55 protein-coding genes, 2 tRNA genes and 1 pseudogene (1 of these 58 cut by a window edge) are annotated in these 56,830 nt (G+C 66.0%); 36 read left to right on the top strand and 22 right to left on the bottom strand.

Features of this window, described 5'->3' with window-relative positions; all coding sequences use genetic code 11:
• The 5 genes from AB0J64_RS16765 to AB0J64_RS16745 form a co-directional block, all read left to right on the top strand.
• Positions 1-558: the 3' end of a hypothetical protein gene (locus AB0J64_RS16765; RefSeq protein WP_364027216.1), read on the top strand. Its footprint begins 3,300 nt before the window's first position; 558 of the gene's 3,858 nt are visible here — the last part of the coding sequence; the start codon falls outside the window, past its left edge; it ends in the stop codon at positions 556-558.
• On the top strand, positions 558-3,404 hold the full coding sequence (pglZ, locus tag AB0J64_RS16760; RefSeq protein WP_364027213.1) for a BREX-2 system phosphatase PglZ: 2,847 nt from the start codon (positions 558-560) through the stop codon (positions 3,402-3,404). The genes AB0J64_RS16765 and pglZ overlap by 1 nt, the downstream gene beginning before the upstream one ends.
• Positions 3,405-3,429: 25 nt before the next feature.
• Entirely contained in the window at positions 3,430-4,758 is a 1,329-nt protein-coding gene (gene brxD / locus AB0J64_RS16755; protein WP_364027210.1) for a BREX system ATP-binding protein BrxD, read from the top strand.
• The gene (locus tag AB0J64_RS16750; protein WP_364027207.1) at positions 4,758-6,956 is read left to right on the top strand and encodes a DEAD/DEAH box helicase; all 2,199 of its coding nucleotides are present in this window, start codon (positions 4,758-4,760) and stop codon (positions 6,954-6,956) included. Before brxD ends, AB0J64_RS16750 begins: the two co-directional genes overlap by 1 nt.
• A gap of 108 nt (positions 6,957-7,064) precedes the next feature.
• Positions 7,065-7,490, top strand: coding sequence for a winged helix-turn-helix domain-containing protein (locus tag AB0J64_RS16745; RefSeq protein ID WP_364027204.1), 426 nt, complete (start codon positions 7,065-7,067; stop codon positions 7,488-7,490).
• 86 nt (positions 7,491-7,576) lie between these two features.
• Here the strand turns inward: AB0J64_RS16745 and AB0J64_RS16740 are convergent.
• Both AB0J64_RS16740 and AB0J64_RS16735 read right to left on the bottom strand, forming a co-directional pair.
• A pseudogene (locus tag AB0J64_RS16740) lies at positions 7,577-7,771 on the bottom strand (ISAzo13 family transposase); the annotation flags it as partial.
• 135 nt (positions 7,772-7,906) lie between these two features.
• Positions 7,907-9,628, bottom strand: coding sequence for a DNA/RNA helicase domain-containing protein (locus tag AB0J64_RS16735; protein ID WP_364027202.1), 1,722 nt, complete (start codon positions 9,626-9,628; stop codon positions 7,907-7,909).
• A gap of 682 nt (positions 9,629-10,310) precedes the next feature.
• On the opposite strand from AB0J64_RS16735, the gene AB0J64_RS16730 reads away from it, so the two are divergent.
• The 4 genes from AB0J64_RS16730 to AB0J64_RS16715 are packed head-to-tail and all read left to right on the top strand — an operon-like array spanning position 10,311 to position 17,114.
• Positions 10,311-12,227 carry a DUF2075 domain-containing protein gene (locus tag AB0J64_RS16730; protein ID WP_364027199.1) on the top strand — a complete coding sequence of 639 codons (1,917 nt, stop codon included), beginning with the start codon at positions 10,311-10,313 and terminating at the stop codon, positions 12,225-12,227.
• 45 nt (positions 12,228-12,272) lie between these two features.
• Positions 12,273-14,270: a DUF2075 domain-containing protein gene (locus tag AB0J64_RS16725; RefSeq protein WP_364027197.1), complete on the top strand. Its 1,998-nt coding sequence runs from the start codon at positions 12,273-12,275 to the stop codon at positions 14,268-14,270.
• Positions 14,206-15,654 carry a restriction endonuclease subunit S gene (locus AB0J64_RS16720; RefSeq protein WP_364027194.1) on the top strand — a complete coding sequence of 483 codons (1,449 nt, stop codon included), beginning with the start codon at positions 14,206-14,208 and terminating at the stop codon, positions 15,652-15,654. Before AB0J64_RS16725 ends, AB0J64_RS16720 begins: the two co-directional genes overlap by 65 nt.
• Positions 15,654-17,114, top strand: coding sequence for a class I SAM-dependent DNA methyltransferase (locus AB0J64_RS16715; protein WP_364027191.1), 1,461 nt, complete (start codon positions 15,654-15,656; stop codon positions 17,112-17,114). Before AB0J64_RS16720 ends, AB0J64_RS16715 begins: the two co-directional genes overlap by 1 nt.
• An 839-nt stretch (positions 17,115-17,953) precedes the next feature.
• On the opposite strand, the gene AB0J64_RS16710 is transcribed toward AB0J64_RS16715, so the two are convergent.
• Positions 17,954-18,688, bottom strand: coding sequence for a helix-turn-helix transcriptional regulator (locus tag AB0J64_RS16710; protein ID WP_364027188.1), 735 nt, complete (start codon positions 18,686-18,688; stop codon positions 17,954-17,956).
• Positions 18,689-18,831: 143 nt separating this feature from the next.
• Here AB0J64_RS16710 and AB0J64_RS16705 point away from each other — a divergent pair, with 143 nt between their 5' ends.
• The 3 genes from AB0J64_RS16705 (at position 18,832) to AB0J64_RS16695 (ending at position 20,259) form a co-directional block, all read left to right on the top strand.
• Entirely contained in the window at positions 18,832-19,176 is a 345-nt protein-coding gene (locus AB0J64_RS16705) for a hypothetical protein (RefSeq protein ID WP_364027186.1), read from the top strand.
• Between the two features lie 12 nt (positions 19,177-19,188).
• On the top strand, positions 19,189-19,641 hold the full coding sequence (locus tag AB0J64_RS16700) for a GntR family transcriptional regulator (protein WP_364027183.1): 453 nt from the start codon (positions 19,189-19,191) through the stop codon (positions 19,639-19,641).
• 66 nt (positions 19,642-19,707) lie between these two features.
• Positions 19,708-20,259, top strand: a complete 552-nt coding sequence (locus AB0J64_RS16695) for an HD domain-containing protein (protein ID WP_364027181.1) — start codon at positions 19,708-19,710, stop codon at positions 20,257-20,259.
• Here the strand turns inward: AB0J64_RS16695 and AB0J64_RS16690 are convergent.
• Genes AB0J64_RS16690 through AB0J64_RS16680 form a run of 3 tightly spaced genes read right to left on the bottom strand, consistent with a single transcriptional unit; the run spans position 20,256 to position 21,616 of the window.
• A complete protein-coding gene (locus AB0J64_RS16690) occupies positions 20,256-20,762 on the bottom strand; it encodes a hypothetical protein (protein ID WP_364027178.1) in 507 nt (168 codons plus the stop codon). The genes AB0J64_RS16695 and AB0J64_RS16690 overlap by 4 nt on opposite strands.
• A 32-nt stretch (positions 20,763-20,794) precedes the next feature.
• Positions 20,795-21,271, bottom strand: coding sequence for an NUDIX domain-containing protein (locus tag AB0J64_RS16685; protein WP_364027175.1), 477 nt, complete (start codon positions 21,269-21,271; stop codon positions 20,795-20,797).
• A 3-nt stretch (positions 21,272-21,274) separates the two neighbouring features.
• Entirely contained in the window at positions 21,275-21,616 is a 342-nt protein-coding gene (locus tag AB0J64_RS16680; protein WP_364027172.1) for a hypothetical protein, read from the bottom strand.
• Positions 21,617-22,168: 552 nt separating this feature from the next.
• On the opposite strand from AB0J64_RS16680, the gene AB0J64_RS16675 reads away from it, so the two are divergent.
• On the top strand, positions 22,169-22,375 hold the full coding sequence (locus AB0J64_RS16675) for a hypothetical protein (RefSeq protein ID WP_364027169.1): 207 nt from the start codon (positions 22,169-22,171) through the stop codon (positions 22,373-22,375).
• Entirely contained in the window at positions 22,372-22,563 is a 192-nt protein-coding gene (locus AB0J64_RS16670; RefSeq protein WP_364027166.1) for a hypothetical protein, read from the top strand. Before AB0J64_RS16675 ends, AB0J64_RS16670 begins: the two co-directional genes overlap by 4 nt.
• Here the strand turns inward: AB0J64_RS16670 and AB0J64_RS16665 are convergent.
• Positions 22,523-22,888, bottom strand: coding sequence for a GntR family transcriptional regulator (locus AB0J64_RS16665; protein WP_364027163.1), 366 nt, complete (start codon positions 22,886-22,888; stop codon positions 22,523-22,525). The genes AB0J64_RS16670 and AB0J64_RS16665 overlap by 41 nt on opposite strands.
• A 109-nt stretch (positions 22,889-22,997) precedes the next feature.
• Between AB0J64_RS16665 and AB0J64_RS16660 the strand changes: the two genes are divergently transcribed.
• The 10 genes from AB0J64_RS16660 to AB0J64_RS16615 all read left to right on the top strand — a co-directional run bounded on the left by AB0J64_RS16660 (position 22,998) and on the right by AB0J64_RS16615 (position 32,188).
• On the top strand, positions 22,998-23,327 hold the full coding sequence (locus AB0J64_RS16660) for a hypothetical protein (protein WP_364027160.1): 330 nt from the start codon (positions 22,998-23,000) through the stop codon (positions 23,325-23,327).
• Positions 23,320-24,639, top strand: coding sequence for an FtsK/SpoIIIE domain-containing protein (locus tag AB0J64_RS16655; RefSeq protein ID WP_364027157.1), 1,320 nt, complete (start codon positions 23,320-23,322; stop codon positions 24,637-24,639). Before AB0J64_RS16660 ends, AB0J64_RS16655 begins: the two co-directional genes overlap by 8 nt.
• Before the next feature lie 20 nt (positions 24,640-24,659).
• Positions 24,660-25,322, top strand: a complete 663-nt coding sequence (locus AB0J64_RS16650) for a DUF2637 domain-containing protein (protein ID WP_364027154.1) — start codon at positions 24,660-24,662, stop codon at positions 25,320-25,322.
• Positions 25,323-25,342: 20 nt separating this feature from the next.
• Positions 25,343-25,684 (top strand): hypothetical protein, encoded by a 342-nt coding sequence (locus AB0J64_RS16645; protein ID WP_364027151.1) that lies wholly within the window; start codon positions 25,343-25,345, stop codon positions 25,682-25,684.
• 18 nt (positions 25,685-25,702) lie between these two features.
• On the top strand, positions 25,703-25,864 hold the full coding sequence (locus tag AB0J64_RS16640) for a hypothetical protein (RefSeq protein ID WP_364027149.1): 162 nt from the start codon (positions 25,703-25,705) through the stop codon (positions 25,862-25,864).
• A 216-nt stretch (positions 25,865-26,080) separates the two neighbouring features.
• Positions 26,081-27,463 carry a replication initiator gene (locus tag AB0J64_RS16635; RefSeq protein ID WP_364027146.1) on the top strand — a complete coding sequence of 461 codons (1,383 nt, stop codon included), beginning with the start codon at positions 26,081-26,083 and terminating at the stop codon, positions 27,461-27,463.
• Positions 27,460-27,648, top strand: a complete 189-nt coding sequence (locus AB0J64_RS16630) for a helix-turn-helix domain-containing protein (protein ID WP_364027144.1) — start codon at positions 27,460-27,462, stop codon at positions 27,646-27,648. The genes AB0J64_RS16635 and AB0J64_RS16630 overlap by 4 nt, the downstream gene beginning before the upstream one ends.
• A complete protein-coding gene (locus AB0J64_RS16625; RefSeq protein ID WP_364027141.1) occupies positions 27,648-29,012 on the top strand; it encodes a tyrosine-type recombinase/integrase in 1,365 nt (454 codons plus the stop codon). The genes AB0J64_RS16630 and AB0J64_RS16625 overlap by 1 nt, the downstream gene beginning before the upstream one ends.
• Before the next feature lie 1,098 nt (positions 29,013-30,110).
• Positions 30,111-31,895, top strand: a complete 1,785-nt coding sequence (locus AB0J64_RS16620; RefSeq protein WP_364027138.1) for a hypothetical protein — start codon at positions 30,111-30,113, stop codon at positions 31,893-31,895.
• Positions 31,896-31,897: 2 nt separating this feature from the next.
• Complete coding sequence (locus AB0J64_RS16615; protein WP_364027135.1) at positions 31,898-32,188, top strand: hypothetical protein; 291 nt, start codon at positions 31,898-31,900, stop codon at positions 32,186-32,188.
• A 12-nt stretch (positions 32,189-32,200) separates the two neighbouring features.
• Here AB0J64_RS16615 and AB0J64_RS16610 read toward each other — a convergent pair whose 3' ends face one another.
• From AB0J64_RS16610 to AB0J64_RS16590, 5 genes are all read right to left on the bottom strand, one after another.
• Entirely contained in the window at positions 32,201-32,698 is a 498-nt protein-coding gene (locus tag AB0J64_RS16610; RefSeq protein WP_364027132.1) for a hypothetical protein, read from the bottom strand.
• Positions 32,699-33,190: 492 nt separating this feature from the next.
• On the bottom strand, positions 33,191-35,182 hold the full coding sequence (locus tag AB0J64_RS16605; protein WP_364027129.1) for a hypothetical protein: 1,992 nt from the start codon (positions 35,180-35,182) through the stop codon (positions 33,191-33,193).
• Positions 35,179-36,339 (bottom strand): 5'-methylthioadenosine/S-adenosylhomocysteine nucleosidase, encoded by a 1,161-nt coding sequence (locus AB0J64_RS16600; RefSeq protein ID WP_364027126.1) that lies wholly within the window; start codon positions 36,337-36,339, stop codon positions 35,179-35,181. The genes AB0J64_RS16605 and AB0J64_RS16600 overlap by 4 nt, the downstream gene beginning before the upstream one ends.
• Complete coding sequence (locus tag AB0J64_RS16595) at positions 36,336-37,106, bottom strand: NUDIX domain-containing protein (protein ID WP_364027124.1); 771 nt, start codon at positions 37,104-37,106, stop codon at positions 36,336-36,338. The genes AB0J64_RS16600 and AB0J64_RS16595 overlap by 4 nt, the downstream gene beginning before the upstream one ends.
• A 692-nt stretch (positions 37,107-37,798) precedes the next feature.
• A tRNA-Arg gene (locus tag AB0J64_RS16590) sits at positions 37,799-37,871 on the bottom strand.
• An 810-nt stretch (positions 37,872-38,681) separates the two neighbouring features.
• Between AB0J64_RS16590 and AB0J64_RS16585 the strand changes: the two genes are divergently transcribed.
• Both AB0J64_RS16585 and AB0J64_RS16580 read left to right on the top strand, forming a co-directional pair.
• Positions 38,682-39,725 (top strand): D-alanyl-D-alanine carboxypeptidase family protein, encoded by a 1,044-nt coding sequence (locus AB0J64_RS16585; RefSeq protein ID WP_364027121.1) that lies wholly within the window; start codon positions 38,682-38,684, stop codon positions 39,723-39,725.
• 145 nt (positions 39,726-39,870) lie between these two features.
• Positions 39,871-40,023, top strand: coding sequence for a hypothetical protein (locus tag AB0J64_RS16580; RefSeq protein WP_364027118.1), 153 nt, complete (start codon positions 39,871-39,873; stop codon positions 40,021-40,023).
• 572 nt (positions 40,024-40,595) lie between these two features.
• Here AB0J64_RS16580 and mscL read toward each other — a convergent pair.
• The 6 genes from mscL to AB0J64_RS16550 all read right to left on the bottom strand — a co-directional run bounded on the left by mscL (position 40,596) and on the right by AB0J64_RS16550 (position 44,969).
• The gene (gene mscL, locus AB0J64_RS16575) at positions 40,596-40,988 is read right to left on the bottom strand and encodes a large conductance mechanosensitive channel protein MscL (RefSeq protein WP_364027115.1); all 393 of its coding nucleotides are present in this window, start codon (positions 40,986-40,988) and stop codon (positions 40,596-40,598) included.
• 21 nt (positions 40,989-41,009) lie between these two features.
• Entirely contained in the window at positions 41,010-41,597 is a 588-nt protein-coding gene (locus AB0J64_RS16570) for an SAF domain-containing protein (protein ID WP_364027112.1), read from the bottom strand.
• Positions 41,594-42,400 (bottom strand): S-methyl-5'-thioadenosine phosphorylase, encoded by an 807-nt coding sequence (locus AB0J64_RS16565; protein ID WP_364027109.1) that lies wholly within the window; start codon positions 42,398-42,400, stop codon positions 41,594-41,596. The genes AB0J64_RS16570 and AB0J64_RS16565 overlap by 4 nt, the downstream gene beginning before the upstream one ends.
• 100 nt (positions 42,401-42,500) lie before the next feature.
• Positions 42,501-42,803 (bottom strand): FmdB family zinc ribbon protein, encoded by a 303-nt coding sequence (locus tag AB0J64_RS16560; RefSeq protein WP_364027479.1) that lies wholly within the window; start codon positions 42,801-42,803, stop codon positions 42,501-42,503.
• A 67-nt stretch (positions 42,804-42,870) separates the two neighbouring features.
• Positions 42,871-44,376: a potassium/proton antiporter gene (locus tag AB0J64_RS16555; protein ID WP_364027107.1), complete on the bottom strand. Its 1,506-nt coding sequence runs from the start codon at positions 44,374-44,376 to the stop codon at positions 42,871-42,873.
• Positions 44,377-44,399: 23 nt separating this feature from the next.
• Positions 44,400-44,969, bottom strand: coding sequence for a 5-formyltetrahydrofolate cyclo-ligase (locus AB0J64_RS16550; RefSeq protein WP_364027104.1), 570 nt, complete (start codon positions 44,967-44,969; stop codon positions 44,400-44,402).
• 24 nt (positions 44,970-44,993) lie between these two features.
• On the opposite strand from AB0J64_RS16550, the gene galU reads away from it, so the two are divergent.
• From galU to AB0J64_RS16510, 8 genes are all read left to right on the top strand, one after another.
• Positions 44,994-45,896: a UTP--glucose-1-phosphate uridylyltransferase GalU gene (galU, locus tag AB0J64_RS16545; protein ID WP_345001991.1), complete on the top strand. Its 903-nt coding sequence runs from the start codon at positions 44,994-44,996 to the stop codon at positions 45,894-45,896.
• Positions 45,883-47,070: a gephyrin-like molybdotransferase Glp gene (gene glp / locus AB0J64_RS16540; protein ID WP_364027101.1), complete on the top strand. Its 1,188-nt coding sequence runs from the start codon at positions 45,883-45,885 to the stop codon at positions 47,068-47,070. Before galU ends, glp begins: the two co-directional genes overlap by 14 nt.
• Before the next feature lie 66 nt (positions 47,071-47,136).
• Positions 47,137-47,622 (top strand): cyclic pyranopterin monophosphate synthase MoaC, encoded by a 486-nt coding sequence (gene moaC, locus AB0J64_RS16535; RefSeq protein ID WP_345001995.1) that lies wholly within the window; start codon positions 47,137-47,139, stop codon positions 47,620-47,622.
• Complete coding sequence (locus AB0J64_RS16530) at positions 47,622-48,101, top strand: MogA/MoaB family molybdenum cofactor biosynthesis protein (protein ID WP_364027476.1); 480 nt, start codon at positions 47,622-47,624, stop codon at positions 48,099-48,101. The genes moaC and AB0J64_RS16530 overlap by 1 nt, the downstream gene beginning before the upstream one ends.
• Positions 48,102-48,147: 46 nt before the next feature.
• Positions 48,148-48,801: a GNAT family protein gene (locus AB0J64_RS16525; RefSeq protein ID WP_364027098.1), complete on the top strand. Its 654-nt coding sequence runs from the start codon at positions 48,148-48,150 to the stop codon at positions 48,799-48,801.
• A 124-nt stretch (positions 48,802-48,925) separates the two neighbouring features.
• Positions 48,926-49,504, top strand: a complete 579-nt coding sequence (locus tag AB0J64_RS16520; RefSeq protein WP_364027095.1) for a hypothetical protein — start codon at positions 48,926-48,928, stop codon at positions 49,502-49,504.
• Between the two features lie 49 nt (positions 49,505-49,553).
• A tRNA-Ala gene (locus AB0J64_RS16515) sits at positions 49,554-49,630 on the top strand.
• Between the two features lie 520 nt (positions 49,631-50,150).
• Positions 50,151-51,440 (top strand): FAD-dependent monooxygenase, encoded by a 1,290-nt coding sequence (locus AB0J64_RS16510; RefSeq protein WP_364027092.1) that lies wholly within the window; start codon positions 50,151-50,153, stop codon positions 51,438-51,440.
• 561 nt (positions 51,441-52,001) lie between these two features.
• On the opposite strand, the gene AB0J64_RS16505 is transcribed toward AB0J64_RS16510, so the two are convergent.
• From AB0J64_RS16505 to vanY-N, 4 genes are all read right to left on the bottom strand, one after another.
• Positions 52,002-52,487, bottom strand: a complete 486-nt coding sequence (locus AB0J64_RS16505; protein ID WP_364027089.1) for a hypothetical protein — start codon at positions 52,485-52,487, stop codon at positions 52,002-52,004.
• A 275-nt stretch (positions 52,488-52,762) separates the two neighbouring features.
• Positions 52,763-53,167 carry a hypothetical protein gene (locus AB0J64_RS16500; protein ID WP_364027086.1) on the bottom strand — a complete coding sequence of 135 codons (405 nt, stop codon included), beginning with the start codon at positions 53,165-53,167 and terminating at the stop codon, positions 52,763-52,765.
• Between the two features lie 653 nt (positions 53,168-53,820).
• Positions 53,821-54,765, bottom strand: a complete 945-nt coding sequence (locus AB0J64_RS16495) for a serine hydrolase (RefSeq protein WP_364027083.1) — start codon at positions 54,763-54,765, stop codon at positions 53,821-53,823.
• A 5-nt stretch (positions 54,766-54,770) separates the two neighbouring features.
• Entirely contained in the window at positions 54,771-55,361 is a 591-nt protein-coding gene (gene vanY-N, locus AB0J64_RS16490) for a D,D-peptidase/D,D-carboxypeptidase VanY-N (protein ID WP_364027081.1), read from the bottom strand.
• Between the two features lie 191 nt (positions 55,362-55,552).
• Between vanY-N and AB0J64_RS16485 the strand changes: the two genes are divergently transcribed.
• Together AB0J64_RS16485 and AB0J64_RS16480 are read left to right on the top strand one after the other, a co-directional pair.
• Positions 55,553-55,906 carry a winged helix-turn-helix domain-containing protein gene (locus AB0J64_RS16485; protein ID WP_364027078.1) on the top strand — a complete coding sequence of 118 codons (354 nt, stop codon included), beginning with the start codon at positions 55,553-55,555 and terminating at the stop codon, positions 55,904-55,906.
• Between the two features lie 7 nt (positions 55,907-55,913).
• On the top strand, positions 55,914-56,830 hold a 917-nt coding region (locus AB0J64_RS16480; RefSeq protein WP_364027075.1), incomplete at its 3' end, for a HAMP domain-containing protein.

Raw genomic sequence — 56,830 nt, 5'->3', positions numbered from 1 at the left:
CTGCTGAAGGCAGTAGCGGCGACGAGCGGGCCGAAGCGGGTCGTCGAGACGCTTGCCCGTTTCAATCTTGGGGACGTGAGCGCCGACCGCTACGGCACCTGCATCAAGCGGGCGCACGATGTCGCGCAGGCGCTGGCCGGGGCGGCCTGGGACACGCTGGAGCTCGCCGAGGGGCAGGGCACCGAGGGGCAGGCGCTGCTGCAGTCCCTGCGTGGGGTGGCTCAGGCTGACCAACTGACGGCTGACCTGGTCAGCGCTCTGGAGCAGACCCGCCGCGAAGTCACCGCACTGGTCAAGCGGAACCAACCTCCTGTCCCGCGCTCGCCCGTGCCGGTGGAGCGCAAAGCGGGAGATATGGATTTGGACACGTCGTCGAGTCATCCACGCGTGCCCGACACACACCGCACCCCCGATTCCAAGGCCGGCATCGGGACAGCAGGAGGGACGAAGCGCACTACAGCGGCCAAGGCTGTCGCCGATCTGGAGGCGGAGCTGGCCGGACTGGTGGCGCAGAATCCCAGCGCCACCATTGAGATCATCTGGCGGATCGTGGACTGATGCCTACGACGATCACGGGCGCGATGCGATTGACTGCCGCGACCATCACCCAGTTCCTGTCCTCTCAGAAGTCCCTCAAGGGTGGCGAACGGCGACGGGTCGTGCTGCTGCGCTCTGCGCCCTACTGGGACGGCCCTGCGGAGCTGTCCTGGGGCGAGGAACAGCAGGCGCGGATCATGGCGGCCCCTTCGCCGCTGGCAGTACATGAGCTGGTGCTCGACCACCTGGCGGCCGACGCTGGTGGGCCGGCGGTCCTGGTGGTGCTGACCGACCGCGAACAGAACGAGCTCGACCCGGCCATCCTGGCTCGTACGCACAAACAGCGCATCGAGATCGTGGACGGCTGGGACGTCGTACGGGAGGCGTTCGGAGCCGAGCAAGTCGACCCGCGACTCAAGGCCGATGGCTGGGCCGCAGAAGCGCTCCTCGACGCCACTCCGCCGGGTGGCTGGCCCCCGCTGGCCGGCGGACTGCTGTCACGCCGTGCCGCACTCTCGGCACTCGCATTGCGTCGCCTGCGCCTGGGCCGCTACGACACCGACGAGCCAAGCCGACTACACGACGGACTCGACACCCACACCCTGCTGCGCTGGTCGCTCACCCCTGGTGGACCGGAGCGGCTGTTGGCTCTACGCGGCCCAGAACGCGCCGGACTGGTGGCGTTCCTCGCCGAGGACGACCAGGGAGGGCTTGCCACCCGGGCTCTCCTTGCGCTGGCGGAGGCCGAGCACGGAGCCGATGCTGTGCCATTCGGGCTGGTATGCGCGACGCTCTGGCTGCACACCGAGACCGATGCGGAAACCTACCGGGTGCGCGGACGGGCGGAACGGTGGTTCGGCGACGAGCCACCCGCCACCGGCGAGGCCTTCGATGCACTGGTGGCCGCATTCGGACGGTCGTGCGAGGAGTACGTGACCGCGCTGCTGGAGGCAGGCCGCAACGGCGGGGATGAGGACACAGCACGCGAAGCACGTCGGATCACCGGCACGGTGCTGGACCGGGCCGAGGCCCTGGCCCGGCAGCTTGGCGCCGATGTGACCTGCAGTCCGGTATTGGCGGGTGGACTGGAGGCCCGGTTCGCGCAGGTCGGGCGAGCGTTGTCGGGAGAGAAACCGGAGGCGGTCACGCAGGCTGTTCAGGCGCTGGACGGCCACCATATGGCGGCCGATCCGGACGTAAGGGTCCGAATCGAACGGGCTCGTATGGGACAGCGGCTCGCCCGCTGGCTTGCGACCGGCCCGGCCGCAGCCGCTGACACGGTCGCATCGGCGATCGAACGTCACCTCGCCGAGATCGGTTGGGTGGACCAGGCCCTGGAGCACATTGAAGCAGGCGGCGACCCCAACTCCGTGCTCAAGATGGCGTACGACTCGCTCGGTGCCCAGGTACGCGACCATCGACGTGAAATCGATCAGGCCTTCGCGCGGACACTCGCCACGTGGACAGCGGCAGGCACTGACCCTGGCTCGATGCTGACTGTGGAGACTTTCCTCGTACGAGTCGTGAAGCCGATCGCCACCGCCAAAGCCAGGCGGCGCCTTCTGCTGCTGGTTCTGGACGGAATGAGTGCGGCGATCGCCACCGAGTTGGGGGAGGAACTGCGCCGGCACTGGGCCGAGTACGATCCAGTACCCGATCTAGCAGACCGTCCGCCGCGACGGCGCGCCATGGCCGCCGCCCTGCCGACACTGACCGCGGTCTCCCGCACGTCGCTGTTCGCTGGGAAACTGGTGAAGGGCACGCAGACCGACGAGAAGCGGATCTTCCCCACGCATCGGTTTTGGGGCGGGGCCCGGGCTGCCGTCTTCCACAAGGACGACCTGCGGGGCGAGAACGCCGGCGACCCGTTCGGACCAGATCTGACCGAGGCCCTCGCTGACGAGCACACCCACGTAGCGGTCGTGCTGAACACCATTGACGACAGGCTCACCAAGGAGCAGAAGCTCGGCGACGGAGCATGGCGCCTTGACCAGATCGGGAAACTGCGAGACCTGCTACGTGTGGCCGCGGCCCAAGGTATGGCAGTGATCCTTACCAGCGATCACGGGCACGTCGTGGACCGCCACGGAGTAAAGGTCGACGGCGATGGCATCGCATCCGCCAGGCACCGCACCCCCGGTAATCCATTGGGCGGGACCGAGATCGAGCTGTCCGGGCCGCGGGTGGTGTGGCCGGAGCCAGGCGCCAACATTGTGGCGTTGTGGGACACGGACTCTCGATACACAGCGCAAAAGGCTGGCTACCATGGCGGCGCCTCACCCGCCGAGGTCACCATCCCCGTCCTGGCTTTCCTGCCCTTCGGAGCAGAGCCGCCCAAGGGATGGCGTGAGCTAGGTGATCAGCGCCCAGCTTGGTGGTTCGCGAAGACGGAGCCTGCCCGCCTCGCCACCCCGGCCCCTGTGCCTGCGACCGAGCCGAAGCGGCGCGCCAAGCCGTCGAAGGCGGCGCGGGCGCAGGCCGAGATGGGGGACGCGCTCTTCGATGTGGTTCTGGCGCCTGGAGGCGACGACGCCCTTCTCTCCCCGCGCCTGACCTCACCCGATGACGTCCTGGTCAACGCCCTGCTGGAATCGGAAATCTTCCAGGCACAGGTAGGGCTGCTGGCTCGCAAGCCTCCCCTGGACAAGATCGGCAAGGCGGTGCTGGTGATGCTCGACACCGGGGCCCTCCCGATCACGGCGTTGGCCCAACGCGTCGGCTACCCGGCAGCCCGAGCCGACGGGTTCGCCGCCGTGCTGCGCCAGCTCCTCAACTATGACGGGGTGCAGGTTCTGGAGACTCTCCCCGATGGACGCACCCTGCGGTTGAACACGGGACTGCTGCGCGACCAGTTCGAGCTGGCATGACGAGCACGATGGGAGACTGGCAGGCGTGAACACCGCTCGGCCGTCCCCTTCCGCTCAGGTCAGTACGGTGCGTCGCCGTGCCGTAATCGACGCGCTGCGGCGCGGTGCCGTACCCGAGAGCGGGCTCGATCTGCTCGCCACCGGCCTCGAGAGGTTCGAATCGGCACTGGACGCCGAACTGGACGGGGTCGCTTCCGGCGGGTCGGTGTTCAAGGCTGTGCGGGGAGAGTACGGAACCGGTAAGACGTTCTTCGCCCGGTGGCTTGGGGAGCGGGCAAAACGCCGGAACTTCGCCGTTTCGGAGATCCAGATATCGGAGGCCGAGACGCCCCTGCACCGGCTGGAGACTGTCTACCGGCGGCTGACGGAACGACTCACCACTGCCAGTTTTCCACCAAGCGCACTGCGGTCGGTGGTGGATGCGTGGTTTTACGCGCTGGAGGAGGACGCCCTCGCCGATGGAGCGGACGAGGGCGACCTAACCGCGGAGGTGGAGAAGCTTCTGGTCGCCCGGCTCACTGAGGTGTCGCGGCATGCGCCGTCGTTCGCCGCGGCGCTGCGCGGTTACCGGGCCGCGCTCGCGGCACGCGATGAAGCGACCGCCGCCGCGGTGCTGGCTTGGCTCGGCGGGCAACCACATGTCGCCGCCGCCGCACGCCGGTTCGCGGGCGTGCGCGGCGACCTCGACCATTTCGGGGCACTCGGCTTCCTGCAGGGGCTCCTGACGGTGCTGCGCGACTCCGGACATCCCGGGCTCCTCGTCGTGCTGGACGAGGTTGAGACCCTACAGCGGGTGCGGGCCGACGCACGTGATAAGGCACTCAACGCGCTGCGGCAGCTTATCGACGAGGTGCATTCAGGCCGCTTCCCCGGGCTGTATCTGCTGATCACCGGTACTCCAGCGTTCTACGACGGGCAACAGGGAGTGCAGCGCCTAGCGCCGTTGGCCCAACGACTGGCGACCGACTTCACCACCGATCCCCGTTTCGACAACCCGCGCGCAGTCCAACTCCGGCTTCCCGGCTTCACCTCAGACTCGCTGGTAGACCTAGGAGTGACGGTCCGCGATCTCTACGCCGCCGGAGCCGATGCTCCCGAAAGGATCAAGGAGTTCGTAACCGACGCGTACATCGCCGACCTGGCGCAGGCGGTCGGCGGGGCGCTGGGCGGCAAGGTCGGTGTGGCTCCTCGGCTGTTCCTGAAAAAGCTCGTCGGCGACGTGCTTGATCGCGTCGATCAGTTCGAGGACTTCGATCCTCGGCGGCACTACAAGCTGACCGTGCGGAGCGACGAGCTCACCGACACCGAACGAAATCTCGCCGCCTCAGCCGACGACGTCGATCTGGACCTGTGATGACGTCCGGCGGCGAGCCTGGTGATTGGCTGGACCGTCTTCACCCAGTCGTTCTGCACCACATCGTGAACACTCTCGGGTGGCCCGATCTACGCTCGCTGCAGCAAGCAGCAATCGCACCCCTCATGGATGGCGAGGACGCCATCCTGCTAGCCCCAACCGCGGGAGGCAAAACCGAGGCAGCCTGTTTCCCGCTGCTGTCAGCAATGGAGCAGCGGCGCTGGACCGGCACATCGGTGCTCTATCTGTGCCCGCTCAAGGCGCTGCTCAACAACCTCCTGCCGCGCATCGACTCCTACGCTCAGTGGCTCGGGCGCCGTGCCGCGCTCTGGCATGGCGACATCCGGGAGTCACAGCGGCGGCGAATCCGCACCGATCCACCCGACATCCTGCTCACCACGCCCGAGTCGCTCGAAGCGATGCTGATCGGCGTGAAGACCGACCACGGAGAACTGCTGGGCCGCGTCCAGGCAGTGGTCGTCGATGAGGTGCACGCCTTCGCCGGCGACGATCGCGGCTGGCACCTGCTGGCCGTGCTGGAACGGCTGGAGCGTGTGACCAGCCATCCCGTTCAGCGGATCGGCTTGTCGGCGACCGTGGGGAATCCGAAGCGGCTGCTCGAATGGCTACAAGGGGCCGACGCTGGCAAGCGGACCGGCCAGGTGGTGGCGCCTGATCTTCCGAGTTCGATCGCGACCAGCTCCGAGACTTCTCTCCTAGACGGCTCCCGCACGATGGGTCTCCACCCAGCGGGTGACGTCGAACTCGACTATGTCGGCTCGCTGGACAACGCCGCGAAACTGATCGCCGCACTGCACCGAGGCGAGAAGCGGTTGGTGTTCTGCGACTCGCGGCGGCAAGTAGAGCAGTTGGGCGCGGCCCTGCGCGCCCGCGAGGTGAATGTCTTCCTGTCCCATGCCTCACTCTCCGCAGAGGAGCGTGCCCGTTCGGAGCGAGCCTTCGCGGAGGCCCGCGACTGCGTCATCGTCTCTACTTCAACGCTCGAACTCGGTATCGACGTCGGTGACCTGGACCGAGTAATCCAGATTGATGCGCCCAGCACCGTTGCATCCTTCCTGCAGCGCATCGGTCGCACTGGCCGGCGGGCTGGCACTGTGCGCAACTGCCTGTTCCTCGCGACGAGGAAAGAGTCGCTGCTCCAGGCCGCCGGACTGCTCCTCTTGTGGGGGCGAGGCTGGGTCGAACCGGTGACCGCGCCGCCGGAACCGCGGCATCTGGTGGCGCAACAACTGCTCGCCGTCACCCTCCAACAGCACCGCATCGGCAACCGGGTGTGGCAGAGGGAGTGGAACGGCCTGGTCCCCTTCGACCGCTCAGCGGCTCCGATCGTACGGCACATGGTCGAGAAAGGGTTCCTTGACGAGGACGACGGGATGCTGTTCATCGGGCCCGAGGCCGAAAAGCGCTTCGGACGGCGCAATTTCATCGAGTTGACCGCCTCCTTCACCGCACCACCGCAGTTCACCGTGCTGACCGGACGCCAGGAGATCGGGCAGACCGACCCCTCGGTACTCACGGAGGAGAGAACGGGACCTCGCCTGCTGCTGCTCGGCGGCCGGAGCTGGCGGGTGACCTTCATTGACTGGGCTCGCAGGCGGGCCTTCGTCGAGCCTGCCGACCGCGGCGGTGTCGCTAAATGGACGAGCGGCGGCATCGCTGGTCTGTCCTACCCGCTTACGCGGGCCATGCGGGAGGTCCTGCTCGGCACGGATCCTACGGTCTCCCTGACCCGGCGAGCTCAGGCAAGACTCACTGAATGGCGGGAGGAGGAGGCGCCCAGCATCGTGCATCCGGCAGGGAATCTGATCAGCCGGGCAGGTGACGACGTGCGATGGTGGACCTGGGCCGGGTACCGCGCCAACGCGACGCTCGCCGCCACGCTGCCGTCGATCGCCGACCCGGTGCAGCGGCCGACGGACTTCTCCGTACGGCTGCGCGAGGACTTGACACCTGAGATGTGGCGAGAGGCTCGTAGCAGCGTAGGCAACGGGGAGATCCTGGTATTGCCGGACGTCGACCGCCGTGCGGTCAGTGGCCTGAAGTTCTCCGCAGTGCTACCGGAACGGCTGGCGATGGCGACAATGGCAGCTCGGATGGCCGATCTCGATGGAGCCCGCGCCGTACTGACCGAGCCGGTCCGCCTGCAGCTTCGGTATCCCACTGACGGTGTCGGCTGAGTAGGCGTGAGGTCGAGGTCTGTAACAGGCTTGCCGTTCGGAACCAACCCTGTCACCTATTGCGAGTTCACCTACCCAACTCTTATATAGGACATTAGAGTCCTGGGTATGTTAAGAGAGATTCCCAAATACGAGCAGATCGCGAACGATCTACGGCAGCGCATCACGTCTGGTGAGCTGTCGCCCGGAGCGCGATTGCCGTCCATCAGCGACCTCGAGCAGTCCTACGGCGTCTCCATGGGGACGGTCGAGCGTGCCCTGGCAATCCTCAGAAGCCAGAAGCTGATCCGTACGCATCAGGGCATCGGTTCGATCGTTCAAGGTGGTGAGCGGAAGGAGGAAACCGTGGTCAGTCTCTCCGGCGGAAGGCAACTCATCATCACCGCCCTCGACACGGGGACCATTCAGATCCGCATCAACCAGGCCCCCTACGTGCTGAGCAATGTCAGCCTCAAGGGTGGCAAGGACGACAGTGTGCTCATCGAGCTCTCACCCGGTAACCAGGGAAGTTCGGCGTACACCGGACGTTCATGACAATCCGCCGGGTGGTCTGGCCAAATGGCTAGGCCACCAGGCAACTCGTTCGGCCACTTGGCATCGGCCAACGCCTCCAGCACCGGGCGACGCCTCCGTCCCAGCGGCTGAGCAACGGCGTCCAGCTCATCAACGCCCCTCGACACCGTTGCCTCCCGCACGCCCGCGGCCTGGGCCGCCGCCCGGATTTCGCCATGGCTCAGCGCGCGAACCTACGCGCCGAGCCGGCGTTGCCGCTCCTCCAGATGCGGCAAGATCGCCTCAAGCTTCGCCGTCAGCATCTCCACAGTCTCTGCCGACACGCTCATACCAGACCATCGACCGCGGAGCCGGAATGCTACGAGTTATTTCCCCGCAGGTCCTTAGCGTCATCAGTACGCACACTGGTTCGAAAGTCCTGTCGTTGAGGATGACGCTTAAATTCTTGCCGCACGCAGCAAGCCGACGAGGCAATCCCGCAGCTCAGGGTTCACTGCGTAGATCACTGTTCCTCGCATTCCTCGTGTAAGTAGGACCTTGTACACATTACGCACGAGTTGATCGAAGTCGCCATCGGGAACGGTTTTCCGGCTTCTGAATGCGGGATCCTTATTCTCGCTGCGGACGGTGGTCAGCTGTCCGTCGCGAACGGTCAGGTCAGGACCCAGGATGACGCCGTTCCAGCCGTACTCGAACCCTTGGGCGGTGTAGACGCAGCCGACCTGCCCGAATCCGTTCGGCTCGCTGGCCCACAGCATGCTGGGTGGGTAGTCGCCGACGGCGCGGTCCTTCTTGACGTTCCAGGGCCGCGCCCAGTCGCCGATGACGACGTCGTTGACGAGGGTGTCGTCGGGGCGTGGGTCGCTCCAGGGCCAGCAGTAGCCGGCGGTCATGCGAGCGGTGCCGGGCTTGGTGCTCAGGAACGCCTCAAGCTTTTGTGGTGAGTCGGCGAGCCGTACCTCGAAGTCCTCGTCCCCGTCCCACTCCATCGGCCCGCCATCGGCGAGGCCGAGCAGGCGGAGGACCCACTGCTCGTACTTGCGGCTGCCGCCGCAGCGGAACTGCTCGTCGAGCGAGACGAAGCGCACGTCGTAGCCCTTGGCGCGGGCGTACTGTTCGATGCCGGCTACGGTGCCGAGCTCGCCGGGCCGCACTACCTGGTGTTGGTCGAGGAGGAAGACCGGAACACGTGCCACGGACAGTAGCTCGTCGAGTTGGCTGCGTCCCGTTCGCTTGGCCGCCGGGGTGAAGCGGTTGGTGGAGGTCTCGCGGATGCGGTGCGCTTCGTCGCAGATCAGTACGTCCATGCCGTTCTGCTCGGCGTCGGTGAAGCTGTTGAAGTACTTGAAGAGGTTCTTGATGCGGGTGCTGCCGCGTCCGGGGTAGCGGCGCATGGTCTGGGTGAAGGACTGCGAGCCGGTGGCGTGCAGCGCCGATCGGCCCTGCCTGAACAGCTCGCCGAGGAGCGACAGGGCGATGACGCTCTTGCCGCTGCCGGGGCCGCCGGTGACGATGACGACCTGCTTGAAGTCCGCCCGCCGGGCTCTGTCGACGGCTCCCATGACCAGCTCGTACGCGACCTGCTGCTCGTCCAGCAACGTGAACTGCTCGCGCTCGCGAATCTCCTTCGAGGCGTAGGCCATGAGTTGCTTGCTGGGCGCGACGGCGCTGGACAGGAGCCGGTCCGCGGCGTCGGCGCCCGGCTTGTCGGACAGCCGCTCGCTCAGGTAGCGGAGGAACTCGCCGCGCCGCTGCTTGGTGAACAGGCGGCTGCGCTCGTCGCGTACCTGCTCCACCAGACCGTCGATGTCCAGGTCCATCGCGTTGTGCAGGTACGCGGCTCCGTACACGACGTGAGGCTTGCCGCTGAGCACGCCGAGGAAGTCGCACATGTACTCGCAGTACCGGCGCACCTGCTCGGCCGGATGGAGTGTCTCGCCACCGCCCATGCCGTCGACGATGACCAGATGCTCGCCCGTCTCGGATGGTTCGGCGCGGCTCCACTGCTTGAGCTCGACCACGACGTACGAGTCCTCGCCGGTCCGCGGATGCACGCCGGCGAGCACCACGTCGGCTCGCCTGCTGGTCAGCGGGAGCTTGTACTCCACGAGCATCTCGACCCTGTGCAGTCCGGCGTCGGCCAGGTCGCGAGCGAGCACGGGCAGGCTGCGCTGCCAAGACCTGACCTCAGACGGAGAGGAACGGCGCCCTGTTGCTGCCCGCACATGGTCGGCGATGGCTTCCCCCAGAGCGGACCCGTCTGGAGAAGCAAGAAGGTTGTCTACAGACAGCCGCAGAGCCGTCACAGATCGTCCCCCAGGCGGCACGATGGATGGGTGTGATGCGGGTCTATCGGCTACGGCTGGAGCCGTCGGACCGCGAAAGCCCACCGGGCCACATCACATGGTCGTCCAGAGAGTAGCGGGGTAAGTGACACGTGGACACATTCACCGCCTGGCGGAATCGCGATCGGTGGAACTCGCACGGGCTTCAGCCCTGCTTGGCGCATGCCTGTGGGATGACGTACGTCTCAAATATCCCTGCAGCGAGGCGCTATCACGCTAGATAAAGGCGGTCATGGAAGTTCAGCCGAGGTGCATGGAGGGGGCGAGAAGAGGTCCCGGGCACGCCGGCTCAAGCAAGAGCGTGATCTTCATCCGCGCCGGCCAGCCGATGGCGGCACTACCGACGGACAGGCTCATAGGGTTGAGGTCCCTGAAGGTCCTCGTCCGTCTGATGGGATTGTCAGTGATCGCCGCTACAGTACGAGGTCGCACCACCCTTCGTCCCCATCCACGCCTGCCGGCACCGTGCCGGTCGTCGTTGCGAAGGAGCGCTTACATGGCGTTGCAGTGCCTCTACCGGGGGAGTGCCAGCGACCTTGCCGCCGCTATCGCGGGCGGCGGCTTCGCCGAGCGTTTGGCCGACCGCTTCAATGAGGTCTTCTGGGAGATGCCGGACCCTCGCGAGGTCGAGTCCTGGGCGAACAGCATCCCAACGGTCGTCGGACTGCTCGTCGATGCGGGGCTTGACGATGTCCAGGTGTTGCTCGAACTCAAGGCGCCCATCACGGACATACGGATGGACATGGTCCTGGTCGGCTCCTACCCGGAGACAGACCTCATGTCGGTCGTGGTGGTCGAGAACAAACAGTGGCGCTGGATCCAACCCGACGGTGAGATGGTGCGGCTCAGCAAGAACGGAGCCCCGCACCTGCACCCGGCCAATCAGACGTGGGGCTACCTGCAGGTGTTGCGCGGCTATGTCTCCATGCTGGTGGACGAGAAGATCTGCGGCATCGTCAACCTGCATAACGCACCCGCTCATCTCGTACACGCCGCGCGGCCGGTGGCGCGGAAGCAGGAAGAGACGCAGGAGCCGGAGAACCCGGTGCCGCGCTGGGTGGCGATGTACGGCGCCGGCGAGCACAGGCAGGAGTTTCGGGACACGCTGCTGCGGAGGCTGTCCGGGGAGCGCGCTGCTGAGCATGCCGACACCCTTTTGCAGGCGCCGGTTCGGCTCGCCGAAGGTCTGATGACCCGGGTCGCCGCGTGTGTGCGCGGGCGCCAGGTCTTCCCCCTTCTGGACGAGCAGCGCGAGGCCTACGACTACGTCCGGCACTTGGTGGCCAAGAGCAAGCAGAGCGGCGGCAAGGAGATCGTCGCCATCGTCGGCGGCCCTGGCACCGGCAAGAGCGTGATTGCCCTCGAGCTGCTGGGCACGCTCTGCCGGCAGAAAGTGCACGCCGTGCATGCCACCGGCAGCCGGTCCTTCACCCGCACCCTGTGGAAGTACGCGGGCCTGCCCAGCAAGGAACGCGGCGCCTTCACCTACTTCAACACCTTCACCGACGCCACTCCCGATGACATCGAGGTGCTGATCGCGGACGAGGCACACCGCATCCGCGAGACCTCGCGCGACCGCACGGACGAGAACGACATGCGTGAGCCGCCACCCCAGATCGACGAGCTGATCCACGCCGCACGCGTACCGGTCTTCCTGCTCGACGATCATCAGATCGTGCGCCGCGGTGAGGTCGGTTCGCTCGACCTCATCCGCGCCAAGGCAAGGGAACTGGGGTACGGCTTGCGCGAGATCACCCTGCGGCACCAGTTCCGCAGTGGCGGCTCACCAGAGTACGTCGACTGGGTGGATCGGCTCCTCATGCTTGCGCCGCCGCAAGGCCGGCCCGTCTGGCGGCCACTGGACGACTTCAGCCTGTACGTCGCCCCCACTCCGCTGGCGATGGAGAAATATCTGAAAGCGCGAGCGGCGGAGGAGCGCAAGGTCCGCATCGCCGCAGGCTTCTGCTGGAAGTGGAACAAACCGAATGACGATGGCACCTTGCCGGACGACGTGACCATCGACGAGTGGCGGCGGCCATGGAACTCCAAGGCGGAGGAGTACCTGGGCGACATCCCGCCGTCGCCGCTCTGGGCTACCGACCCGGCTGGAGTAAATCAGGTCGGCTGCGTCTACAGCGCACAAGGATTCGAGTACGACTACGCCGGCGTCATCATCGGCAAGGACCTGGTGTGGCGGAACGAGTGGCAGACGGAGCGCCGCCACAACAAAGACCGCGACCAAATCAATGCTGAGGACTTCTCCACCGTGGTCCGCAACACGTACCGTGTGCTGGCCACCCGCGGCATGCGTGGCGCCGTTCTATACGCCCATGATGAGGCCACCAACCAGCTGCTGATCGACCTGGGAGTCCCACTCCTCGACCAGCACGGTGTGCCGGTCACGTCCACGTAGCAAGCGAAGAGCTACCCCGCAGCTCACCTCTCAGCCAGGAGCACAATGAGAGCCCGCTATCTATTGGCCGCCTCCGCAGCTCACCTCCGCCAGCGCCTCATCGAGGATCAAGAGGGGCTGGTAGGTGAACTGGTCGCACGGGCGGCGCAGGTCTACAACACCGCCGTCGGCACCTCCGAGAAGGAGACGTGGCGCAGCAGTGTCCGCCACGTCGTCAACCTGCTCGTGGGAGCGAATCTGGGCGACGTCATGGTCATCCTGGAGATGAACAACCTGTCCAGCGACGGCCGCATCGACATGGTGCTGGTGGGATCTCAGCCCGGCACACGCGACCTTTCGGTCGTGCTGGTGGAGAACAAACGGTGGTCGTGGGCGCGCATGAGCCGCGAGCCCGGAGAAGTGATCCATCCGGGCAGTCCGGCGGGCGATCTGCACCCCGTCAAGCAGGTCTGGGCGTACGGCGAATCACTGCTGCAGCACATGTCGCACCTACACTCGGCTCGCATGCACTACGTGGTCAACCTGCACGTTGCCAAGCGCGAAGACGTGGCAGGCATCCTGCCACCAGCCGCGCCGCTGCCCGCCGAATGCGACGGCAGCGTGCACATTTTCGCCGGAGACGAGCGCGACAAGTTCGCCACGTTCCTCACCGGCTCCATCTCGAGTGATCACGCGGTGGAGCATCTACGCGACATCGACGAGGCGCGGGTTCGTCCCAACGAAGACCTGATGCGCGCGGTCGACCAAGCCGTGCGCGAACGCCCCATCTTCGTCCTGCTGGACCAACAGCAACTGGCCGTCGAACGTGTGATCCGAGCCGTCCGGCGGGCAGGCTCGGCCAGCAACAAAGAGGTCTTCATCATCAAAGGCGGCCCGGGTACGGGCAAAAGCGTGCTCGCCCTGGAGCTCCTGGGCCGGCTGAACCGCCTCGGCTTCGCCGCCAAACACGCATCAGGGAGCTCCGCCTTCGCGGGCGCGTTGCGCGAGCACCTCAGCGGTACCCGCAAAGGGGCCGAGAAAGTGTTCACCTACTTCAACCAGCACGGCTGGCGGACCGAGAACGACCTCGACGCCCTGGTCATCGATGAGGGGCACCGGCTTCGCCCGACGTCGAGCAACCATAGGACCAGGGCGGAAGACCGGACGGGCGTACCACAGGCGTGCGAGTTGATCACTGCGGCTCGTGTCCCGGTCTTTCTCCTCGACCCCTACCAGGTGATCCGTGCTGACGAGGTCGGAACGGTGGAGACGATTCGTCAGGCTGCCGACGATTGCGGTGTCGCGCCCGGTAATGTCCATGAGATCGTCTTGGACAGCCAGTTCCGGCACAGCCGCTGCCCGGAATACGTCGACTGGGTTGAGCGGCTGTTCGGCTATCACGGTGGTGCCCCTGGTCCATGGACTCCCCGCGATGAATATGACGTCTTCCTCGCTGCTTCCCCACAAGAGATGGAGAAGTATCTCCGCCTGCGGATGGCGCAGGACGCGACGGCCCGAATCGTTGCCGGCTTCTGGTGGCCGTGGGCCAAGGCCACCGATCGCAAGGGGGACCTGGAGCTGGATATCCGCATCGGGGAGTGGCATCGGGCATGGAACGCGCACAAGAAGTACGTGCGTAAGCGGATCCCCGGTCCCGAAACATGGGCTACCGATCCGGCCGGTTTCGAGCAAGTGGGTTGCATTTACACAGCCCAGAGCTTCGAGTGGGACTACGTCGGTCTAATCATGGGCGAGGACTACGTCTGGCGCGAGGGCCAATGGGCCGCGGTCAAGAACAAGGACCACGCGATGCGCGGTGTTCATGGCGAGCGGCTACACGAAGTGGTGCGCAACACCTACCGAACTCTCGCGACCCGCGGAGCGCGCGGAGCCGTCCTGTTCTCGGCTGACGAGCAGACACAGCTCATGCTGACCAACGCCGGCATCCCGCTTCTGGTGGACGAACTCGACCGACTCAGCTCCAGCGCAGTTGGGCGCGATGCGCTCGCAGCGCCGCATGTTCAGTTCCGCCTGCCGAAACCGACCTCCGACCAACTGTTTTGAGAAGGGCTCAGATTTGAACTCGGTCCACCGTCCCTATCCGTGCCTGCCTCCTGGTTGGGCCGCAACGACGATTGGTGAGATTGCCGAGACCTGTTTGGGTATAAAGTCTGACTACGGAAACGTACATGACAGATGTACGATCCCTTCCATAGGGCGAGATAATGTACGTTGGGGACGGGTCGAAATAGATGACGTTGCGACGATAGAAATTCCTCTAGGAAAACGTGAACTTTTTCGTCTCAAGCCGAATGATCTGCTGATTTGCAAGACTGGCGATATTGGCCGCTGCGGGATCTGGCCAAACTCCGCTGGCTACATTGCTCACAGAGATGACCTGCATCGAGTCCGACCATACAATGGAATAGATGTCAGATACCTTCGCTACTTCATGGAGCACATGAGCCTCTCGGGAGAGCTTGAGATTTACGCCACTGGCGGTCGCGTCAGATACCTGACGCAAAAACAGCTGCGAAGCCTCCGTCTACAACTGCCACCGTACCCCGAGCAACGCCGCATCGCTGCAGCTCTTGAGGATCACGTGGCCCATCTAGATGCTGGGGCCGCGGCAATGGCGCGTGTTTCGGAGCGGGTGGAGCTGCTGGCCAAGCGAATCTTGTTGGAGGCGGTGCCCATGCCGACGCCGTCACATTGGGATTCGGTGACAGTTGCTGAAGCTGGACAGGTCGACGTCGGACGAGCACGGCACCCAAGCCGACATAATGGTCCAGATATGCGCCCCTACCTACGAGTGGCTAACGTATACGAAGATCACATCGACACTTCTGATCTCATGGAGATGAATTTCCCGCCGCTGGACTTCGAGCGCTACCGTCTCGAAGATAAAGATATCCTTCTCAATGAGGGGCAGAGCCCAGAGTATCTTGGCCGCCCCGCTATGTACCGGGGTATCCCTGCGGAAGTGGCTTTCACCAACAGCCTCCTGCGGTTCCGTGCCAAGCCCGGAGTCTTACCGGAGTGGGCGCTCTTGGTGTTCCGTCGGCATCTGCATGCGGGGCGCTTTCGCTGCGAGGCCCGTGGGACAACAACACTCACTCATCTGACTGCAACCCGACTGAACAGAGTCGATTTTCCTCGTCCGCCTCTTGCTGAACAGGAACTGATCGTCGCCGATGTCAAGAAGAAACTTGACGCCATCCAACGTCTTGCGCCCACGATCGTGGCTGCAAAGAAGCGGGCAGCAGAACTGCGGGGATCGCTGTTGGCCGAGGCGTTTGCTGGCCGCTTGGTGAGCCAAGAGCTGGCAGATGAGCCCATATCCGTCGTGCTGGAGCGGATCCGAGCTGAACGAGCATTGCGCCAACGCGTTGGTCGGACACGCCGGGGAAGAGTTAGCCAGACATTCCAGAAAGAGGCATTGTTTTGATGCGTTCGACGGCGTCCGAGCTGGCGGAAAAATTGTGGGAGTCTTTCGGCGCGCTCCGAAACGACGGTGTATCCGCACTCGAGTACCTAGACCAGCTTACATATTTGATGTTTCTCAAGCGTGGGTACGAACTGGCCAATGATGAACTTGTTCCGGACCTGGCGCTGCAACCGTTGAGTGATGCTTGGCAATCTCTGCTGGCAGCGGATGGCCAGGAGCTAAAAGAAGCCTATGATCAAATCCTCCGAGCATTCGCTTCGCGGGAGGACTATTTTGGAGGCATTTTCCGTAGCGCGTATAATTCTATTCAAGATCCAGATAAACTGAAGAAGTTGATTGTTGATGTGGTTGGCCTGAATTCGGGGCAGAGCGGGAGCGTAGCGCCTGTAGGGAAAGTTTATGAAAGCCTGCTCGCTAGGGCTGTAGACGATGACCGGTCTGGACTTGGACAGTACTACACTCCGCAAGTAGTAGTTCAAGCACTGGTTGCCTGTGTCCAGCCTGGCCCGGAGGATACGATTTACGACCCTGCCTGCGGAACGGGCAGCCTTCTGCTGGCTGCACGCAACTATGTTTTGCGGCACCATAGCAAAGACATGACCGCTGGACAGCGCACCCGATTGGATAGCAGCCAGATCTTCGGGACGGAATTGGTCCCGGGTGCATCTCTTCTGGCAAAGATGAATTTGATCCTGCACGGAGTGGACAGCGAGAACATTGATTGGCTCATCGAGGATCGTGATTCGCTGCATAAGATTCTGAGCCTAAACCCGAGTATTATCTTGGCCAATCCGCCCTTCGGGCGCAGGCCCCGCACGAATTTCAGCCCAGGCTTCTGGGTTCTTAGTCGGAATAAAGAGCTCAATTTCTTGCAGTACATCGCGTCGACACTCAGAACTCCTGGAAAGGCGGCTGTCATCGTATCAGATAGCCTATTGTTTGCGGGAGGTGCGGCGGCGCATGAAGTGCGTCGTAAGATGCTCACGGATTTTAATGTCCACACACTACTGCGATTGCCGTCTGGCATCTTTCACTCGACGGCTGTAAAAGCCAATGTGCTTTTCTTTGATAAGAAAGAAAAGCGACTCGATGCGCCGCAGACTTCTGTGCTTTGGGTATATGACTTTCGTACGGATAAGCACTTCAGCTATACGCGAAGAAATCTTGCCCCCGAAGACCTGGATGACTTCGTCACCTGCTACCGGCCGGGTAAATCGTTTGCTAGCCGTGTCGAGACCGAACGTTTCAAGTCCTTCTCTTATGAGGAATTGATGGATCGTGATCAGGTGAATCTCGACATCACCTGGATGAAGGATTCGAGTTGGAAGGAGGGCAACAACGCCTCTGCCTCTGATCTGATCGCGCGGGCGATTGTTGAAGATCTCACCGTCGCTCGTGATGAGTTTTCTGCCATCGCGGATCTGCTCGAGCAAAGCAGGGCCCGTCGGTCTCAGGAATGAACTCCATGGCCGAAAGCGCGATGCGAGCCATGGCTACATGGGCGCAGCGTCTTCGGCGGACGTTGCCTCCTCCAACCACAGCCGCAGAGTGAAGCCGCCTCGCTTCATCCGCGTGTGATGCGCGGTAGCCGAAACCTCTTCGTCGGAGAATCCGAGCGTTGCTGTCAGAGCTGCCAGAACCTCGTGAAGGTCGGCCAGTTCTCTCCGGCGATCGTCATGATCCTGTCCTCCACGGTCCGCGAACACCTGTCGGAAGCGCGGTGCTCGGTGGGCCGGGGCTGAGGAACGAAGCCTCGGACCGTCGATCGCCCCCGGAAGGTACGGCGGCCAGCCATGCAGTGGCGATCGTGGGGCTGCATTTGTGCGGCGGCGTGGCAACCACGGTCGGAGCATTTGGTCAGTGCGGCGCGGCAGGCGTGCGGTGGCTGGCCTGGTGCCCCGCCGCCGTCCGGGACTGGCTCCAGGCCGCGCGCCCGGACGGCGGATGGGCGGCCGGGGTACGGCGCCGCGCCGCCGCTTGATCTCCCATAAGTACAGCTCGGCAAACATGAGGCTACGGTGTCCTCGGCAGTCCGTGCTGAAGCATCAGATTCAGCCGATCGAGGCTTGGCTGCGATATGTCTTTCGACGTTCTAGCTCTTCGCCGTATCGCTGATATCGCGTGGGTGGCGCTGGCCGCGACCGGCCGAAGAGCCGCAGCGCGGCCAGCGTCCGCCCGACGCGTGGCGAGACGCCGCAGGCGGATCGCCTTTAATGACGTGCAGATAAGTTGCTTTCTGATCTTGCTGACAATCTTGCTGACTCTGGCTGAGTTCGACTTGTCTGCTCCCGGCCGCTGATCAGCTCGCCTGCTCGCACAGCTTGGCACTCGCCCATACACGCTCGAAGCTGGCCATGTAGGTCGCTGCCGCCGCTTCCCGTTCGATGGTCCGGAGACGGATCACCGGGGCCTGAGCAGCGGGTGTGCCATATGCGTGGCTGTTGACGAGTAGCTCGGTGTCGGCGCGGTAGATCGAGTTGTAGAGCACCGTTTGGTGGAGGCGGATCTCTGCGTTCTCGATGCGGGCTAGCGGTTGGTACAGAGCAACTGCGTTTCGGACTCGGGCGGCCATGACATCGGGGCCAAGGGCCTCGTCGATCCCTCGCGCGGCCACTGAAGGGGCATCAGGATCGCCGAGCAGGATACGTACTCGTACGCCTGCCTCGGCCTTGTTAGCGAGGAGGCGCATGATGCCGGTGTCCTCGGCGAGGAAGAGGCCACTGTAGGCAAGGATGCCGATCTCGCGAGTGGCCGATTGGAACAGGTGTCGCCACGTGGTTCGTGGGACGGCCCAGCGGTGCGGGTAGACGGCCTGGACCTCGTCGTTGATAGCACGTTGCTGCTGGGCGACCTCAGGCCAGAGCTCGGGTTCCTCAACCTTGAGAAGGTCAGCGATGGCCCAACGATGGCGCGGATAGGGGATGCGGCCCTTGAGCCAGCGGTGCACAGTCTTTGGATCTACGCCGAGGTGCGCGGCGACGTCCGCAGGCTGGAGGCGGGCGTTGATGAGGGCGTGGCGAAGGGTCTCGTTCATGCGCACCTCTCGCGTGACCAGGTGTTCTGTCTGGACGCTAACACGAGACGTCCCTAGACGTCCCTGAGTTGCGGTGTAGAGGTTCCGTCACGCGAGCGAATCTCGAGTTACACACTCCGTGACAGCGAAGGGACGGCTCGGTCATGACGAGCATGAACGAACGACAGTACGCCTATGCGCATCGAGCGCTTACCGTGCTGGGGGATGAGCTTACGAAGCGGGATGTCCCTGCAGTGCTGGTCGCGGCCGAGGATGGTCGGCCCGGCCTGGATGTAACCGACAGCCGACTTCGGGTCCGTCGCGTCTTCGTCCACTCCGGCTTCTGCTGGTTCTACTGGGGAGACCAGAGCGACGAGCGGGTTACCTGCCTGCGCCTGGGCACGGCCGTCGAGCGGATCGCGCAGGCCACACGGGACGGCTGGCGCGAAGGCGAGCAAGGCGAGCTCCGTATCGACTTGCACCGGATCGTCGACGCCTACCGGGTCTGAAGCACTCCAACGGTGAACAGGTGGCTGACCGGTTGGCGGATCTTCACCCAGATCGAGGACCGGCTTCGAGAACGGATCAACATGAGCATGTACCCGGTGGGTTCGATGCTGCCGTCTGAGGCGGCGCTGTGCGCGGAATTCGGAGTCGCGCGCAACACGGTGCGGCGAGCGCTGGCCGTGCTGGAGAACGAGGGACTGATCCTCACCATCCCCGCGAAAGGCCGGCTGGTTCTCGGCGGCGACAAACCGAAGGATGAGCCATACCTGTACCAGGCCATTGCCCGCGAGCTGCGAGGCGAGATCGAGCGCGGCGAGCTGCAGCCTGGGACCACGCTGCCCAGTGAGGCGCAGCTGCGTCGCCAGCACGGCGTCTCCCGGAGCACCGTTCGGCAGGCGCTTGCGGTGCTGGAGCAGGAAGGACTGATCGCGTCGGAGCACGGGCGGGGACGGTTCGTGCGACGGTGAGACGTCCTGGGACGTCCCGGCGGATGCTCTGGATCGAATCCGGCATCATATGCCTATCGTGACAGTGTGGGACAAGCTGAATGGGCTCATGACCTCGCCAAAGGCCTGCTGGAGACGACCTTGCCGCGGCGCTGGGCGCACACCCAGGGGGTAGCCGCTCGCGCCGTGTCGCTGGCGCCCATCCTTGGCGACGAGGCCGACACCCTGACCTCCTCCGCCTACCTGCACGACATCGGGTACGCCCCCGATCTAGTCGCGACCGGCTTCCATCCCCTCGACGGCGCCCGCTACCTCCGCGATGTGCACCAGGCCGACGACACCCTGTGCCGACTGGTCGCTCATCACTCCTGCGCGGTCAACGAGGCTCTCGAACGTTCACTCGTCGTCGAGCTCACTGCGGAGTTCGGCGAGGAGGGGCCGGCGCTGATCCAGGCGCTGACCTACTGCGACATGACCACCGGCCCGGACGGAGTGCATCTCGACGTCGCTGAGCGGCTGGCCGAGATTCACTCGCGGTACGGTCCTGGCCACCTGGTATCCCGATCCATCGCTGCGTCAACGCCCTGCATTCTCGCTGCAGTCCGAGAGATCGAAAGGCGGATGGCCGAGAGGGCTTAGTCCTCTGGATCGCCTGGGACTCCGAATTCCGTCCGGATCTTGGCGGCGCCGTACTGGCCTCTGGGGTTGCAGATTGGGCAGGCGCATGGCGGTGTTCCGTGGGCGCCGGGCATGTAGCGCCAGCCGGTCACCTGGTTCACTCTGCGGATTCGGTGGATCTCACCGGCTCTGATGGGGCGTTGGATGAAGGCTTCGTACCCGCGCGGGTCCGGCTGGGCTGCGATCAGCGCAGCGGCTTCGGCGCTGCCCAGGTGGGCGGGGAAACGGTTGTAGTGGCCGACTTGCACCGGTTCGTTGTCGGCGACTCTGAAGTACACGGCTACGAGCGTCCGCTGCCCGCCTCGCCGCAGCTCGCGTACCCACTGATGCGTGGTCTGATAAGAGGGGAGCACTGTGAGGCAATAGACTCCCGGTTCGTCTTGCCCGCCGCTTACTGCTCGAATGCCGCTGCGCCGTATTGAGCGGATGTTCTTGGCCGCGGTGATGTGCACCAGCATGGTCATCGCGGCGGATCCCTTCGAGGCTTCGGCGGAGGTCAGCCAATGTACGGCAGGGCGGTGCCGGCTAGGTAGTGCTCGATGCGCATCCGCATCGAGCGGTCCATCTGCAGCGCGGTGACCTGCTCGCGGGGCATCCAGCGGACCTCGCGGGACTCGTCGCTCGGCGTCGGCTCCCCGCTGATCGCCCGGGCGGTCAGGACGATCGAGAACTCCTGGCGGGCCTCGCCGTTGGAGGTGTAGAGGATGACGTGCCGGGGGTCGCTGTACGTGCCGACCAAACCCGTGATCTCGCAGACGATTCCGCTCTCTTCGCGCGTTTCCCGGATGGCGGCCTGCGGGATGGACTCGCCGAGATCGATCGCCCCGCCGGGGACGGCCCAGTTGCCGTTGTCGCTTCGCCGGATCATCAGGATCTCGTCTGCGGCGTTGGTGACGATGACGTTCACGGACGGGACCAGGCTGTTGGGCGCTGGGGCGTCGGGGTCGTCGTAGTAGTCGATCCGCTTGGCCATGGCTCAGGAACCTATCTGTCGTGCGCCTTCCCAGACGCGTTCGAAGCTCTCGGCGTAGGTGGCGACCATGTCGCCGCCGATAACTCTGCGTAGATGCAGGACCGGCGCGTTCCCGGCCGGGACACCGTAGACGTGGGTGTTGATGAGGAACTGATCGTCTGCGCGATAGATCGAGTTGTACAGGACCGTGGCGTGCAGCCGGAACTCGATGTTCTCGCGTCCCTGGAGGGGTCGGTACAGGACGAGGACGTTGCGGATCTTGGCGGCCATGCCGTCGTCGATGCCCTCGTCCTTGCCCCGCTGTGCCACCTCGGCGCAGTCCGGATCGCCGAGCAGGATGCGCACCCGTACCCCCGGCGTCGGCCTTCTCGCCGAACATGCGCACCAGACCTGTGTCATCAGCGAGGAACAATCCGCTGTAGACCAGCACGCCGATCTCCTCGGACGCGCTCGCAAACAGACGTCCCCACACGTCCCGGGGAACGGCCCAGCGGTGCGGGTAGACGGTGACGATTTCCGACTCTGATGCCGAGGCCACTTGTTCGCGGGTCAGGGCCTCCGGCCAGAGGTAGGTCTCCTCGGTGTCGAGGTAAGAAGCCACCGCAAATCGGTGCTTTCGGTACGGCGCACGGCCCTTGGTGATCCACCGTTCGACCGTTTTGGGGTCAACCTGGATCGCGTTGGCCAAGTCGGTGATGCTCACGCCCTTTTGTAGGAGGGCGGCACGTAGCCGTTCGTTCGCCATTCCACCTGCTCCGGGGGACGTCCGGGGACCTGGCCATCGTATGCCGGACGTCTTGAACATGTCCTGTCGTGTAGTGATCTCGTCCTCACTCTCCGTCGCATTCTCAGTGTCACAAGGAAACGCCGGAGCAACCGAAAGGACAGGTGATCACTATGAATTACGACATCTACCCGGAGCCGACCTGCCAGTGCGGGGCGCAGCTGGACGAGGGGCAGGCGCACTGCTGCAAGTGTCGGGCTCGGGACCGCTGGCTCAGGAAGCAGGCGGCCAAGCGCAAGGGCGGCAAGCGGCGCGGCGAGACCCGCCGTCCTCCGCGCGCTCCTCGCGGCCTGGCCAAGGCGGGGGTGATCTGGTCATGACGACGGTCCCGCTGATCATCGCCGGGGTCCTCGGCGTCACGCTGCTGGTGGGCTATGCCATGGTCCTGGCCGGCATCCGCCGGGAGGACAAAGCCCTGAGCCTGCACGAACGCCCGGACGGGGCATCGGCGTCGCTGGCGCGGAAGGTTACCGGCTGCTACGTCCGGAAGGGCGTGTCGTGGACGTAGCCAACTGCTCCTCGACACGCGCCAGACGTTCTGACAGGTCGCGAACGGCGGAGCGTAGCTCGGTTACCTCGCTCGTCAGGTCGCCGGTGGGTGCGGCATCGGCGTCTCGAACGAACACTCCCTTGCCCTGCTGCCCGATCACCAGGCCCTCGTTGCGCAGGATGCCGACGGCCATCTTCACCACCGACAGCGAAGCGTCGTACTGCTCGGCGAGTTGGGCGGTGGACGGCAGGGGAGTGCCGGGCGCGAGGGAACCGCCGCGGATCTGCGCACGGAGATCGTCGGCGATCTGGAGGTAGCCGGGTCGCCCGGTTTTCTCGACCATCGCAGTCCATCACACCACGAATTAACAACCAAGCCAACCGAGAGGACGTTGACAACTGAGCCAACTAGGTTAACTATGTTGGCTAGGACGAAGAAGGAGGTCACAGCCCATGCGTTCCGTTCCGATCCCTGTGGATGCCACCAAGCTCGCCATCACCTGCGTCAAGGCCCCGCGTCCGCGGGTGCTCAACCGCGACACCGGCGAGATCAAGACCGACAAGCACGGCAACACCGTCTTCGAGGTCACCGTTTCTGTAGAGGACGAGTTCGGCCGGATCGAGCTCGTCAAGATCGCCACCACCGGAGAGCCGCCCATCGGCGTCGGCGATCAGGTCAACCCGGTCGGCCTGCTCGGCTACGTCTGGGAGATCGCCGGCCGATGGGGGATCAGCTACCGGGCCTCGGCCCTCCTACCCGTGCGGGAGACCGCTGATGCGTGACGCGTTCGCCCTGCTCGCAGTCCTGGCCGCTGTCGCGGCCGGGCTGTGGGCCTGGCGCCGCTGGAACCCCGGCTCTTTCTGGCTGGTGATCGGCTACCCGATCACGGCTCTGTCCGTACTCGCGTCCTGGCGGCGGGTCGCCCTGGGCTGCGGCTTGACCAAGAAGCGGCAACGCTTCTGGTTCACCACCGTGCCGGGCATGGTCGCCTCCACCGGCGTTGTACGGGTCAAGCGTCGGTTCCAGCGCATCGCGGTGGACACCAAGCCGTTCATGTGGCTGCCCATGCCGACCCGGCACGGCTGGCGCGTCACCCTGCACACCCTGGAAGGGCAGACACCCGGCGACTACGCCGATGCCGCCGAACGGCTCGCGCACTCCTGGGGCGTACACGCCATCCGCGCCTCCTCGCCCCGGCCCGGGCGGGTCGTGCTGATGGCCACCATGCGCGACCCGCTGGTCAAGGTCGATCACCTGCCCGCCTCGACGGAACTGCTCAAGGTCACCGTGGGACGGCTGGAGAACGGCAAGCCGTGGACCATCGACTTCCAGACGGTGCCGCACTGGCTGAACGCGGGCGCGACCCAGTCCGGCAAGTCCAACCTCGCCAACGCCCTCATCGTCGGGCTGGCTCCGCAACCCGTCGCCTTGGTCGGCTTCGACCTCAAAGGCGGGGTCGAGTTCACGCCCTACAGCCCGCGCCTGTCCGCCCTGGCCACTTCGCGCGCCGAAACGGTCACTCTGCTGGATGACCTCGTCGGCCTAATGATCGATCGCATGGGGCTGTGCCGCCAGGGAGGCGCCCGGAACATCTGGCAACTCCCGCCCGGCATTCGCCCGACCCCAATCGTGGTCCTGGTCGACGAACTGGCCGAGCTGTACCTGATGGCCGACAAGAGCGAGAAGGACGAGATCGCCAAAACCTCGACTGCGCTGCTGCGCGTGGCACAGCTCGGGCGGGCGTTCGGCATCTACCTGTTCTGCTGCGGCCAGCGCATCGGCTCCGACCTCGGCCCCGGCGTCACCGCACTCCGGGCCCAGTGCTCGGGACGGATCTGCCACCGGGTCAACGACCCCGAGACCGCCACCATGACCCTCGGCGACCTCGACCCGGCTGCCCTGGTCTCCGCCCGCGCCATTCCCGCGGAGACACCCGGCGTCGCCATCGTCGCCGGCCAGGACGGCCAGTGGTACCGCGCCCGCTCCTTCTACGTCACCGAGCAAACCGCCGAACACGCCGCCCGTGCACACGCCCACCTCGCCCCGTCCTGGAACGAGATCACCAGCCACCTACCCGAATCCATCAACGTCTGAGGCTCCGAAGGGAGGGGACGATGCGACGCTTGGCCTGCTGGCTGCTCGACACCGGCCCGGTTCTCGTCCTGGCCATCATCGCGGGCGCCGGATCGTTCACCCACATCCGCGACACCGCCGCCGAGCACGGACAGACCGGCTGGATGTCCTGGGCCATCGCCGTCTGCATCGACCTGACCTGCGTCATGGCCGCCCGCGAACGCCAACGCGACAAGAAGACCGGCCGAGCACCACCCGGCCTGGTCTCCTGGCCCGTCCTGGTCTTGGTCGGTGGCATCGTCCTGTCCCTGGCCGCCAACCTCGCTCAAGCCGCCCCGACCGTCTGGGGCTGGATCACCGCCGCCACCCCGGCCGGCGCCTTCCTGCTCGCCATCTCGATGCTCGAACGCCGCGCCACCCACACCCGTCCGGAACCAAGCGAGGTCCTGGACGTCTCGTCCTCACCCGTCCTGACACCGTCCGCCGTCCCGGAACTCGTCCCCACCGACGAGCAGGACGAGAACGACCGCCAGGACGCCCAGAAGGACTGTCCCGCACCAGCACTCCTCGACTACGCCCGCCGTGTCGCCGACGAGTACCAGGCCAAGCACGGCAAGCCCATCAACGGAGACGCCCTGCGCGCCCGCCTGGGTGTGTCCAACCAACTCGCTTCGGACCTGCTGCGCGCCCTACGCACCGCCTGACCCAGAAAGGAGATCACCCGATGACCCACGCCCACCGCACTGAACTCATCAATGGCCTACTCGACCTGGCCGCCTTCCTGGAGGCACACCCAGAGGTGCCCGCCTCCTCTCACGTCGTCGTACACCACTTCCCGGAACACGACAACGACGCCGACATGTGCGCCGAGATCGACGAGATCGCCGCCCACGTCGGCTCCGGCATCGAGTTCGACAACTCTCCGTATGGCCACTACACAACCTCGGTCTACTTCGGGCCGGTGGAGTATCGCGCCGTGGCTGTCCTGACCGCCGCCCGAGCGCTCCACGCCGCCGAAAGAAGCTACTCCGGCTGCATCCAGTTCGACCCGCCACACGCCACCTGACCAGCAGGAGGAGCGACCATGCGCATTCGCCTTGACGGCACCCGTGCCGAAGTCATCGACGCTCTGTTCCGCCTGCGCCTGAACTTCACCGTCACCGGTGTCTCGCGGCTCTACCCGGACCGCACCAAGCCCTCCCACTGGCGCATCTACCTGACCACGACACCGCGCCAAGGGAGGTGAACAGCCCTTGATCGAAATCATCCACTACCGCTGCTGCACCTGCACCGGAACCGGCCTCGACAGCGACCGCAACCGCTGCCGCGACTGCGACGGCACCGGCATCGACAACCACGGCGCATAACGCGCAGCGCCCCCGGCCTGGCCGCACATCCGCCAAGACGACTGCCAGGTCGGGGGCCATCCCCTCACCCGAACGAGTGAAAGGAGGCTTCCATCTTGCCCGCATGCACCACCAGCCCGCACGTCCTCGCGGGTGTCATTGCCCGACTCAACGCCCCGGATTACGACCGGTGGGCCGCCCAGATCCGCGCCGCTGGTGGGTGCCGCCAGCCCATCCACCTGCGTGGCAAGGTCGAATACCACGACCGCGCCACCGGCCGGCTCCTGCACCGCTACACCACCCGCCACGAGCCCGACGGCGTCCTGCGCCTCCCGTGTAAGACCCGCCGCGCCTCCCGCTGCCCGGCCTGCGCCGAGATCTACCGTGCCGACACCTACCACCTCATCCGCGCGGGCCTGATCGGCGGTAAGGGTGTGCCCGAGAGCGTCACTGCTCATCCCACGCTGTTCATCACTCTCACGGCGCCCAGCTTCGGAACGGTCCACTCACGCTGCGAGAAGAACGGCAAGGTCCTGCCCTGCCATGCCCGCCGCAACGCCGAAACGTGCCCACACGGCCGCGTCATGTCCTGCACGGTCAAACACCGGCCCGACGACCCCCACCTCGGCGAATCGCTGTGCCCCGATTGCTACGACTACACCGGCTCAGTCCTGTTCAACGCCCTGGCGCCACTGCTGTGGAAGCGCTTCGCCGACTCCCTACGCCGCCGTCTGGCCAAGCTCGGCGGTCTGACCCTCAAGGACCTCCGCGAACACCTCACGCTTTCCTTCGCAAAGGTCGCCGAATATCAACGCCGGGGCGTCGTCCACTTCCACGCAGTCATTCGCCTCGACGGCCCGGGCGGTCCCGCCGCGTCGCCTCCGTCCTGGGCCACCACCGACGTCCTAACCCAAGTCGTCCAATACGCGGCCAAGGCCGTCACCGCCACCGTCCCTGCCTATGACGATCAGCCAGAGCGGGTCCTGCGCTGGGGCGAGCAACTCGACACACGGCCCATTACCCTCGACGGCGACCTGACCGACCAAGCCGTCGCCGGCTACATCGCCAAGTACGCCACCAAAGCCGCCGAGTGCGTTGGCACCCTCGACCGTCGCATCAGTCCGCTCGACAACCTCGACGCCTACAACCTCCGTGAACACCCAAAGCGCCTGATCGCAGAATGCCTCCGTCTCGGGGCCATCGGCGACCTGGCCGACCTCCGCCTGGTCAACTGGGCTCACATGCTCGGCTTCCGCGGCCACTTCTCCACTCGATCCCGCCGCTACTCCACCACTCTTGGTGAGCTTCGCGCCGCCCGCGAAAATCACGCCCGCGACCACGAGATCACCACAGGTCGCCTGCCGCTCTTCGAGGAGGACACAGTCCTCGTGGTCAGCGAATGGACCTACGCAGGCAAGGGCTACAGCGTCGGAGATCAGATCATCGCCGCCGCGATAACGGGAACCCGCGTCCCAGGCATGGCGGGTGATACCCGATGAATCGCCGTGACGAGTTGCTGACCGTGCCGCAGGTCTGCGTCGAACTGGGCGGGGTTTCCCGTCGCACCTTCTACCGCTGGCGCGAGCTTGGCCGTGCACCGGTCTGCGTCCAGCTGCCCAACCTCGAACTCCGCGTCTGGCGGAGCGACCTCATGACCTGGCTCGACTCCCGGCGGAAGGCATAGTGAAGACGACCTACGACGTGAAATTCAGCCAGATCCAGCAGCGCTCCAACCGCGGCGTATCCTCCTATGTCGCCCGCTGGAGGGTGGCCGGCAAGGAGAGGTCGAAGAGCTTCCGGACCAAGGGGCTGGCCAACGCCTTCATGTCGGATCTGCGGCAGGCGGCCAAGGCGGGGGAGGAGTTCGACGTTGCCAGCGGTCTGCCGGTGTCGATGTTGGCGCCCGAGTCGGCCGGTCCATCGTTTTTGGAGTTCGGCCAGGCGTACGTGCTTCGGCGCTGGAACACCTTGGCAGCGCGGACCCGCGAGACGGAGGTGTACGCGCTCCTGTCTCTCATCCCTGCCCTGGTTGTCGACGCGCCACGCCGTCCTGCTGCCGAGGAACTGCGGGAGGTCCTCCGAATTCACGCGCTGCTTCCAGAGAAGCGGCGGGTCGAACTGACGACGGCACAAGCCTCGGCTTTGAGCTGGCTGGAGAGGACATCTCTTCCGCTCTCGGCCCTGGGAGAGGCACACGTCCTCCGGATGGCCCTCGACGCCATCTCGGTTACCTTCGCCGGCATGCCTGCGGGGGCGCACACGGTACGACGGAAGCGCGCCGTCCTCCACCACCTGCTGGAGCATGCGGTCGAGCAGAAGGTGTTCAGCAGCAACCCGCTGGACGAGATCAAATGGACAGTGCCCAAGGCCGTGACCGTGGTCGATCCCCGTACGGTGGTCAACCCCGTCCAAGCGCGGCAACTCCTCGACGCGGTCCCCAAGGTGGGGCGCAAGCGCGGTCCTCGCCTAAAGGCGTTGTTCGCCTGCATCTACTACGCCGCGCTCCGACCAGAGGAGGCGGCCGATCTCAGGTTGAGGAACTGCACCTTGCCAGAGTCTGGCTGGGGCCTGATCGTGCTGGAGGGGGCGCGACCCCAGGCAACCAAGCGCTGGACCAACTCCGGCGAGACCCACGAGTCGCGCAGCCTGAAGCACCGCGCGAACAAGGAAACACGAGAGATCCCCATCCCGCCCGTCCTGGTCGCCATGCTTCGCCAGCACATCGCCGAGTTCGGCACAGCCGAGGACGGCAGGATCTTCACCACGGGCACTGGCGGCTCCTACTCGAGCTCGGCACACTCCTCCGTCTGGCAGGAAGCTCGCAAGCTCGCCCTCACTCCGGAACAGGTGGCCTCATCGCTGGCTGCCAGACCGTACGACCTACGCCACGCCGCGGTCTCGCTCTGGCTGAACGCAGGCGTCCCCGCCTCCGAGGTTGCCATGCGAGCCGGTCACAGCGTTGACGTCCTGCTGCGGGTCTACGCCAAGTGCATGGACGGCCAACAAGAGCAGATCAACAACAAGATCAACGACGCCTTGAACGAATAGCTCCCATTCACCCACCTTCGGCCCCGGTCTTACCGGGGCCACTTCACTTCAAGCTGCTCGCCATGCCGCGTCGTTCCCGACAGACGTCGTCACGCTGCGCCACCCTGGCATGAACGGGCGAGAGAGGAGGACCATGCACGGTGATCAGGACCGTCCTGCCCTGACCTCTGAGGAGATGCCTCCTCTGAGGCGGACACCGCACAGCCTGCCACTTCGGGAACGACGTCGACCCCGGGCCATGTCTGACGACACCCTCAGCTGGCGAAGGTACTCGCCTCCAGCCCCACCAAAACGGTCGTTCCTCCGAAGTCGAGATCGGCTTATCCAGTCGGCAGTCGTCGCCGGTTTCCTGGCCTGCGTAGCCGTTGGCATCTGGTCGAGTACGTGGGGCACCCACAGCGCCCCGCTTGGAACGGAGGCCATCTCGATGGCGACGCCTCATCTGAGCGTTGCTGAACGCCCGGTCCTGCCCGCCCCGCCAGTGGCTTCCACGCCCACGCCCCAGCCCTCACCCTCAGCGAGGGCCAGCTCCTCGCCCAAGATGCCGAAGAAGAACAAGGCGATATCGTTGGGGAACCGACATCGATCAGCGGCCTCGGCTGCGTCTCGTCGACATCATGAGAACGTCCCGGAGGCAACGCACAGTAAGACACCGACACGCGTTGACCGTATGGACGAGCGCAGGCGTATCGAACGGAGAGATAGCGGGAAGAAGCGGCTGCAATCGCTGATCGCCGCGAAGTGCGACGAACTGTTCCCACCTTCCCGCCCAGAGTTCCGTGTCCGTAACAGCGCGTGCCATCTGATTTTCGGATAGCAGTAACGCCGTTAACGGAGATCGGGAGAGTGGGCAGAACTGCGGGACGGATGGCCACGGCGGACGGAGTTCAAGCTCGCCAAGATCCCTGACGGGACTGCCCGGACTGTCGGTGGCGGTTTCGTGGATATCCCACACAGATGGGTCGCGATGCCCATTTTGAGCCGTCCGCTACCGCGGCAGTGTAATTCCGGTTGTTTATAGGGATGCGTGGGGCGTTTACCTGGATTGGCCCGTGTGCTTGACTCCTGCCTTGTAACCCACACCCTCGGGGAGGGTCCATGGGGGAGTTCGTCGGGATCGACCCCAGCGGGGCAGAACAGCTGATGCGCCAAATGGCCATGGGCAAGGACGTCCTGGGCCGCACACGGCCAGGGCTCGAGGCGGCCATCGCCGAGGCCGGCGCGTCGTGGACCGGCCCGCAAGGAGTGGCCGCCATGCATCGGTCCTGGGCGTTCTTCGATGACACACAGAGGGATCTCAAGTGGCGGATGGACACGCTCAAGCAGATGGTCCCGAGCTCGGGAAACGGTCTGTTGAGCGGGTCACTCACGTTCAACAACGAAGCGGATGCCGCCCGGCAAGGAAAGGCCGACGCAGCGCCGATCGCCGCAGCCCTCAAGCGGCATGACGTCGAGAACTCGGTGAAGAGCTGGCATGACGTGACGGCTGCCGTGGCCGCGGCGAAAGACAAGTTGAACGATCCCGCCTACGCCGCTTCCTTGCTGGCCGCCCTCGGCCCGGACAGATTTCGCGCGCTGTTCAGACACTGGATGAAGGACAAGGGGCCCGCGGCAATGGACATGGGACTTCCGCCCTCTGTCCTCCAGCAAGGCCGCGAAGATCTGGGTCCGCTGGCAGAGGCTTACGCGAACGCCGAGCGTGCCGGACGGCTAGGGGAGGAATGGCGCGGGAAGTTCATGGATGGGACCGATCCCGGCGTACTGACGGCGCTTGTCGCGATGTCCAAGCCTTCGAGCATGCTTCTCAACCAGGTGGCGCGTCGCGTCCTGAGCCGTCCGCTGAGCGCAGATGCGCCGACGAGCCCGAACTGGAGTCTCAATGTGCTGGTGGAGGCATATGACGCCGACCCGCATGCGCTGCAAACGCTGCTGGCCGAGGACAAGGATGCTGCGGCCTCGCTACTGCATCCGGGTCGGTTCCGACAAACTCGACTTCCCGACTTCGAGAAGCGGTTGGCTGGCGTGCTGGACAAGGCATTGAGACCAGGGGCGGGTGATGATCGCGTACGTGAGCGGGTCTGGCTCAACATCATTAGTGGTGTGGGTGCCGACGGCACTCCCTGGCTCGGCGGCCAATGGATTCAAAGCGCTTTGGTTCTTCCCAAGTTCAAGGACTCGCCGGTCAGCCAAGTGCTGGCCAAGAACGTGGTGCCCTACCTCGACAAGCTTGCGCGTGTCCAGGCAAAGGAATCTTCACCCAAGCTCACTTCACTGTCTCCACCGTCACCGTGGGACAAGCTCAACTCTGGCACGGCATCACGATTCTTTGGCGCCGTGATGCAAGACAAGAAGGCGGCCGATACCTTATTGAAGGCCTGGCAGGAATATACGCGCAGTATGGACATCGGTCGATTCCATCCATTCGACAGCAACGAAAAGATGCGCGCCGGGTTCGTGGCTCACAGCGCCCTGTCGGGTGGAGCGGCGAACCTGCTTTTGGATGGCTCTGCTCATGCAGAGTGGAGCGATGACGAATACGCCGACTGGATCGCCGGCGTCATGCTCATGCCGGTCGATTGGCTCTCCAACAAATACTGGCCCATCGACAACCCCTCAACCGCGACCGCGCGAGACCGAGGGCAGGATGACACCAAAGACGCGCTAAAAGAGATGATCACTAATTACTTCGATGGCAAGACGCCAGATACCGCGGAGGCGGTTGCTGAGAGGATCGTAACAGTACAGACCACCTGGGTGATCGAATCATTGCGCCAGCACAAGCAAGCGCCCTTGACGGACACAGACCAGGACATGGTTGAAAAAGCGTTCCAAGGAAGGCTGCACGACGCACTTGTCGATGCGCTGAAGAGACGGGGAGGCTGAGCATGGCCTTCCCCGACCCGAGCCAACTGCTCAGGCAGGCCGCTGACAAGGAATTGCTTGCGACCACCCTAACTCGATACGCCAAGGCCCTGGAGGAGGTTTTCATCGGCACGCTGGCCAATCCTCAGACCGTTGAGGCGTTCTGGAAGGGGCCCGCCGCAGGCCGGTTCAACACCCAGGCCGCACAATTGCGGCGGGAGATCGAACTCCTCCGGGACACTTGCGCTTCTACTGCCGACCGCCTACGCAAACAGGCCGAACTCATGCGCAAGGAAGCGGCCCAGTTGCCCTGACTGCGCACGGCGTCAGTGGTCGCGAGCGTAGCAACTCGTCTTGCCCACGATCATGATCTGGGGCTTCGGGTCCTTACGTACGGTTAGAATAAAAGTCAGTCTCGTTTTTGAGTTGTGCATAACCGACACACCTAGGCTCGAGTCACGAAGGTCCCGCTGGCCCACTACCGTGTCGTAGCCCATGAGCCCCAGCAGGCCACGCATCAAGCCGGCAGAGTTGTCTGGCATGGATGCGTCCGGTTGACCGGAGAGATCCCCCTGAGCCCGGAAGAATCGCTGCACCTGGCCAGGCGCACAACCTGATTCTGTATTTTTGTCTGCTCGTTCCGTCGCTGTCACTTTTCCGGTGGCGGCTAATTCGCGAGAGGCCAGTAGCTTGTCGCCGTCCGCGATGAGTTGTTTCGTGGCCTCGCCCAAGGTGGACTTGTCGGAGTCTCCTGTGCAGCCCGTTGCAACCGTGAGAGAGGCGAGCACTGCGGCGACAGACAGCCAACGAATATCTGGGCGCACGCCTTGGACACTACCTAACTCCAACTCCTGCGTACACCTCCTATGCCTGCTATGCACCGAAAGACTCGTCCTGCTTGCAAATCTGCAGGTGAAACGCCGGGAGGGTTCGCCTTCCGCAGAGTGCAGCAGCGCACTCTGCGGGGATGGGTCACCTCTTCGGCTGTCGGGTGTACCGCCAGTCGGCGTCCCGCTTGATCAGGATGAGGAAAGCGTCGACCACCATGAACGCATGCCGGGCGTGCTTGGCCTCTCGCCGACCTGCTTCGGGGAGCAAGCTATACAGGCAAGACTCTGCATGTCGAGCTGTCCAGCACGCCGATCCGGGTCAAGGAAGACGGCGAGTGGCGGGTCCATCGACCCTACCCTGATCGAAAAGAACGGCATTTTGCAGCCGAAGGTCAGCCTGGGGGACCTCACTCTGTCTGCTGGCGGCAACACCGATGTCGTGGAGAGCCCTGAGGAATGCTTAGGCCGCCTTGCTTATCTACGTGTCTAGCCGAACATTCCATGCATGTTGTTCGTGAGATCGGCTAACCGGTCTTGCTCGCGCTTTCGTTCATGACTGATCCATTTCTTTCCTTCGGCGGCGACACCTTCGAGAACGTGCAGGGTGTTTCCGAGTCCTGCGGTGTCGAGCGTCACTTGCGACACGGTGCGCGCGTCCTCCTCTACCGCCGACTCGGGATTTGGCGGAGGTCCTGTCACTTCGGCCGTGATCGGGTGGCCGTTCACCAGCGTCAGTTCGAACGTTCTGTGGCCGTCATCGGCTTCTGCGGCCTGGACCGCGGCGACGGCGTCGTAGCGGTAGTTGATTCTTTTCCGGTCGTGGAACGTGGCTTTTTCGAAGTCGAGGTCGACGGTCATCTGCCGGACGCCGTCCGCGGTGAGCAAGAAGACCAGGAGCCTGTATCTGGAATATCGCCAGGGGCCGTTTCGGACGCGTGCCCGTTTGTAGGGAGTCGCGGGGGCTTCGATGAAGGCGTGCGCGATGACGTCGTGTGGTTTCAGCTTGTAGTGCTGCATCGCCTCTTCCGTCAGTGCCTTGCGGTCACAGTCCAGCCAGTGCGCCATCTCTCGATCGTCCGGATTGTCGGAGAGCTTGCGCCTCCACCGGGCGAAGGCAGCCCGACGATCGTCCAGCAGCTGCTCGGCCTCCTCCCGGTCGGCCGTGTACCTCTTGTGCTCCAGGACGATGCGTAACCAACCGCCCCGGGCGAACCAGCCGGCCGCCGCGGCGATTAGTGCGGCGCCGACGACGCTGAACGGCGCGATGTTCAGCCCGCCCCAGGTCAGCCACACCGTACCTGCGCTGAGGGTCACGCTACCGAGGACGCAGCGCGCCTTCATGGACGCGGGCACCCGGAGCCGGTCGCGGTACTCCCACAGCTGGCCCTTCTGCCAGCGATCCTTCACGTCGCTGACGAGGTATCGGATGAGCCACGCGACCCGTTTGGCATCGATCCTGCTCTCCCGATACAGCTCCACGACCTCATCCCGCAGGGCCTGGCGAACGCCGGTCGTCTGCGTCAGCCACGCTCCTCTGTCCGTGTTACGCGGTACGTACCGTGCGAAATAGTCGGCGAACTGCCGGTCGATCCGGCTCGCGAAGCCCTCTGGCACCGGTTGCCGCACGGCTTGTCGTTCGGTGTCCTTGGCCCGCAGGCGTTCGACCCGGAAGCGCCATTCCACACCGCCACGTGCGCACGCGTAGGAGCCGGCGGTGACGAGCAGCAGGGCAAGGGCGGCCGCCGGCCAGGAGTGCTGCCACGCCTGGACGCCGATGTGACCGAGGGCCGCCAGCGAGAGGGCCGTGGTCGTTATGGACAGGATCCAGCCGCCGATCGTGGTGTCGGGCGGACGCGGCAGCCGTACCCGTGGGCCGATCGGCTCTGGCTGGAAGAATTTCCACACCCGTTGCAGACGAGCTCGATCGCATCGGTCCTGCTTGGCCATGTCCAAGGCACGCGCCCACATAGCATCTTGGATGGGGCCGTGCAAGAACATCTCGAGGTGACGGACGATCTCGTTCCGCCTGTCGTCTTTCAGTTCGCTGAGTTGTTTCTCGATGGCGGGGAAAACGACGTCACGCTCCTGAAGGGAGGCCAGGAGGCGGTTGATCACTTTGATCGCGTGGGTCCACTCGTCGTCGCTGCGGCCCATAAGCGCTTTTTTGGCGTAGGCGAGAGGGGCGAGGTCGTCCTTCGGTACCTGCTGAAGCGTGCGGCCGCTCAGCAGGGCGAGCAGCAAGTAGAAACAGGAACGGCTGGTGACGTAGCCCTCCATGACCGCTTGGCTGATGTGCTCTCTCGCCCTTCCTGACATGCCGCCGCTCAGGCAGCGTAGGCCCACCTCGAACCGCTCCTTCGGCGAGGCGCCTGGGGGCACTTGGTACACGTAGACGTTGCCGTGCACGGTCTCGGTCTGGACGCCGACGGTGGCGGAGCCGTCCGCGATGTTAGTCGTGCCGGTGCTGGGATTACTCATGAGAGGCCTCTGATCGCGGTGATGACGGATGTCACCTTCGAGGCCAGCTCGGCCACGTCCATCAGCAGGCCGCGCAGTCTCTTGAGCGCGATCATCGCGCGGTTCTCGCCCTGTTGGGTGTCCGTCGACAAGGACTCGGCGACGATGCCGAGTTCTTCTTCGACCGCGGCGAACGTGTCCTGGTCAACTCTTCCGGCCGTGCGTGCCCGCGTCAGCTCCTCGCGGAGTTCCGCAAGGAGTACCGCCGCGTCAGCGGCGGGCTCGGGTGGCTGTCCCACCGAGACGTTGCCGTAGATGGCCCCGGCTTGTAGGCCCACCCGCGCGTGGCCGCGGGCGATGTTTCGCACACTCTCCGTCATGGGATCGCATTCCGCCTTTCTCGCCGAAGCGGTACGCCGTTTGTGATGTGGTTCCTGGGCAAGTTCTGCGGCGAGAGCGGTAGCGAAGGCCGCGGCGTTGGCCACCGCCCTCGGCTGCCAGCTTGCGCCGTCGGTGATGACCTTGGTGCCGTCGGCCCGGTCGCTGATGCCGCGTACCACGACCATCGGCAGTGACCTGTTGAAGTGGGCGGCCTGTGCCACGCCGGCGGCCTCCATCTCGATCGCCAGCGCGTCGTTGTAGGTCTGGCGAACCCATTGGGCATGTGTGGAGATCGCGGAGTCTTGCACGACCTCGCCGGCCGCGATCGGCCCGAAGCGCACTTTCGGAATGTCCGCGCCTTCGGGAAGGCGCCGAGTCCAGGAACCGCTGCGATCGAGGTGATGCGCTACCTGAGCCGCCTCGTGCGAGATCTCCCAGACGCGAGGGCGTGCCTTGAGCCCGTCGTCCTCGCTGGTGCCCCCGTGATAGGCGTAGACGTGGGTTGCGACCACCACATCGCCCAAGCCGACCTGCGGCCACAGGGCGCCAGCTACCCCGACGAACAGCAAAGCGCGGGGATCGAACTCCGTAATCGCCCGTTCGGCGAGCACGGCGGCGGGGTGGTTGCCCTTGCCCGCTAGCCCCAGGACTACCGGGCATTCGCGGTCCGTCAGGTGGCCCACCTCAAACAACGTGCCGGCGCGGTGGTGATGTGTCCGCAGCCTGGCCAAGTACTTGCGTACGGCCTGATATTCCAGATCCAGTGCGGTGAGGATCACGATGGGGCGCTCGTTCATACGTGCTCGCCTCCTTCGGGCGCGATCTGGGCAGCCTGACGGCCGGGGCCTTGGTGCCCGGTCTGGGCTGAGCGGACCATGGGGGGATATAGCGCCTGGACCGGCCCGGCTTTGAACAGCCGGGCGGGGCGGCCGTTCTGTGCGCGCCGCATGGGGCCGGTCGCGACGATGAAGCCGTGGGCGCTTTGGACCTTGCGGTAGAAGTTTCGAGGATCGAGCCGGACTCCCCACACGGCCTCGTAGACCTGCTGGAGTTCGGAGATGGTGAAGGTCTCGCCGCAGAAGGCGGTCGCGAGTGACGTGTGCTCGAGTTTGGTCCGCGCGCGTTCGACGCCGTCGGCGAGGATCCGCCGATGGTCGAATGCCAGATTTACGTGTGCGGAGGCGGACAGGACGTCCTCCACCGGCGTCCAGCAGGCGCCAGCCGCGTCCGTGCCGGCGATAGGATCCGGCAACTGGGGCGCGATGGCCAGGTAGGCGATCGAGACCACCCGCCCGCGAGGGTCGCGCCCGGGCTCGCCGTACACACCGACCGTCTCCAGATGCACGTCGACCAGGCCGGCCTCCTCCGCCAGCTCGCGGCGTGCAGCCGCTTCGATGGCCTCAACCTCGTCGTGCAGGAAGCCTCCCGGCAGGGCAAAAGCCGCCCGATAGGGCTCGACGCCGCGTTCGATGAGTAGGACGTGCAGGCGGGCGTCGCGCAAAGTCAAGATCACCAGGTCAACCGCGAGCAGAACACTCGGTGGCTCCCACCTATCGTCGGTCATGGAACGACCGTAGTTTTTTGTCAAACTGACAGGAAGTCGCGAAGGGGTGACACTTACAGCGCCATCAATGGATCGCGGCCGATCCGCCCAGGGACAAACAGCATTCGGACATCGATATGCGGCCTGACTTGCCTCGATGCTGAGTCAACCTTCGTCGCGCGAAGTTCGCGTCACCCATGGACAGGCAGGCGTAGTCGTGGCCGGTGCAAGTGCCGCTGACCGGGCCTCGCGCATCGCCGCTGGGCGGGCTCCAGTCCGGGCGGGAAAAGGATCTCTTTGACCGCGGCATCACGCTTCAGCAGCTTGTCCGCCCCCGCCAGACACGTCCCGTGCCGCCGGCCCCGATCACCTCGACCAACCGGTAGCGCTCATTCAGGAAGTCTCCGCCCGTCTTGGTCATGATCGGGACGGCAGCGCAGATTTACGAACAGTCCTTGCCCCGTTCGGCCGAGGCAGGAAATGGTCAGAGCCTGTGCGAAGCGTTCCACGGGCGAGCGACTTCGCCGCGGGTGCGCCATGGAACACGTCCCTGACCTGGAGAGAAGGCTCCAAGATCATCCCGTATATATCCCGTGATCATGGTCCTACGGCTGCATATGGGTGCCCTCGGCGACCTAGGAGGGGTCTGGCAAGCAAAGGACCTGCGGCCAAGAAACCGCAGGTCGGGGAGCAAAATGCCTGGTGGAGAAGAGTGCCCCCGGCAGGATTCGAACCTGCGGCACCCGCTTTAGGAGAGCGGTGCTCTATCCCCTGAGCTACGGAGGCGGACTCTCGTAAGCCTAGCGAAAGTCTGGCACTGCGTGGACCGTAGGGCCGGGGTCAGTTTGGTGGGGTTGGTTATGGGAGCTCTGAGCTGCGGTAAAGGCATGACAAGTGATCAGAATCCGCCGCATCCCGCGTGGATAGCGTCTGCCTGTGACCACGAGGCGATGCAAGCAAGCACGTCGGCGCCCCGTCGTGTTGTTCGGGGCGTTGTTGGCGCCGGCGATTCTGGCCGGGGGGTTGTTGGCCGGGGAGATGCGGGGGTTTGAGCAGGAGAGCGGCGGCCGGGTGGTGTTGGCGGAGGGCGTCGGGAAGTTGGGGTTCGGGCCGGTGTTGATGCGGGCGCCGGCGCATCCGGAACGGGTGTACGAGGGTGGTGTGCCGGGGCCCGTGCGCGACGTGTCGCGGCCGCAGGACGTTGTGGCTCCCCGTCCCGTTGTTACTGAAGGGCCCAGGTATGAGGAGCCCGTTACGCCAGCCCCTGTGCGGACGCAGAATGTCGGGTGTCCCGAGGAGTGGGCGGATACCTGGTTGTGGGATATGTGCCTCGAAAAGGAGCGGCAGGCGGGGATGGAGATCGGGATCCCGGTGCTGGGGCCTGGCGCGCCTGATCCGTGAGGGGTGGTACGTCGGGGGCGCTTATGTGGAGGTAGGGGGACAGGGTGGGTTTTTTGTCTCATAACAGCTCTCCCGAGTTCGGCTCGGGCACTCGGGGGGCTGTAGTAACGTGCGTGCCTGACCAGGGTAACGAGTTTGCAAACGGAGGAGTCGAACGTGCCAGCCCCTCGATCAGCGGGTCTGATCGCGGTTGTTATGGCGGTGGCTTCTCTTCTGGTGCCTTCCGGGCAGGGGCGCGCGCAGGCGCAGGCCGTACGGGTGCAGGAGAAGCCGGATCCCGGCAGCCTCAGCGCGCTGCGGAAAGAGGCCGAGCAGTCGGCCAAGGAGCTCGAGGACGCCACCAAGGCCCTCGAGAAGCGGCGGGCGGACATCGCCGCATCCGACAAACAGCTGAAGGACAAGCTGGCGGCGCTGCAGGAGCTGGAGCGGCGGGTTGCGGTGATGCGGCAACCCGTGTCGCAGATGGCCGAGTTGCTGTACGAGCAGCCGCTCTTGGGGGACGGGATCACGCCGTTCGTGTCCGGGAGCGCGAATGAGAACACGCTGCGGGCGCTCAGCGATGTGACGCAGATCCTTTCCGTACGGCAGCAGGCTGTCGAGCAGACCAGCGCGCTCTACCAGGAGGCGGAGCGGCTGGCCGCGGAGGCGCAGGAGCTCCGCGCCGGGAACCTGCTGGCCGAGGCTCAGGAGTCGGCCGAGGTCGACACGCTGCGGCAGCGGTCGGACAAGATCGTGAAGTCGCTGACGGCGGCGCTCGTGAAGATGGGGATCAAGGTTGACAAGGTCGGGCGGGCGGCGCTGGGGTGCAATCCGCTGCGGGCGGCGACGGCCAACGAATATCCCAATGGTCTGATTCCCAAGGCCATGCTCTGTCCGTTGCAGCAGAAGGGGTTCAGCCTGCGGGCCGATGCCACCATCGCCTTCGTGAGCCTGAACGAGGCGTATCGGAAGCGGTTCGGGAGGAGCATGTGCGTCAGGGACGCCTATCGGAGCCTGGCCGAGCAGCAGTCGATCTACTACCGGCGGCCGGGGTTCGCCGCCGTGCCAGGGCGCAGTAACCACGGGCTCGGCTTGGCCGTGGACCTGTGTGGCGGGGTGGAGAGGTCCGGGTCCACGGAGTTCGTCTGGATGGAGCGGAACTCCAAGAAGTATGGGTGGTTCCATCCCTCCTGGGCCTACACCGGCCCGTTCGAGCCGTGGCACTGGGAGTATGACCCGAAGAGCAATTCGCTGCTCTAGGCGGTGTTTCAAAGGTGCTGGGCTCAGCCTGAGCTGTCGTGGGCATATCGGTGGCCTCAGCTGAGCCCTTTCGCTGTCCAGCGATCGATTAGCTCGGGCGAGAGGGAGCCGGGCTGGTGCAGGACCTCGGACTGGATGAGCTGAGGTGCTCGTTCAAGTGCCGCCGGAGTCCTGCCACCTCATCGCCGAGAGCTGCCAGATCCTGTCTGAGCTCAGCCCGGAACTCGGCGATGTCGGCCATCATCTGAGCGATGCCGACTATCGACGCCATGATGCCGTCACTGATGCGCTCGCCTGATTCGAGTGCCCGCACCCGCGACATCAGGTCGAGGAGGTGTGCTTCTACGTCCACGAATTGCTACCTCCTTTGCGGAATGAGGAAGGGATCCTCCGGAGGGTTGTGATTCACCCGTGGTTCCCTGCGTGAGCACAGTGACAGACAGTCGACTCCCGTGGCGAGCACCCCTCCTGACCAGGGTGAACTTCCTTCATTCCGGTGCCTAGGTTCTTTCTCCTGCGAGGCAGGATCGAGCTTCCGCGATGCAGGACGCGAATGGTCCGTGCCGATGGGAAAGGGGCCAAAGCGATGCAGCCTGTAAGGGGCCGGCGGATCTGACGGATGCGCAATGGGTGGTGCTGGAGCCGTTGCTGCCCGTCGGAGGTACAGCAAGGCGCCCGCCGGTGCACCCTGGCGGGATGTCTCGCAGCGGTACGGGCGCTGGCAGACGATCTATGGGTTGTTTCGTCAAGCGCTACCGGGCGGCCGTCGCCACCCGCTTTGACAAGCTCGCCGTCCGCTACGAAACCACCATCCACATCGCTGTGATCAACTGGTGGCTATGAACCACTTCTGAAAACGGCCTAGTAGCCCTATGCCATCTGCGCGGTGCAGAAGGCGCAGCGGGACGCCGCCTTCGGGATCTTCGACAGGCATTCGGGGCAGTCGCGGGTTCTGGCTCCTATCTTGGCTGCGGTGCGGTCTCTGTGATGTTTGTACGGCCTCACCACCAGGACGTAGATCGCTGTGGAGATCATCAAGAACGAGATGGCCGCGTTGATGAAGTGGCCGTACATGAAGTCGGATCGGCCCACCGTGATCTTGAGTGAGGAGAAGTCGGGCAGGCCTCCGAGTGCCGAGATCAGCGGCGTGAGGACGTCGGTCACGAACGACTGCACGACCGAGGTGAAGGCCGCACCGATGGCGAACGCCGCGGCCAGGTCGATGACGCTTCCCTGCATGAGGAACCTCTTGAGTCCGTTCATGAGGGAATCGTAATCGATCGATTACGTTAAGTTAGGTTTGATGGTGATCGAGAGGTGGCCGGTGGTCTGGGCCGCCGCCAGCTCCGCTGCCTGGGTGGCAGTGGTCGCCAGCACCACCAGGGCGCCGTGGGCCTCGCTCGCAGCCTGGGCCGGCGGTGGGATGGTGATGATCCGCACCTCCTCGGCCACGGGGCGGGCCGGCTGGGCCTCCTCCCATGTGGCCAGGACGGTGATCGTGGCGCCGGGCGAGAGGAGCTTCACGGCCGCCGCGTCGGCTATGCGCACGGGTGTGGCCACCAGGCCGGGCGGGAGGCGGAACGACTGGAGGAGACGGACGTCGGTCAGCGGCTCGCCCTTGCGCATGGGGCTCGCCAGCACCTGGCCCGCCGCGGCCGCGCGTACGGCGCCGGCGGGTGGGTGGTTGAGTGCGGCGGGGACGAGGTCGCCCGGGCTCAGAGGGCCGGGGGACAGGTCGCGGGCCGCCACCAGGACGGTGGGCTCGGGGGCGGGGCGGGTGGCGATGAACGCGGACATGACGGCGAGGGCGGCCAGCGCCGCCGCGATGAGGCGGCGACGGCGGCCGTAGCGGGTCAGCCAGGACTGGATCACGGCAGCTCGAAGGGGAGCTTGATCCCGTCGAGGGCGGTGCCGCAGGGGCACGTGCGCTCCTCGGGCAGGGCCTGCACGGCCTCCGCCACCAGGGTGCGCATGCGCGTGACGTTCTGGGCGAAGAACTCGAGGACCTCATCGTGCGTGACGCCCTGGCCGGCCTCCACCCCGGCGTCGTGGTCGGTCACCAGGGAGAGCGACGTGTAGCAGAGGGCCAGCTCGCGGGCCAGGATCGCCTCGGGGAACCCGGTCATGCCGACGATCGACCAGCCGTTGCCGGCGAACCACTGTGACTCGGCCCGGGTCGAGAAGCGGGGGCCTTCGATGACCACGAGGGTGCCGCCGTCGACGGTCTCCCAGCCGGTGGCGCGGGCGGTCTTCACCGCGGTGGCGCGGCCTGACGGGCAGTAGGGGTCGGCGAAGGAGACGTGGACAGCGCCGTCGATGTCGTAATAGGTCTGTACGCGCCCTGAGGTGCGATCCACGAGCTGGTCAGGGATGACCATGGCGCCGGGGCCGTACTCCGGTCTGAGCGAGCCTACGGCGCTGGGCGCGAGCACCTGGCGGACGCCGAGGGAACGCAGTGCCCAGAGGTTGGCGCGATAGGGGATGCGGTGCGGCGGGAAACGATGATCTCGCCCGTGTCTGGGGATGAACGCGACGGAACGCGAGCCGATGCGTCCGACCGTGACGACATCGCTCGGGGGCCCGTAAGGCGTGGCGAGCTCGATCTCCTCCGCGTCGTCGAGCAGGGAGTAGAAGCCCGATCCGCCGATGACGCCGATGTCTGCGCGAGTGACCATGGCCGAGAGAGTAGCCGGATCGGTGGCGAGCCCGGGCGGCCCGAATCCCGTTCTGTGGATAACTCGCCATAGGTGGCCGCGCTGGGCGGCCACGCACAGGTCAGCTGGAGGCGGCGGCCGGAGCGGCGGCAGGCTTGGACGAGCTCGTGTCGGCGGACTTGCTCTCCGACTTGCTCTCCGAGGTCTTCGACGACGAGGAAGAAGAGGTGGCAGCCGAGGTCGAGGACGAGCGGTTGTCAGTCCGGTAGAAGCCCGAGCCCTTGAACACGATGCCGACAGCGGAGAAGACCTTCCGCAGGTTTCCCTGGCAAGCGGGGCAAACCGTCAGCGCATCGTCGGTGAACTTCTGAACGACCTCGAGCTGCTCACCGCAGTCGTTGCAGGCGTACTGGTAGGTCGGCACGCGCTCCTCCTTCAGTTCTGGCACTCGAGGGATGCGACTGCTAATGCTAACCGATTAGGTCAAACGCCTATTCCAGTCCCCGCTCGCCGTACCAACCGGCCAGCTTGCCGCTGCGGCTCACGGCGCGCAGGCGGCGCTCCACCTGGTCGCGGCAGGAGGCCGTGGTGACCAGCAGGAGCTGGTCGTCCGCCCTGATCCTGGTGTTGCCCGCGGGTACGAACGATTTGCCGTCGCGGACGATCAGGGTCACCTGCGCGCCCGCGGGCAGGCGGAGCTCGAAGATCTCCACGCCGTGCAGTTTGGAGCCGATGGGCACCTTGACCTGCAGCAGGTCCGCCTTGAGCTCCTCCAGCGGCGCCGACTCCACCTCGAGATCGTGCGCCTCCCCAGGCGCGGCCACACCGAGCAGCCGAGCCACGAACGGCAGCGTCGGCCCCTGGAGCAGGGTGAACACGATGACGATCACGAAGACCTCGTTGAAGATCTCCTTGGACCCTTCGACGCCGGACGCCCATGGAATGGTCGCCAGCACGATCGGGATCGCGCCGCGCAGCCCCGCCCACGACAGGAACGCCTGGTCACGCCAGGTCACTCGGCCGACCCGCAGCACCCACGACAGCAGCGAGCTCGCCATGACGGACAGCGGCCGCGCCACCAGCACGAGTACGGTTCCGGCGATCAGGCCGGGCACGATGGCCGACGGCATCTCGCTGGGGCTGGCCAGCAGACCGAGCATGACGAACAGCCCGATCTGCGCGAGCCACGCCGCGCCCTCCGCGAACCCCCTGGTCGCCGCCCGGTGCGGCAGCCGCGAATTGCCCAGGATCAAAGCCGTCAGGTAGACGGCCAGGAATCCCGAGCCGTGCAGCAGCACGGCGCCGCCGTACGAGACGAAGGTGAGCGACAGCACGGCGAGGGGATAGAGGCCGGAGGCGGGGAGGGCGACGCGGCGCAGCGCATACGCGCCTGCCGGGCCGACGGCCAGGCCGACGGCGGCGCCGATGATCAGCTCGAGCGAGGTCTCCAGGAGGAACGTTCCGAGGCTCGGCGACGACTGCGAGGCCCCGCTCAGCAGCACGACCGCGATCACCGTGGGCGCGTCGTTGAAGCCGGACTCCGCCTCCAGCACGCCCGCGAGCCGCGCGGGCAGCGGCAGCCTGCGCAGCACGGAGAAGACGGCGGCGGCGTCCGTGGAGGCCAGGACCGCGCCGAGGATCAGCGCCGACGTTCGGTCTATGCCGAGAAGTCCCTGTACGACCAGCGCCACCACCACGATGCTGACCGCCACGCCCACCGTCGCCAGCACCAGGGCCAAGGGGACGGAACGCCGCACATGGGACCAGCTCGTGGTGAGGCCGCCTTCGGCCAGGATCACCGCCAGCGCCGTGAGCCCGATCTGCTGGGCGAGCTGCGGATTGTCGAAGGGGATCCCGAACCCGGCCTCGCCCAGGACCAGGCCGAATCCGAGGAACACCAGCAGACTGGGCAGGCCGGTGCGGTGCGCGATGCGTACGGACGCGATGGCCGCGATGACGATCGCCGCGCCAAGAAGGAGCCAGACATCCAGCGTCATCTGGCCCCCTCTCGTACCTGCGTTCACATAAGACTAGTGAGTCCTCCTGGTGTCACGGCAAAACGGACGTGCCGGTCATGCGGCTCCGCGGGAAGATCGTCGATCAGTTCCCCGTCGTGGAGCAGCGCGACTGTCGGGACGTTGGGGCCGACTCTGGCCAGGGCGCGGTCGTACGAGCCGCCGCCGCGCCCGAGCCGTACACCTGTCTTCCTGTCCACCGCCAGCGCGGGCACGATCACGAGCGCGGCGGTGCGGATGGCGTCGACGCCGCGGCGGGTGTCGACCGGCTCCATGATCCCGAAGCGGCCCGGGGCCAGCGAGTCGGGCCCGTCGTACACCGCCCAATCCAGGTCATAGTCCTCGCGGAGGACAGGGAGGATAACGGTGGCTCCATGTTTCCACAGAGCGAACACGAGCCCGTGCGTCTCCGGCTCGGACCCCGTTGACCAGTAGCAGGCCACGAGACCGGCCATCTGGACCCACGGTTGGTCGAGCAGCGTTTCGCGGACCCTGATGGCGTTTGCGCGCAGTTGTTCGGGGGAGAGGGAGGCACGCGCGGAGCTCAGCTCCCGACGCAGGTTCAGCTTGTCCACAGGTACCTCCACTAGGGTCTACTCATGGCTGACTTCGACCCTGTGACGAAAGCCGTCGTGCCCGCCGCGGGTCTGGGCACCCGGTTCCTTCCGGCGACCAAGGCGACACCGAAGGAGATGTTGCCCATCGTCGACAAGCCCGCGATCCAGTATGTCGTCGAGGAGGCCGCCTCGGCGGGGCTCCTCGATGTGCTCATGGTCACCGGCAAGAATAAACGGTCCATCGAAGATCATTTCGACCGCGCATTCGAGCTGGAGGAGGCCCTCGAGGCCAAGGGCGACGAGCACCGGCTGTCCCAGGTACGCGAGCCCGCCTCACTGGCGACCCTTCACTACGTACGGCAGGGCGAGCCTAAGGGGCTCGGCCACGCGGTGCTCTGCGCCAAGCAGCACGTCGGCGACCATCCCTTCGCCTGTCTGCTCGGCGACGACCTGATCGACCGCCGCGACCCGCTGCTCAAGCGCATGATCGAGGTGCGTGACACGTTCGGTGGGAGCGTGATCGCGCTGATGGAGGTGCCCAAGGAGCAGGTCTCCCTGTACGGCGTCGCGACCATCGAGGCGACCGCCGAGGACGACGTCGTACGCGTGACCGATCTGGTGGAGAAGCCGCCGGCCGACGAGGCGCCGTCCAACTGGGCGATCATCGGACGTTATGTGATCGATCCGGCGGTGTTCGAGGTGCTGGAGAACACACCGCCGGGGCGTGGCGGCGAGATCCAGCTCACCGACGCGCTGCGCACGCTCGCCGGGCGCGGCTCCTCGGAGGGCGGTCCCGTGCATGGGGTGCTGTTCCGAGGGCGCAGGTACGACACCGGTGACAAGCTCGACTATCTGCGGACGGTGGTGAAGTTCGCGGCGGATCGGGAGGATCTGGCGCCGGAGTTCCTGCCGTGGCTGCGGGAGTTCCTCGATGAAGTCGGTTGATCAGCATCTGGCTGACATCCTGGCCACCGTCCGTCCGCTGGCGCCGATCGAGCTGGAGCTGGAGCAGGCGCTGGGGGCGACGCTGGCCGAGGAGGTCTCGTCGCCGGTGCCGCTGCCGCCGTTCGACAACTCAGCCATGGATGGATATGCCGTACGTGCCGCCGACGTCTCGGACGTCCCCGTCACGCTGCCGGTGATCGACGATGTGGCGGCCGGTTCCATGGAGCTGAGGGCCGTGGGTCCCGGGCATGCCGTACGGATCATGACCGGCGCTCCGATGCCTGCCGGGGCCGATGCCGTGGTGCCGGTGGAGTGGACGGACGGGGGGACGGTCTCCGTACGGATCACCCGTCCGGCGAGCGCCGGCAACGCGATCCGGCGGGCAGGGGAGGACGTAGGGGCCGGCGAGGTCGTGCTCAAACCGGGCACGGTGATCGGGCCGGCCCAGCTCGGGATCATCGCCGGGGTGGGGCGGCGGCGGGTCTGGGCGCGGCCCCGGCCCAGGGTCGTCGTCATCTCGACGGGCGCGGAGCTGGTCGAGCCGGGCGGCCCGCTGGCCCCCGGCCAGATATGGGACTCCAACAGCTTCACGCTGACCGCGGCCGTACGCGAGGCGGGAGGCGAGGGGTTCCGGGCGGGGTCTGTCGGGGATGACCCGGCGGTGCTGCTCGACCGGCTCGACACGCATCTGGTGCGGGCCGATGCGATCATCACCAGCGGCGGGGTGTCCATGGGGGCGTACGAGCCGGTCAAGGAGGCCCTGTCGCCGCTGGGGACGGTCCGGTTCGAGAAGGTGGCGATGCAGCCGGGGATGCCGCAGGGGTTCGGCGTGCTGGGGGAGGACCAGGTGCCGATCTTCGCGCTGCCCGGCAACCCGGTGTCGTCTTTCGTGTCTTTCATGCTGTTCGTACGTCCGGCGCTCGACAGGATGCGCGGGCTTCCCACGGAGGTGCCGGAGGCGGTCACCGCTCGCGTCACCGGGCCGTTGCGGTCACCTGCGGGGCGCCGGTCGTTCCTGCGCGGCGTGCTGGCCGCTGACGGCACGGTGACGCCGGTGCACGGGCAGGGTTCGCACCAGCTCGCCGCCCTGGCCGCGGCGAACGCGCTGATCGTGGTGGCCGAGGACGTGACCGAGGTGCCGGAGGGTTCCACGGTGGAGGTGATTCGGCTGTGAGCGAGCGGAGCGAGCGAACCAGTGAACACAGTGTGTTTCACTCACAGCGCCGACGAAGGAGGCGCTGTGAGTGAGCAGAGTGGGCTGACCCATGTCGATGAGACAGGGGCCGCTCGCATGGTGGACGTGTCCGCCAAGGACGTGTCGGCCCGGACCGCCACAGCCACCGGACGGGTGCTGCTGTCCGGCGAGGTCGTGTCGCTGCTGCGCTCTGGCGAGGTGCCCAAGGGCGACGCGCTGGGGGTGGCGCGGATCGCGGGGATCATGGGTGCGAAACGGACGCCCGACCTGATCCCGCTCTGCCATCCGATCGCGCTGCACGGGGTGAAGGTCACGCTGGACGTCGAGGACTGGGGCGTGGCGATCACCTGCCGGGTGAAGACGGCCGACCGCACCGGGGTGGAGATGGAGGCGTTGACGGCGGTCTCGGTGGCGGCGCTGGCGCTGTTCGACATGGTCAAGGCGGTGGATCCGGGCGCGGTGATCACCGATGTGCGGGTGGAGGAGAAGCTGGGCGGCAAGACCGGTCGCTGGAGCAGGGACGCGACGTGATGCGGGCGCTCGTGATCACCGTGTCGAACCGGGCGTCAGCCGGGATTTATGCCGACAAATCCGGTCCGCTCCTCGCCGACCTGCTCCGTCGTGAGGCGGGCTGCGAGGTCGTGGACGGCCCCCTGGTGGTGCCCGACGGGGAGGCGGTCGAAGGCGCCCTTCGTGACGGGGTGGCGGAGGGGTACGACGTCATCGTGACCACCGGAGGGACCGGGCTGACCCCCATGGACCTGACGCCGGAGATGACGGCCCGGGTAATTTCTCGGGAAATTCCCGGTATAGCGGAGGCCATCCGGCTGGCGAACCGGGACAAGGTTCCTGCCTCCGTGCTGTCCAGAGGTCTCGCAGGGCAGGCGGGTGACACGTTGATCGTGAATTTGCCCGGATCGTCCGGTGGCGTACGCGATGGCGTCGCCGTACTCGCGCCGATTCTCCAGCACGCGGTCGATCAGGTTCGGGGCGGCGATCACCCGCGCTGACCTCGATTCCCTGATCCGTGGCGACATCGTGCCCGATGGGGGGATGATGAGTGGTGTGGATCGACTTCGTGGCTGGCCGGCGACACTGAACGACGGTCCGGTAGGCCTTCGGCCGCTGCGGCTGAGCGATGTGCGCGTGTGGCGAGAGACGCGGCTGCGCAATGCCGACTGGCTACGTCCCTGGGAGCCGAGCAACCCCGAGACTCCGCTGTTCAGGACCGGCCTCGGGCCCTACGTCTCCATGGTCGGCACCCTGCGCCGCGAGGCGAGGCAGGGCCTGGCGATGCCGTGGGTGATCACGTACGGGGGGCGCTTCGCGGGACAGTTGACCGTCGGCGCGATCGTGTGGGGGTCGGCCCGCTCCGCCCAGGTCGGCTACTGGATCGACGGCGCTCTGGCCGGCAAGGGCATCACCCCCACCGCCCTCGCCATGGCCGTCGACCACTGCTTCTTCACCACCGGGCTGCATCGGCTCGAGGCGAACATCCGTCCCGAGAACCAGGCCAGCCGTCGGGTGGTTGAAAAGCTCGGATTTCGGGAAGAAGGCATTCGGCGGCGCCAACTCCACATCGACGGGGCCTGGCGCGACCACATCTGCTACGCGCTGACCGTCGAGGACGTTCCCGGCGGGCTTCTCGTGCAATGGCGTCGCGCCCGTGAGTCAGCCGCTCATGGAGGGTCTCCCGTCGAAGAGGTTTGACGATCTCGCGACACACCGCACCGAATGCTCGTCAATTAGTGACACGCGGTCTTACGGTGCGTGACGTGAGCACATTGAAGGCGCGACGAGCAGACTCGCGTCTTTGTGCTGCCCGGAGGTGGTCGTGAGCAGCGTCCTCCTCTATCTGGCCATCGTCGTGATGTGGCTTTGTGTCCTGATTCCGATGTGGCTGCGCAGAGACAAGACCAACCTCGCCGAGCTGGCCGAGCTCGAAGAGCACTACACCGGCGAGCACCAGCTTCCTGACCTCGACAATCTGGGCCCTTCGGACGCGGACGAGGACGACGGGGCCGAGGTGGAGAAGGTGGACGTCCGCCAGTTCCGGCTCCGGCGCCGCGCCATCATCGTGGCCCGCCGGCGTCGGCTCCTGTTCTTCACGGCCCTGCTCGTTGTGGCCTCGATCGTGACGGCCGCGGTCAAGATGATGCCGTGGTGGGGCGTGGCGCCCTCTGTCCTCATCATGTTCGCGTACGCGGCCTTTCTCCGCATCGCCGTACAAGTGGACCGGGAGCGGCGCGAACGCGCCCGCCGGATGCGCGCGGAACGGCTGCGGCGGGCCCGGGAACAGCGGCGGACAGCGGACGAGGCCGCCCAGGCGGAGGTCATCGATCTCACGACGTTGCATCCGGACGTTCTGTTCGATCAGTACGCTGAGCCGCCCAAGCGGGCAGTGGGTGACTGAAAGGGTGGCGCGAGGACCCTCAGGAGTTTGCTAATCTGGTCGAGTCCTTGGGGATGTAGCGCAGTCCGGTAGCGCACTTCGTTCGCATCGAAGGGGTCAGGGGTTCGAATCCCCTCATCTCCACCAGGAGCCGTTCTTGAAATGGCTGGACTGAAGTTGACGGGATCCCGTCTGATCATCGAGATCGGGCGGGATCTCGTCGTTTGTCCTGTCGCAGCGAAGACTGAGCATTGTCATCGAAGGTTGATCACGACTACGGTGTCTCACCGAAGGTTGAGTGACTGCTGGGGCTCGATGTCCGTTCTCACTGGTCCTTTCAGCGTCTCACTGTGTTGCGCGCAGATCTGGCGAATTCTCAGGCGGCGGCCTAGCTGACGGCCTGGTTCGCCTGGTTTGCGCCAGTCTGGGCTGATGTGAGCGTCATCGGAGTTGGCGTTTCTCATTCATGTCTGCCGAGGCCGAGGCGATCATGACCATGCCCGTCGCACGCACATGCCGAGTTCAGGGTGTTTGCGGGAGCGTGGACGCGATTTCGGTCGTGCCGATGAGTTTTGTGCGGATCCGTGGTCGATACGGCTGGACACACCGACAGCGGTGGGCCTGTGCTGGGAACGTCCAGCGCGGGAGGAAGCACATGGAGGCAGTGATGAGCGTCGACGACTCCAAGCAGGGGCACACCATCCGGACTGGCGAGCAGGGGACGCGGGAGAGCGGTCCCAGGGTGTTGGTGGCGGGGGCGAGCATCACGGGACCCGCGCTGGCCCATTGGCTGCGCCGACGGGGGGCCGAGGTGACCGTGGTGGAGCGGGCTCCTGAGCTGCGTCCCGGCGGGCAGGCGGTGGATGCGCGCGGGGTCGCCAAGGAGGTCATCGGGCGCATGGGGCTGGACGCGGCGGTGCGCGCGGCGTGCACCGACACCGCCGGCGCGCACACCGTGGACGCGGACGGGCAAGTGCTGGAAACCTTCCGTGCCGACGACGACGGTGGCGACGGGTTCATCGCGGACATCGAGATCCTGCGCGGGGACCTGTCCCAGCTGCTCTACGACGACACCCGCGACGGCGTCGAGTACATCTTCGGCGACCGAATCGCGGGGCTCGCCCAGGACGCGGACGGGGTCGACGTGGTTTTCGCGGGCGGCAACCGGCGGCGCTTCGACCTGGTGGTCGGGGCCGACGGGTTGCACTCGGCGCTGCGAGCGATGGTTTTCGGGCCGCATGAGCGGTTCCTCCGCCACCTCGGGCACGTGCTGGCCTTCTACAGTGTGCCCAACGAGTTCGGGCTGGACCGCTGGCTGCTCGAGCACCAGGACCAGGAGTCCGGTCGCTCCGCCATCCTGCGGCCCATCCAGGACGCCACCCGGGCGATGGCCATATTCTCCTTCGCCTCGGCCGACTTCGACGTCGACTACCGTGACGTCGCGGCCCAGAAGGTCCTGCTGCGTGAGCGGATGGCGGGCCTGGGCTGGTTGACCCCGGACATCCTCGCGCACCTGGACGACACCCCGGACTTCTACCTCGACCAGGTCGCCCAGGTGGTGATGGACCGCTGGTCGAGTGGACGGGTGGGGCTGCTCGGGGACGCGGCGTTCAGCTCCTCGCCGATGTCGGGGCAGGGCACCGGGCTGGCGCTGGTCGGCGCCTACCTGCTGGCCGGAGAGCTGGCCGCCGCCGGATGGGACCCCGACGCCGGGTTCGCCCGCTACGAGGCGCGGATGCGCTCGTTCGTCGAGGCCAACCAGGAGATCGGCCGGTTGAACGCCCGCAGCCGCGACGTCCCCGGGCCAGACGCCGAGCCGCTCCCCGATTTCGCCGGCGAATGGTTCACCGAGCTGGTCGGGCGCGCGATCAACGGCGTCGAGCTGCCCGACTACGCGGGGGTGCCGGATTCCGCAGCCCCGGCCGGATCGCCGATCACCTCGTCGGCCAAGCCGTAGGTGTCACATAACGTGTCGAGAGGGACCACGCTTCGGTGGGACACCGCCGGACGACCTCGGGCTCATGCCGCGTAGTGCGCGTTGGAGCGCCCGTTCGGCGGCCACGCCACGTTCCGATCAGGCGGTGTTGACTCGGAAAACTGACAAGATCGATGAGATTTCACCGCGCGGGGTCTCAGCGGTTCTGTCACTTGCCTGGTCGGCGCTCACCGGAACTGACAAGACCATTGGGACATCGACCCTGTGACGTCCAAGCCCATTGATCCACAGCTGGCTTGTAAGTACGGCTCTCGCGCGCCGATGAGCGCGGTGAGTTCTTGCGAATGTGTGCGGATGGTGGCGCCGTCCAGGCCGGTGGTGGCGCGGGCGACCTGTCGGGCATCAGCGGGCAGGCAAGGGAGTCGTCGTGAGCGCGTACGGCATCTGCTCGGGACTGACGCCGAAGAGGTGGAACAGCCAGTAGTACCGATTTTCGGTGCCGTGCTGGCGGCATGTATTTCGTGCCTGCATGCGAGAAGGCCACCCGCGGTGAAAGCGGATGGCCTTCTGGGAGGCAGGAGCTCAGCTGTACGAGTAGGACTGCGCGCTGCAGCCGGTGATGTAGGGCCCGGGGTAAACCTGCTGGGTGGAGCAGCCCCAGGTGGCGTTCAGAGTCGTGGCCCAGGAGGGGATGCTGATCACGGGTCCGTTGGTCCAGCCGACCTGGTCCCACTGGTGACCGCCGCTGCAGATGGCCGACACGCTCACCGCGGTACTGCCGCCGGGCAGGCTGATCGTGAACGACCACGAGTGGTTCGCCGGGTTCGCGACCATCGAGCTGGAGGGCACAGCCACGCCGTATGAAGGAGGCGCGGAGCCGACCGCGACGTATGAGGCGTACCAGTCCCGGGTGTCGCCGGAGTAGTCGACGTTGAGACAGTCCACTGTGCCGTTGAGCGTCAGGGCAGAGGCGGCGGCGGGCTGCTGCATGGTCACGACCATCGCGGCGGTGGTGGCCAGCATCGCGCCGACCGCCAGCGCCCGGCGGATCAGGTTGCCAGCAATCATGGGGTCCCTTTCTACGCGCCGTTGACTGTGGGATTTCACCGGAGTGCCAGCCAGCCATCCGCGAGGGCCGCGCCGCCCTGATCGGGGTGAGTCGGACGCGCAGGCTGGGTCCGAAGACCGGCGGTCATCATCCTCCGCGGCCGCCTCGTAGCGCGGTGACTGCGGACAAGTATGGACAGCCGGCGCCGCAATCCGAGCTAGAAGCATGATCGGCATCGGTCGTTGTGGACGATATACGTCGGTGAGGCCGGTCGAGTGTCGGGCTCAGATGGGGCTCAGGTGCAGGTGATGGCGATCGGCGTGGTGGCGACACGCTGGGAGAAGTCGGGCGCTCCGCCGTCGAGATTGGCGAATCCGTAGCCCATGACGTGGTAGTTGCCGGGCACGCACGACACCATGTTGATCTTATAGGCGTAAGCCACGTTGTTCTGGTAGGTCTCGGCGTAGCCCAGATAGGTACCGTCCCGGTATAAGGAGAGGTATCCGCCGATGAACGAAACTCTCTGGTTGCAGTTGACCTCGACATAAGCGTAAACGGAGGTCGTGTACAACTGGATCGGGTTACTGATGGTGATAGCGCAACTGAGGGCCGCGGCGCTCACGCTGGACGCGGTCGCCGCCTGAGCGGGGGACGCACCGAGCACCAGGGCCGCCGCCGCGCCTAATGTGAGGGCGCGCATTCCATGAAGGGATTTCAAGTAGCCATCTCTCCCCACCGCCGATGGCAATCCGGAGCGCGCGGGCCACGCGCCCGAGACGTCGCAGGATATTTCTTCTCGAGGGGAGGATCACACAATGGCCATGGACCGGACAGGCCTATATGGAGCACCTCCCTCCGAAACAAGCGGTGAATCGCGGTTTCCGCACAGCCCGTAAAGGGGCGGCGACCTCGCCCCGCGGATCGACAGGCTGGTCGCAGGCCATGTGACGCCGTGCGATGTGGCGGTCGCACTCGCGTCATCACAGTCGTCCGCGCGACGGTGTTAGTGAAACTTTCAACACGGGGACGCCTGGCGGCGAGGTCAGAGGACGAGTACGCGCCCGGGCCCCGCGGTAGCTGGCCGACGACCCGCAGGCCTGGGCCCCACGCGAGCATGAACGGCGGACATCGCCGCCGAGCCGGCACATGCGTCCGTCACCTGGCCGAGGCCATCGCCGGTCAGAACCTGAGCCTGCGCCGCCTGGCGACCGCCTCGGCGGTCAACCGGGTCGCCGGGGGCGAGCAGGGCGGCCAAGTGGGCGAAGATCACGGCGGCTGGTCTGGAACGCCTCGTGAGCCCGGACCCCGTCGAAGTGCTCGCCCTCTTCGACGAGGTCCAGCCGTCCTGACCGCTCAGCGGGTCTTCGCCCAGCCGGATCGCTGAGCCGCCACGATCAGTCTCCGGCTCGCGACGAACGCGGCCTTCTTCCTGTCCTCCAGCGCGTCGCCCGGCTCGCCCTGGCGCAGCACCACCCCGAGGATCAGCCGGTCGCGGTCGCCGGAGGTGGGATGGGCGGCCCACAACAGCGCCCCGCCCGCCGGAGTGCTGGTGCCTGTCTTCAGACCGACCACCCCGGGCAGCGCGAGCAGCTTGTTGCTGTTGACGATCTCGCCCTTGACACCTGGGATCGTGGTCCTGGCGGTGGCGACGATGTCGCGCAGCACCGGGTCCTTCATGGCCTGCCTGGCCAGCTTGAGCTGGTCCACCGCCGTGGAGACCGTAGTGGGTTCGTACCCGCTCGCCCCGGTGTAGGTGGTGTTCTTCATGCCCAGTTTGGCGGCGGTCGTGTTCATCCTGCCGACGAAGGCCTCCTCCGAGCCCGCGTCCCAGCGGGCCAGCAGGCGGGCCGCGTTGTTCCCCGAGGGGATCAGCATCAGCTCCAGCAGCTGGCGCTCGGTGAAGCTCTGGCCCTCGGTGATCGCCACCGTGGACTCGTCCCGGTTGCCCGACTCGATCGCGGCCTGCCGGTCCACCCGGATGGACGGCCCGCCGGGCGGGTGGTCGCGGAGGATCACCAGCGCGGTCATCACCTTGGTGACGCTCGCGATCGGGACCGGGCGCTGCTTGCCGTACACACGGAGAGTGCCGGCCTGCCCGGCGACCGCGACCGCCGCCTGCCCGTGCGACGGCCAGGGCAGCGCCGGGGGCCGGCCCAGGGCGATCGGCTCGGGCCTGGCCTGCGGCCACGACGCCGGCTGGACCCGCGCGCCGCCGTACACCAGCGAGGTCCCGGCGGCGAGTACGGCGCACACCGCGGCGGCGAGCAGCCAGGTACGGGGAGAAAGTCGAGACAGCACGGGCGCTACACCCATGCCCGGCTCTGGTTCCGGTCCTGCCAGAACCACGCGTAACCCACGCCGGGATGGGGCCGGCGCCGTGGTGGCGAGCCGCCGCAGTCCGGGCGGTACTCGAAGTGCCACCACTCGTTGTCGTACATGCGGTAGAGGTCGTAGCGGGCGCCGTGCTCCTCGAGCCAGCGCGCGCCCTCGTGCGGGCGGACGTCCAGGGCGATGCCCTTGACGTGGCTGGATTCCGCCGGCGGCAGGACGAGCATGCGTGCCGCGGCCGGGGAGCCGGAGCGGCGTACCTCCTCCTCGAACATCCGCTGCTGGACGAGGGGCTCGCGGTATCCCGAGGTGAGACCGATGAGCTGGCCGTGACGCCACAGCGCCTCGGTGCGCGCCGCGGTGAACGCCGCCAGGGCGCCGTCGGTGAGCCCGGTGAGGTCCTCGGCGGGGAAGCGCAACCATAGCGCCCAGCGGCAGGCCAGCTCGCGGGCGCGGCCGGGACGGCGGACGAACGCCGCGGGCAGCAAGAGCACCGCGAGTACCAGCGTGACCGCGGCGAACAGCCGGTCTCGGGGCCGAGAGGGGATGGTCCGTGGTTCGTTCATGACGACCAACATCGGCGCCGAATGTGCCCGGGTTGTCCGCCGAATGTCACCGTTTCTCGACGGCTGCGCCGCCCCCGGTGGACCGTGACACAACCATGACACGGCGCTGACGTGGCGAGAACACTGCCGGCCGACAGTAGATTCGGTTGGCCGGCGGGCGAGTTACGGAGCGTACGGTGAAACTCCGCGGCGTGTCGCGAGTGTTGTTGATCGAGGATGACCCGGCTGTGCGGGAGGGCCTGGAGTCGGCCCTGAGCCGGCATGGGCACCGGGTGCGCGCGGTGGAGTCCGGCGAGCAGGGGCTGGACCGGCTGCGTGCCGACGACTACGTGGTCAAGCCGGTGCAGCCCAGGGTGCTCGAGCTCTCGGGGACGCCGGGCCGGGTCTACAGCCGCCGGCAGCTGCTGGAGTCGGTGTGGGAGCACGGGTACTTCGGCGACTCGCGGCTGGTGGACGCGTGTGTGCAGCGGTGGCGCGCGAAGATCGAGGACGACTCGGCGGCGCCCGTCTACGTACAGACCGTGCGTGGGTTCGGGCCGGTGTGAGCCGCTGGTGGCACCTCGGCCGAGCCTGGGGCTGCGCGCGCGGCTGCTGTCCGCGTTCGCGCTGCTGAGCGTGCTCACCGCGGCGACGGTGGCCGGCGCCATCTACGTCGCGGCACGCAACGACATCCTGCAGCGAGCCCAGGATGCCGCGGTGCAGGCAACGAAGAGCCAGCTGGAGGGGCTCTTCCCGTTGCGGAGCGCGGAGCCGGGCCCGGACCAACTCCGCGATATCGCCAACAAGATGATCGATGGAAACTTCCGCGCGATGGCCCTCTACCGCGGGGCGTACTCGACGGGCGACCCGGTGCCGGACGGCCCGCCGGGGAACTCGCCGGGGCTGCGCAGGCAGGCGGATTACCCGCCGATCGTGGGTCCCGAGACGATTCCAGCGGCGCTGCGGGGGAAGGTGGCCGCCGGCAATGTCGCCTGGCAGCGCGTGCTGCTGTGGCAGGGCGCGCCGTACCTGATCATCGGCGCGCCGGTGCTGATCGCCGAGCGCGACGGGACGACCCGGATGTCCGGCATCGAGGTCTACGTCCTGCACAGCCTGCAGCCCGAACAGCGCAGCATCGACCGGCTCGCCACCTTCGCCTGGCTCACCGGCGGAGCGGGCCTGGCGTTCGCGGTCGTGCTGGCGTTGCTGGCCACCCGTGGCGTGCTGGGCCCGGTGCGCGAGCTCGGCCGGGCGGCGCGCCTGCTGGGTGAGGGCGAGCTGCGGACCAGGATCGCGGTCACCGGCTCCGACGAGCTGGCCGACGTGGCGCGCACGTTCAACAACACCGCCGCGGAGCTGGAACGGCACGTCGAGCAGCTGCGCGAGATGGAGGCCGACGCCCGCCGGTTCGTGGCCGACGTGTCCCACGAGCTGCGCACCCCGCTGGCCGCGCTCGCCGCGGTCGCCGACGTCCTCGACGAGGAGGCGGC

Origin of the sequence: Nonomuraea sp. NPDC049695 (genome assembly GCF_040674955.1) — a bacterium.
GTDB classification, from domain to species: domain Bacteria; phylum Actinomycetota; class Actinomycetes; order Streptosporangiales; family Streptosporangiaceae; genus Nonomuraea; species Nonomuraea helvata.
This window is presented reverse-complemented; position numbering and strand designations above follow the sequence as displayed.

Bases quoted from the DNA above. Each gene is read 5' to 3' on its own strand.
- pglZ (WP_364027213.1), top strand. From the start codon at position 558: ATGCCTACGACGATCACGGGCGCGATGCGATTGACTGCCGCGACCATC.
- AB0J64_RS16750 (WP_364027207.1), top strand. From the start codon at position 4,758: ATGACGTCCGGCGGCGAGCCTGGTGATTGGCTGGACCGTCTTCACCCA.
- AB0J64_RS16745 (WP_364027204.1), top strand. From the start codon at position 7,065: ATGTTAAGAGAGATTCCCAAATACGAGCAGATCGCGAACGATCTACGG.
- AB0J64_RS16730 (WP_364027199.1), top strand. From the start codon at position 10,311: ATGGCGTTGCAGTGCCTCTACCGGGGGAGTGCCAGCGACCTTGCCGCC.
- AB0J64_RS16725 (WP_364027197.1), top strand. From the start codon at position 12,273: ATGAGAGCCCGCTATCTATTGGCCGCCTCCGCAGCTCACCTCCGCCAG.
- AB0J64_RS16720 (WP_364027194.1), top strand. From the start codon at position 14,206: ATGCGCTCGCAGCGCCGCATGTTCAGTTCCGCCTGCCGAAACCGACCT.
- AB0J64_RS16715 (WP_364027191.1), top strand. From the start codon at position 15,654: ATGCGTTCGACGGCGTCCGAGCTGGCGGAAAAATTGTGGGAGTCTTTC.
- AB0J64_RS16710 (WP_364027188.1), bottom strand. From the start codon at position 18,688: ATGAACGAGACCCTTCGCCACGCCCTCATCAACGCCCGCCTCCAGCCT.
- AB0J64_RS16705 (WP_364027186.1), top strand. From the start codon at position 18,832: ATGACGAGCATGAACGAACGACAGTACGCCTATGCGCATCGAGCGCTT.
- AB0J64_RS16690 (WP_364027178.1), bottom strand. From the start codon at position 20,762: ATGACCATGCTGGTGCACATCACCGCGGCCAAGAACATCCGCTCAATA.
- AB0J64_RS16685 (WP_364027175.1), bottom strand. From the start codon at position 21,271: ATGGCCAAGCGGATCGACTACTACGACGACCCCGACGCCCCAGCGCCC.
- AB0J64_RS16675 (WP_364027169.1), top strand. From the start codon at position 22,169: ATGAATTACGACATCTACCCGGAGCCGACCTGCCAGTGCGGGGCGCAG.
- AB0J64_RS16670 (WP_364027166.1), top strand. From the start codon at position 22,372: ATGACGACGGTCCCGCTGATCATCGCCGGGGTCCTCGGCGTCACGCTG.
- AB0J64_RS16665 (WP_364027163.1), bottom strand. From the start codon at position 22,888: ATGGTCGAGAAAACCGGGCGACCCGGCTACCTCCAGATCGCCGACGAT.
- AB0J64_RS16660 (WP_364027160.1), top strand. From the start codon at position 22,998: ATGCGTTCCGTTCCGATCCCTGTGGATGCCACCAAGCTCGCCATCACC.
- AB0J64_RS16655 (WP_364027157.1), top strand. From the start codon at position 23,320: ATGCGTGACGCGTTCGCCCTGCTCGCAGTCCTGGCCGCTGTCGCGGCC.
- AB0J64_RS16650 (WP_364027154.1), top strand. From the start codon at position 24,660: ATGCGACGCTTGGCCTGCTGGCTGCTCGACACCGGCCCGGTTCTCGTC.
- AB0J64_RS16645 (WP_364027151.1), top strand. From the start codon at position 25,343: ATGACCCACGCCCACCGCACTGAACTCATCAATGGCCTACTCGACCTG.
- AB0J64_RS16640 (WP_364027149.1), top strand. From the start codon at position 25,703: ATGCGCATTCGCCTTGACGGCACCCGTGCCGAAGTCATCGACGCTCTG.
- AB0J64_RS16630 (WP_364027144.1), top strand. From the start codon at position 27,460: ATGAATCGCCGTGACGAGTTGCTGACCGTGCCGCAGGTCTGCGTCGAA.
- AB0J64_RS16620 (WP_364027138.1), top strand. From the start codon at position 30,111: ATGGGGGAGTTCGTCGGGATCGACCCCAGCGGGGCAGAACAGCTGATG.
- AB0J64_RS16615 (WP_364027135.1), top strand. From the start codon at position 31,898: ATGGCCTTCCCCGACCCGAGCCAACTGCTCAGGCAGGCCGCTGACAAG.
- AB0J64_RS16605 (WP_364027129.1), bottom strand. From the start codon at position 35,182: ATGAGTAATCCCAGCACCGGCACGACTAACATCGCGGACGGCTCCGCC.
- AB0J64_RS16600 (WP_364027126.1), bottom strand. From the start codon at position 36,339: ATGAACGAGCGCCCCATCGTGATCCTCACCGCACTGGATCTGGAATAT.
- AB0J64_RS16595 (WP_364027124.1), bottom strand. From the start codon at position 37,106: ATGACCGACGATAGGTGGGAGCCACCGAGTGTTCTGCTCGCGGTTGAC.
- AB0J64_RS16585 (WP_364027121.1), top strand. From the start codon at position 38,682: ATGGCGGTGGCTTCTCTTCTGGTGCCTTCCGGGCAGGGGCGCGCGCAG.
- mscL (WP_364027115.1), bottom strand. From the start codon at position 40,988: ATGAACGGACTCAAGAGGTTCCTCATGCAGGGAAGCGTCATCGACCTG.
- AB0J64_RS16565 (WP_364027109.1), bottom strand. From the start codon at position 42,400: ATGGTCACTCGCGCAGACATCGGCGTCATCGGCGGATCGGGCTTCTAC.
- AB0J64_RS16555 (WP_364027107.1), bottom strand. From the start codon at position 44,376: ATGACGCTGGATGTCTGGCTCCTTCTTGGCGCGGCGATCGTCATCGCG.
- galU (WP_345001991.1), top strand. From the start codon at position 44,994: ATGGCTGACTTCGACCCTGTGACGAAAGCCGTCGTGCCCGCCGCGGGT.
- glp (WP_364027101.1), top strand. From the start codon at position 45,883: ATGAAGTCGGTTGATCAGCATCTGGCTGACATCCTGGCCACCGTCCGT.
- AB0J64_RS16530 (WP_364027476.1), top strand. From the start codon at position 47,622: ATGCGGGCGCTCGTGATCACCGTGTCGAACCGGGCGTCAGCCGGGATT.
- AB0J64_RS16525 (WP_364027098.1), top strand. From the start codon at position 48,148: ATGAGTGGTGTGGATCGACTTCGTGGCTGGCCGGCGACACTGAACGAC.
- AB0J64_RS16510 (WP_364027092.1), top strand. From the start codon at position 50,151: ATGAGCGTCGACGACTCCAAGCAGGGGCACACCATCCGGACTGGCGAG.
- AB0J64_RS16505 (WP_364027089.1), bottom strand. From the start codon at position 52,487: ATGATTGCTGGCAACCTGATCCGCCGGGCGCTGGCGGTCGGCGCGATG.
- AB0J64_RS16500 (WP_364027086.1), bottom strand. From the start codon at position 53,167: ATGCGCGCCCTCACATTAGGCGCGGCGGCGGCCCTGGTGCTCGGTGCG.
- vanY-N (WP_364027081.1), bottom strand. From the start codon at position 55,361: ATGAACGAACCACGGACCATCCCCTCTCGGCCCCGAGACCGGCTGTTC.